General features: G+C 69.6%; 41 protein-coding genes. 31 read left to right on the top strand and 10 right to left on the bottom strand.

Annotation, left to right across the window (positions count from 1 at the left end; all coding sequences use genetic code 11):
* Nucleotides 1–166: 166 nt before the first annotated feature.
* Nucleotides 167–433, bottom strand: coding sequence for a hypothetical protein (locus tag ACWIBS_RS07200; RefSeq protein ID WP_376127640.1), 267 nt, complete (start codon nt 431–433; stop codon nt 167–169).
* 436 nt (nt 434–869) lie between these two features.
* Here ACWIBS_RS07200 and smc point away from each other — a divergent pair, with 436 nt between their 5' ends.
* The 3 genes from smc to ACWIBS_RS07185 all read left to right on the top strand — a co-directional run bounded on the left by smc (nt 870) and on the right by ACWIBS_RS07185 (nt 5,892).
* Nucleotides 870–4,394 (top strand): chromosome segregation protein SMC, encoded by a 3,525-nt coding sequence (gene smc / locus ACWIBS_RS07195; RefSeq protein WP_376127638.1) that lies wholly within the window; start codon nt 870–872, stop codon nt 4,392–4,394.
* 52 nt (nt 4,395–4,446) lie between these two features.
* Entirely contained in the window at nt 4,447–5,319 is an 873-nt protein-coding gene (gene ftsY / locus ACWIBS_RS07190; RefSeq protein ID WP_376127636.1) for a signal recognition particle-docking protein FtsY, read from the top strand.
* Nucleotides 5,320–5,391: 72 nt separating this feature from the next.
* Entirely contained in the window at nt 5,392–5,892 is a 501-nt protein-coding gene (locus ACWIBS_RS07185; protein ID WP_376127634.1) for a DUF2004 domain-containing protein, read from the top strand.
* Between the two features lie 179 nt (nt 5,893–6,071).
* Here the strand turns inward: ACWIBS_RS07185 and lipA are convergent, their stop codons facing one another.
* Together lipA and lipB are read right to left on the bottom strand one after the other, a co-directional pair.
* A complete protein-coding gene (lipA, locus tag ACWIBS_RS07180; protein WP_376127632.1) occupies nt 6,072–7,088 on the bottom strand; it encodes a lipoyl synthase in 1,017 nt (338 codons plus the stop codon).
* Nucleotides 7,085–7,741 carry a lipoyl(octanoyl) transferase LipB gene (gene lipB, locus ACWIBS_RS07175; protein WP_376127630.1) on the bottom strand — a complete coding sequence of 219 codons (657 nt, stop codon included), beginning with the start codon at nt 7,739–7,741 and terminating at the stop codon, nt 7,085–7,087. The genes lipA and lipB overlap by 4 nt, the downstream gene beginning before the upstream one ends.
* Before the next feature lie 52 nt (nt 7,742–7,793).
* Here lipB and ACWIBS_RS07170 point away from each other — a divergent pair, with 52 nt between their 5' ends.
* Entirely contained in the window at nt 7,794–8,765 is a 972-nt protein-coding gene (locus tag ACWIBS_RS07170) for a TetR family transcriptional regulator (protein ID WP_376127628.1), read from the top strand.
* A gap of 176 nt (nt 8,766–8,941) precedes the next feature.
* Nucleotides 8,942–10,498: a signal recognition particle protein gene (gene ffh, locus ACWIBS_RS07165; RefSeq protein ID WP_376127626.1), complete on the top strand. Its 1,557-nt coding sequence runs from the start codon at nt 8,942–8,944 to the stop codon at nt 10,496–10,498.
* A gap of 35 nt (nt 10,499–10,533) precedes the next feature.
* Here the strand turns inward: ffh and ACWIBS_RS07160 are convergent, their stop codons facing one another.
* Nucleotides 10,534–11,691: a glutamate--cysteine ligase gene (locus ACWIBS_RS07160; protein ID WP_376127624.1), complete on the bottom strand. Its 1,158-nt coding sequence runs from the start codon at nt 11,689–11,691 to the stop codon at nt 10,534–10,536.
* A gap of 189 nt (nt 11,692–11,880) precedes the next feature.
* Between ACWIBS_RS07160 and rpsP the strand changes: the two genes are divergently transcribed.
* The 4 genes from rpsP to trmD are packed head-to-tail and all read left to right on the top strand — an operon-like array spanning nt 11,881 to nt 13,927.
* On the top strand, nt 11,881–12,303 hold the full coding sequence (rpsP, locus tag ACWIBS_RS07155; RefSeq protein WP_376127622.1) for a 30S ribosomal protein S16: 423 nt from the start codon (nt 11,881–11,883) through the stop codon (nt 12,301–12,303).
* A gap of 4 nt (nt 12,304–12,307) precedes the next feature.
* Entirely contained in the window at nt 12,308–12,538 is a 231-nt protein-coding gene (locus tag ACWIBS_RS07150; RefSeq protein WP_376127620.1) for an RNA-binding protein, read from the top strand.
* Entirely contained in the window at nt 12,538–13,188 is a 651-nt protein-coding gene (rimM, locus tag ACWIBS_RS07145) for a ribosome maturation factor RimM (protein ID WP_376127618.1), read from the top strand. The genes ACWIBS_RS07150 and rimM overlap by 1 nt, the downstream gene beginning before the upstream one ends.
* A gap of 1 nt (nt 13,189) precedes the next feature.
* Entirely contained in the window at nt 13,190–13,927 is a 738-nt protein-coding gene (gene trmD, locus ACWIBS_RS07140; protein ID WP_376127617.1) for a tRNA (guanosine(37)-N1)-methyltransferase TrmD, read from the top strand.
* Here trmD and map read toward each other — a convergent pair.
* The gene (gene map / locus ACWIBS_RS07135) at nt 13,924–14,706 is read right to left on the bottom strand and encodes a type I methionyl aminopeptidase (RefSeq protein ID WP_376127615.1); all 783 of its coding nucleotides are present in this window, start codon (nt 14,704–14,706) and stop codon (nt 13,924–13,926) included. The two genes, trmD and map, sit on opposite strands and share 4 nt — an antisense overlap.
* A gap of 112 nt (nt 14,707–14,818) precedes the next feature.
* On the opposite strand from map, the gene ACWIBS_RS07130 reads away from it, so the two are divergent.
* The 9 genes from ACWIBS_RS07130 to ACWIBS_RS07090 all read left to right on the top strand — a co-directional run bounded on the left by ACWIBS_RS07130 (nt 14,819) and on the right by ACWIBS_RS07090 (nt 21,918).
* Nucleotides 14,819–15,313 (top strand): MFS transporter permease, encoded by a 495-nt coding sequence (locus tag ACWIBS_RS07130; RefSeq protein ID WP_376127613.1) that lies wholly within the window; start codon nt 14,819–14,821, stop codon nt 15,311–15,313.
* A gap of 181 nt (nt 15,314–15,494) precedes the next feature.
* Nucleotides 15,495–15,842 (top strand): 50S ribosomal protein L19, encoded by a 348-nt coding sequence (rplS, locus tag ACWIBS_RS07125; RefSeq protein ID WP_376127612.1) that lies wholly within the window; start codon nt 15,495–15,497, stop codon nt 15,840–15,842.
* Nucleotides 15,843–16,004: 162 nt separating this feature from the next.
* Nucleotides 16,005–16,775, top strand: a complete 771-nt coding sequence (lepB, locus tag ACWIBS_RS07120) for a signal peptidase I (RefSeq protein ID WP_376127611.1) — start codon at nt 16,005–16,007, stop codon at nt 16,773–16,775.
* Nucleotides 16,772–17,431 carry a ribonuclease HII gene (locus tag ACWIBS_RS07115; protein ID WP_376127609.1) on the top strand — a complete coding sequence of 220 codons (660 nt, stop codon included), beginning with the start codon at nt 16,772–16,774 and terminating at the stop codon, nt 17,429–17,431. The genes lepB and ACWIBS_RS07115 overlap by 4 nt, the downstream gene beginning before the upstream one ends.
* Nucleotides 17,432–17,479: 48 nt before the next feature.
* Entirely contained in the window at nt 17,480–17,803 is a 324-nt protein-coding gene (locus ACWIBS_RS07110; protein WP_376127607.1) for a DUF2469 domain-containing protein, read from the top strand.
* 96 nt (nt 17,804–17,899) lie between these two features.
* A complete protein-coding gene (locus tag ACWIBS_RS07105) occupies nt 17,900–18,268 on the top strand; it encodes a YraN family protein (RefSeq protein WP_376127606.1) in 369 nt (122 codons plus the stop codon).
* Nucleotides 18,265–19,791 (top strand): YifB family Mg chelatase-like AAA ATPase, encoded by a 1,527-nt coding sequence (locus ACWIBS_RS07100; protein WP_376127604.1) that lies wholly within the window; start codon nt 18,265–18,267, stop codon nt 19,789–19,791. The genes ACWIBS_RS07105 and ACWIBS_RS07100 overlap by 4 nt, the downstream gene beginning before the upstream one ends.
* Nucleotides 19,788–20,966, top strand: coding sequence for a DNA-processing protein DprA (gene dprA / locus ACWIBS_RS07095; protein WP_376127602.1), 1,179 nt, complete (start codon nt 19,788–19,790; stop codon nt 20,964–20,966). Before ACWIBS_RS07100 ends, dprA begins: the two co-directional genes overlap by 4 nt.
* 49 nt (nt 20,967–21,015) lie before the next feature.
* Nucleotides 21,016–21,918 (top strand): tyrosine recombinase XerC, encoded by a 903-nt coding sequence (locus tag ACWIBS_RS07090; RefSeq protein WP_376127601.1) that lies wholly within the window; start codon nt 21,016–21,018, stop codon nt 21,916–21,918.
* Between the two features lie 5 nt (nt 21,919–21,923).
* Here the strand turns inward: ACWIBS_RS07090 and ACWIBS_RS07085 are convergent, their stop codons facing one another.
* Nucleotides 21,924–22,448 (bottom strand): peptidoglycan DD-metalloendopeptidase family protein, encoded by a 525-nt coding sequence (locus ACWIBS_RS07085; protein ID WP_376127599.1) that lies wholly within the window; start codon nt 22,446–22,448, stop codon nt 21,924–21,926.
* Nucleotides 22,449–22,748: 300 nt separating this feature from the next.
* On the opposite strand from ACWIBS_RS07085, the gene rpsB reads away from it, so the two are divergent.
* From rpsB to ACWIBS_RS07040, 9 genes are all read left to right on the top strand, one after another.
* Nucleotides 22,749–23,747 (top strand): 30S ribosomal protein S2, encoded by a 999-nt coding sequence (rpsB, locus tag ACWIBS_RS07080; RefSeq protein WP_376127597.1) that lies wholly within the window; start codon nt 22,749–22,751, stop codon nt 23,745–23,747.
* 96 nt (nt 23,748–23,843) lie between these two features.
* On the top strand, nt 23,844–24,671 hold the full coding sequence (gene tsf, locus ACWIBS_RS07075; RefSeq protein WP_376127595.1) for a translation elongation factor Ts: 828 nt from the start codon (nt 23,844–23,846) through the stop codon (nt 24,669–24,671).
* Between the two features lie 91 nt (nt 24,672–24,762).
* Complete coding sequence (gene pyrH, locus ACWIBS_RS07070; protein WP_376127594.1) at nt 24,763–25,482, top strand: UMP kinase; 720 nt, start codon at nt 24,763–24,765, stop codon at nt 25,480–25,482.
* 51 nt (nt 25,483–25,533) lie between these two features.
* On the top strand, nt 25,534–26,088 hold the full coding sequence (gene frr, locus ACWIBS_RS07065) for a ribosome recycling factor (protein WP_376127592.1): 555 nt from the start codon (nt 25,534–25,536) through the stop codon (nt 26,086–26,088).
* A gap of 7 nt (nt 26,089–26,095) precedes the next feature.
* A complete protein-coding gene (locus ACWIBS_RS07060) occupies nt 26,096–27,148 on the top strand; it encodes a phosphatidate cytidylyltransferase (protein WP_376127590.1) in 1,053 nt (350 codons plus the stop codon).
* Nucleotides 27,145–27,708 carry a DivIVA domain-containing protein gene (locus ACWIBS_RS07055; protein WP_376127588.1) on the top strand — a complete coding sequence of 188 codons (564 nt, stop codon included), beginning with the start codon at nt 27,145–27,147 and terminating at the stop codon, nt 27,706–27,708. Before ACWIBS_RS07060 ends, ACWIBS_RS07055 begins: the two co-directional genes overlap by 4 nt.
* Nucleotides 27,709–27,905: 197 nt before the next feature.
* A complete protein-coding gene (locus ACWIBS_RS07050) occupies nt 27,906–28,502 on the top strand; it encodes an aggregation-promoting factor C-terminal-like domain-containing protein (RefSeq protein ID WP_376127586.1) in 597 nt (198 codons plus the stop codon).
* A gap of 10 nt (nt 28,503–28,512) precedes the next feature.
* Nucleotides 28,513–28,797 (top strand): hypothetical protein, encoded by a 285-nt coding sequence (locus tag ACWIBS_RS07045; RefSeq protein WP_376127584.1) that lies wholly within the window; start codon nt 28,513–28,515, stop codon nt 28,795–28,797.
* Nucleotide 28,798: 1 nt separating this feature from the next.
* Nucleotides 28,799–29,521 carry an alpha/beta hydrolase gene (locus ACWIBS_RS07040; protein ID WP_376127582.1) on the top strand — a complete coding sequence of 241 codons (723 nt, stop codon included), beginning with the start codon at nt 28,799–28,801 and terminating at the stop codon, nt 29,519–29,521.
* A 5-nt stretch (nt 29,522–29,526) separates the two neighbouring features.
* Here ACWIBS_RS07040 and ACWIBS_RS07035 read toward each other — a convergent pair whose 3' ends face one another.
* Nucleotides 29,527–30,594 (bottom strand): AI-2E family transporter, encoded by a 1,068-nt coding sequence (locus ACWIBS_RS07035; RefSeq protein WP_376127580.1) that lies wholly within the window; start codon nt 30,592–30,594, stop codon nt 29,527–29,529.
* A 167-nt stretch (nt 30,595–30,761) separates the two neighbouring features.
* On the opposite strand from ACWIBS_RS07035, the gene ACWIBS_RS07030 reads away from it, so the two are divergent.
* A complete protein-coding gene (locus tag ACWIBS_RS07030; protein WP_376127579.1) occupies nt 30,762–32,594 on the top strand; it encodes a glycosyl transferase in 1,833 nt (610 codons plus the stop codon).
* On the top strand, nt 32,591–33,529 hold the full coding sequence (locus tag ACWIBS_RS07025) for a tetratricopeptide repeat protein (protein WP_376127577.1): 939 nt from the start codon (nt 32,591–32,593) through the stop codon (nt 33,527–33,529). Before ACWIBS_RS07030 ends, ACWIBS_RS07025 begins: the two co-directional genes overlap by 4 nt.
* A gap of 8 nt (nt 33,530–33,537) precedes the next feature.
* Here ACWIBS_RS07025 and glgB read toward each other — a convergent pair whose 3' ends face one another.
* Genes glgB through glgX form a run of 3 tightly spaced genes read right to left on the bottom strand, consistent with a single transcriptional unit; the run spans nt 33,538 to nt 39,938 of the window.
* Nucleotides 33,538–35,712 (bottom strand): 1,4-alpha-glucan branching protein GlgB, encoded by a 2,175-nt coding sequence (gene glgB, locus ACWIBS_RS07020; protein ID WP_376127575.1) that lies wholly within the window; start codon nt 35,710–35,712, stop codon nt 33,538–33,540.
* Nucleotides 35,709–37,793, bottom strand: coding sequence for a maltotransferase domain-containing protein (locus ACWIBS_RS07015; RefSeq protein ID WP_376127573.1), 2,085 nt, complete (start codon nt 37,791–37,793; stop codon nt 35,709–35,711). Before ACWIBS_RS07015 ends, glgB begins: the two co-directional genes overlap by 4 nt.
* Before the next feature lie 57 nt (nt 37,794–37,850).
* Nucleotides 37,851–39,938 (bottom strand): glycogen debranching protein GlgX, encoded by a 2,088-nt coding sequence (glgX, locus tag ACWIBS_RS07010; protein ID WP_376127571.1) that lies wholly within the window; start codon nt 39,936–39,938, stop codon nt 37,851–37,853.
* A gap of 53 nt (nt 39,939–39,991) precedes the next feature.
* Between glgX and ACWIBS_RS07005 the strand changes: the two genes are divergently transcribed.
* Together ACWIBS_RS07005 and mnmA are read left to right on the top strand one after the other, a co-directional pair.
* Entirely contained in the window at nt 39,992–41,155 is a 1,164-nt protein-coding gene (locus tag ACWIBS_RS07005) for a cysteine desulfurase family protein (protein WP_376127569.1), read from the top strand.
* A 72-nt stretch (nt 41,156–41,227) separates the two neighbouring features.
* A complete protein-coding gene (gene mnmA / locus ACWIBS_RS07000; protein WP_376127568.1) occupies nt 41,228–42,325 on the top strand; it encodes a tRNA 2-thiouridine(34) synthase MnmA in 1,098 nt (365 codons plus the stop codon).
* Nucleotides 42,326–42,487 lie beyond the last annotated feature (162 nt).

The raw sequence follows: 42,487 nt of genomic DNA, 5'->3' as shown, positions 1-42,487 counted from the left end.
TTGGGGGGGGGCGACCGGGGGGGGGGCTTTGGGGGGGGGGCGCCCCTGGGGGGGGCTCGGGGGGGGGGGGGGCCCCTCGTGGGGGGTGGGGGGGGCGCGCTCCTCTCTTTCGGTGGGGGGGGGGGGGCGGGTGGGGGTCCCCCCCGGCCGCCCCCCCCCCACCACCTCACGGACGCGGTGACAGCAGATGCTGTCGCAGGTGAGCGGCTTCCCGCTCGGAGCGGCTGCGCTCGTTGGCGAGACTGCGGGTGTGCAGCTCGCGGTCGCCGTCGCGGCGTTCACGGCGGGTGCTGTGCAGCAGCAGCCAGAGGCCGACGCGCAGTGCGAGCCGATCGGCGAGGCGAACCGGTCGCGTCGACGCGCTGACGGACGCGGCATGGACGGGTGACGTGTGCACATCGAGGGTGCGGACGTCGACGAGATGCTTGGACATGGTCGTCTTTCGAATCGGAAGGATGCGGAGGATCGAAAGATCCGTGGTGCGCGGACGGCGCGGTGCGGCGCAGAGGCCGCCACGAGGGGAGCTCGAAGAGCTGCTGCCGGTCTGCCCGAAGGCAGAGTCATCCCCTGGTCGGCTCAGCCGAAGGTGGGGAGGAACACGCAGAAGGAGGCGGTCGCCGGTGCAGAGGCGACTGCTCCTGCGAGAGCACGGCGGGCAGCGGGAACCTTGCCGGCTGCGATCATGCGAATCATCATGGCGACCTCCTTTCGACTTCTCACGCGGTCGATCACGCTAGCGCACGCGGAAAACGCGCGTCAAGCACTTTCGGCGTGTCGCGATGAGATCTCTCTTGGTCGCGGCTCGCCGCCGCAGCATCCCGGGCCTGTTCGGCTACTTTTGACGGAATGTCCATCCCGGAGCCGCGCGCATGCATCTGAAGAGCGTCACCATCAAGGGCTTCAAGTCGTTCGCACAGCCCACGACGTTCGCCTTCGAACCGGGCGTGACGTGCATCGTCGGTCCGAACGGCAGCGGCAAGTCCAACGTCGTCGATGCGCTCGCGTGGGTCATGGGCGAGCAGGGGGCCAAGACGCTGCGCGGCGGCAAGATGGAGGACGTCATCTTCGCGGGCACCGCAACGCGCGGACCCCTCGGACGAGCCGAAGTGCAGCTGACGATCGACAACAGCGATGGGGCGCTGCCGATCGAGTACGCGGAAGTGAGCATCAGCCGGACGCTGTTCCGCAACGGTGCCAGCGAGTACGCGATCAACGGCGACGCGTGCCGGCTCCTCGACGTGCAGGAGCTGCTGAGCGACTCGGGTCTGGGCCGCGAGATGCACGTCATCGTCGGGCAGGGCCGGCTCGACAACGTCCTGCAGGCGACTCCCGAAGATCGACGCGGCTTCATCGAAGAAGCAGCCGGCATCCTCAAACACCGCCGTCGCAAAGAGAAGACGCTGCGCAAGCTGTCGGCGATGGAAGGCAACCTGACGCGCCTCAGCGACCTCGCCGGCGAGCTGCGCCGCCAGTTGAAACCGCTCGGGCGACAAGCGGAGATCGCGCGTGAGGCGGCGACTATCGCCGCCGTCGTGCGCGACGCGAAGGCGCGTCTCTTCGCCGACGACCTCGCGTCGCTGCGCACGCAGCTGGCCGATCACACCCGCAACGAGCAGGAGCGTCATGCCGAGCGGCTCGTGCTGCAGGACCAGGTCGACCACGTGCGGGCCCGGATCCGCGAACTCGAGTCCGACCAGCGCTCCGAGGCCGTCGACGCGGCCCGACGGGTCGCGTTCGACCTCGAGCGGGTGCAGGAGCGTGTCCGCGGGCTGTACACCCTCGCGGGGCAGCGTCTCGCGCTGCTCGGCGACGCCGACGACGAGCGCATCGAGCTCACGACGGTGTCGCAGGAGATGATCGACGACGCGCGCACCGAGATCGACGACGTCGGCGCCGGTCTCGGTGAAGCGCAGGATGCCGCAGCCGATGCCTCGCGCGACGTGAAGCGGGCACGGGCCGAACTCGACGCCCTCGACGTCGACATCGCTGCGCAGAGTGCGCTCGTCTCCGAGCACGACATGCGTCTGACGGCGCTTCGCGGCACTGCCGAGGCCGCGGCGTCGGCGCTGACGGCCGTCCGCTCGGCGGTCGAACGTCAGCAGAAGGCACTCGATGCCGCGCTCGTCCGGCGAGCCGAAGCCGAGCAGGAGCTCGCCGGCGTACGGCCCGACCTCGCGCCCGAGGGGTCGGCCGCCGAACACGCCGCGGCGTACGAGCGGGCGCAGCGCGAGGCGACCGACGCCGAGACCGAGGTCGCGGCACTGCGCGACCGCCTGCACGCGACCGAGCGCGAAGTCGAAGCCCTCACGGCGCAGACGACGGCGCTCGGACGCGCTCTCGAGATCAAGAGCGCGTCGGCCTCGGTGCTCGCCGAAGCGCGCGACGGTCTCCGGGGGCTCGTCGGCGACGCGATCCAGGTGCGATCGGGCTTCGAGGCCGCGATCGCCGCCGTGCTGGGGCCCGTTGCCGAGGGCATCCTGGTCGATGATTCCGACACCGCCTTCCAGCTCGCCGACGAACTGCGCGACGCCGATCTGGGCGTCGTCGACATCGTCATCGCCGACACCGCCGCGCCCGATGTCGGCGCGTCGCCGGTGGCGGGCCTCACGCCCGCACGCGATGTCGTGAGCGGACCCGACGGCCTGCGCGGCATCCTGTCGTTCGTGCTGGTCGCCGACGACCTCGCGGCCGCCCGCGCGGCGGCGCCGGCATTGGAGTCCGCGCGTCCCGTGACGATCGTGACGCGCGCGGGCGAAGTCTGTACGCCGCACTCGCTGCGCGCCGGCGCAGGGGCATCGAGGTCCCGCATCGAGCTCGCCGCCGAGCGGGATGCCGCCGCCGAGCGGCGCGACGAGCTGACCGTCGTCGCCGACTCGCTGCGCGAGGCCCTCGGCGACGCGAACCGCGGGCTGGACGCCGCGCGTCAGCACACCAAGGCCGCCCTCACCACGCTCCGGGAGCACGACGCGGCGCTCGCGGCCCACGCCGAGCAGGTCAACCGAGCGACGGTGCGGCACGAGTCGGCTGTCGCCGAGTGCGATCGACTCGCGGCGGGACTCGCGCAGGCCGAAGCCGCGGTCGCCGAGGCGGAGGATTCCGCCCGCGTCGCCGACGAGCGCCTCACGACAGCGCTCGAAGCGCCCCGGCCCATGCTCGACGCCTCCGCCCGCGACGGCATGCTCGCGGCGCTCGAGGCCGCACGCGACGGCGAGATGCGTGCCCGCCTCGACGTCGAGACCCTCCGCGAGCGCATCCGCGCCGGCGAAGCCCGCGTCACGCAGCTCGTGCGGCAACGAGAGCGCGAGCGCGAGGCTGCGGCCGAGGCCGCGCGGCGCGCCGTCATCCGCCGCGCTCAGCGCGACGTCGCCGAGGGCGTGGCCGCGCAGCTTCCCGCGGTCCTGGATTCGGTCGATCGCTCGATGGCGCAGGCGCGCGTCGAACTCGCTGCGGCAGAAGCGGCCCGCACGGCGCTCACGGCCGAGCTGGTGCAGTTGCGCGAGCGAGAGGCGGGTCTGCGGGAACGGCTCGCGGGCCTCACCGAGAGCGTGCACAGCCTGGAGCTGCAGATCCACGAGAAGCGCTTGCACGTGACGGGCGTCGTCGAGCGCGTGGCATCCGAACTCGGGCTCGACGAGGATATTCTGCTTTCGGAATATGGTCCGGATCAGCCCGTGCCCGTTGATACGGGCATGTCGTCGGACGAACCCGCCGAGGTCGAGACGGTGCCGTACGACCGCGCGCAGCAGCGACGCCGGTTGCAGGAGGCGGAGCGCAAGCTCACCCAGCTCGGACGCGTCAACCCGCTCGCCCTCGAGGAGTTCGCGGCGCTCGAGCAGCGACACCTGTTCCTCACGGAGCAGCTCGCCGACCTGTCGCAGACGCGCAAGGACCTGCTCACCATCATCGAAGAGCTCGACGAGCGGATGCAGACGATCTTCCTCGCCGCGTTCGAGGACACCAGGGTCGCGTTCGGCGAAGTGTTCCCGATCCTGTTCCCCGGAGGAACCGGCAGCATCTCGCTCACGAACCCCGACGAACCGCTCACGACCGGCATCGAGGTGTCGGTGCGGCCGGTCGGCAAGAAGATCGAGCGGCTGTCGCTGCTGTCGGGCGGAGAGCGCTCACTGGCCGCCGTCGCTCTGCTGACGGCGATCTTCAAGGCGCGGCCGAGTCCGTTCTACATCCTCGACGAGGTCGAAGCCGCTCTCGACGACGCGAACCTCGGCCGGCTGCTGGGCGTGTTCGAGCAGCTGAGGGCTTCGAGTCAGCTCATCGTGATCACGCATCAGAAGCGCACGATGGAGATCGCCGACGCCCTCTACGGCGTCTCGATGCGCCAGGACGGCGTCTCGGCCGTCGTGGGCCAGCGCATCCAGGAGCGCACGGCGTCCTGACACCGGGCCGGCGCGCGCGGGGCGGCGGTCGCGGCCTCGTAGAGTTGGTGGCATGGCACAGAGCTCCTGGTCGCTGGGTCGCGCGCTGCGCGGCATGTTCGTCAAGCCCACGATCGACGAGAACACGTGGGAAGACCTCGAGACGGCGCTGCTGACGGCCGACTTCGGGCCCGACATCACCGAGAACATCGTCGACGAACTGCGCGACAAGGTCGAGAAGTTCCGCACGACCGATCCGGCCGATCTGCAGCGGATGCTCCGCGAGACCCTCGAGGAGCACTTCGCCAAGTTCGACACGACGCTGCGACTCACCGAGCGCCCGGCCGTCGTGCTCGTCGTCGGCGTCAACGGCGTCGGGAAGACGACGACGATCGGCAAGTTCGCGAAGTTCCTGCAGCGCTATGGGCGGTCGGTCGTCGTCGGCGCCGCCGACACGTTCCGCGCAGCCGCTGTCGACCAGCTCGCGACCTGGGCCGAGCGCGGGGGAGCCGCGATCGTGCGACCCGAGCACGAGGGTCAGGATCCGGCATCCGTCGCCTTCCAGACCATCGAGTACGCCAAGCGCACCGGCACCGAGATCGTGCTCGTCGACACGGCCGGCCGCCTGCACACGAAGGGCGGCCTCATGGACGAGCTCTCGAAGATCCGACGGGTCATCGAGAAGCAGGCGCCGATCAGCGAGGTGCTCCTCGTGCTGGATGCCACGACCGGCCAGAACGGCGTGATGCAGGCCCAGTCGTTCCTCGAACATGCCGGCGTCACGGGCCTCGTTCTGACGAAGCTCGACGGGTCCGCCAAGGGCGGGTTCGTGCTCGCCGTGCAGGAGAAGACGGGGATCCCCGTCAAGCTCCTCGGGCAGGGCGAGAGCATCGGCGACCTCACGGGCTTCACCCCGCACGTCTTCGCCGCGTCGCTGGTCGACTGAGCGCGGCATCCGACATCCTCGACTCGCCGTGCGGGACTATCGCACCGCGCGCCGTGCTGGTTTCATGGGGACATGGCGATCGAACACGACTACTTCGGGCTCCTCGAATCAGGACCCGATGGCTCGATCTTCTGGTCCGAGACGGTCGACCTCGGCGATCAGACGGTGACGGTCGATCTGACCGCTCCCGATCAGTCCGACGTGTCACCGGCGGCGCTCGACGTCGCGGCAGGGCTCATCTCGGGACTCGAGACGATCGACCGCAGCGCCCGCAACGCGATGGTGGCCGAACTCGATGACCGCACGAGCGAAGTGATCGAGTACATCCTGCAGCAGCAGGAGGAGCTCGGCGACGAACTCGAAGACCTGCTCGTGGACATCTCGGGCGATGTGCACATCGATGTGATCCGCTCGCTGCAGCTCATGAGCATGACGATCCTCGCCGACGAGCACGGGGGATCCGACCCGTTCGCCGTGCTCGAGTACGCGCTCGATCCCGACTCCACCGACGACGTTCTGCTGGTCAACCTGGGCACCGACGGCGATGTGCTCTCGGTCACGAGCGCCGACTGACAGCACCCTTTTACCGCGAGACTGCAACGGGGCGCCGAGAGAGCGGGCTCCACCCGCAGTCTCGGCGGTCGGTTGCAGTCTCGCGGGATCGTGCTCGCGGGATCGTGCTCGCCGGGTCCCGCTCGCGGGGTCAGCGCTCGCGGGATCGCGCTTCACCGGCTGTGCGCGGCGGGGTGGGGTCAGACGGCTTGTGCGAAGTCGGTCTCGGCGGTCTCGGCGAACTGCGAGAGGTGCGGCGGGATCTCGCGACCCTTCGCGAGCATCGACTGCGCCCACAGGCGCCCCGCGCGGTACGACGAGCGCACGAGCGGACCGGCCAGCACGCCGAGGAATCCGATGCGCTCGGCCTCGAGCTTGAACTCGACGAACTCCGCCGGCTTCACCCAGCGCGCGACCGGCAGGTGCCGGGGCGTGGGACGCAGGTACTGCGTGATCGTGATGATGTCGGTGCCCGCCTCGTGGAGGTCGTGCAGCGCTTCGACGACTTCGTGCGGTTCCTCGCCCATGCCGAGGATGAGGTTCGACTTCGTGATGAGGCCCGCCGCTCGCGCCTGGGTCAGCACGTCGAGCGAACGTTCGTAGCGGAACGCGGGGCGGATGCGCTTGAAGATGCGCGGCACCGTCTCGACGTTGTGCGCGAAGACCTCCGGGCGTGCGCCGAAGATCTCCCCGAGCAGCGCGGGGTCGCCGTTGTGCTCGTTCGCGAGCAGCTCCACGCCCGTGTTCGGATTGCGGGCGTGGATCTGCCGCACCGTCTCGGCGTTGAGCCAGGCGCCCGTGTCGGGCAGGTCGTCACGGGCGACGCTCGTGACGGTCGCGTAGCGCAGGCCCATGCGCGTCACGCTCTCGGCGACGCGCCGGGGTTCGTCGGTGTCGTAGTCAGCCGGCTTGCCGGTGTCGATCTGGCAGAAGTCGCAGCGGCGCGTGCACTGCGAGCCGCCGATCAGGAACGTCGCCTCGCGGTCCTCCCAGCACTCGTAGATGTTGGGGCAGCCGGCCTCCTGGCACACGGTGTGCAGGCCCTCGTCCTTCACGAGCGACTGCAGCGCCGAGTACTCGGGCCCCATCTTCGCGCGCGTCTTGATCCACTCCGGCTTGCGCTCGATCGGCGTCTGCGCGTTGCGGATCTCCAGTCGAAGGAGCTTGCGGCCGTCGGGCGCCGTGTTCGCCGGTGCCGGCGCGCCGCACCCGCTCACGCGAGCACCCCCGCGTACTCGGCTTCGAAGGCGCCCGTGATCGTGTCGAGGATGTCGCGAGGAGCGACGTCGGCGCCCACCACCTCGCTGATGGTCGTGACCCCGGCATCCGCGATCCCGCACGGCACGATGCCGCGGAACCCCGCGAGCGTGTTGTCGCAGTTGACGGCGAAGCCGTGCATCGTGACCCCCTTCTCGACGCGCACGCCGATCGCCGCGACCTTGTCCTCGGACAGGGGGCGACGAACCCACACGCCGCTGCGCCCCGCGACCTGGTAGCCGTCGACGCCGTGCACGCGCAGCGCGTCGATCAGCAGGTGCTCGAGCCGGCGCACGTGCCCCACGACGTCGACGGGCTCGAAGAGGCGCACGATCGGATACCCGACGAGCTGACCGGGGCCGTGCCACGTGATCTTGCCGCCGCGGTCGACGTCGATGACGGGTGTTCCGTCGAGCGGACGCTCATGGTCCTCCGTGCGCGTGCCCGCCGTGTACACGGCCTCATGTTCGAGAAGCAGGATCGTGTCGGGCCGGCGCCGCGCGACGACGTCGGCGTGAACCCGGCGCTGCAGCTCCCAGCCGTCGAGATACGGGATGTAGACGGGGGCGATTCCCACGACGTCGATGTCGAGCACGGTACTCCTCTGGCGCATTGATGGATTGCGTCCAACAATACTCCCGCAGGAAGGGTCGTACCCTGAACGCATGGCAGCGGGTTCCGGCAGACCGAAGGCCTCGTCGCGGGAGACCCTCGCCGAGGCGGCGTGCGAACTGTTCCTCGAGCGGGGATTCGAGGCGACCTCGATCGTCGACATCGCGACACGTGCGGGCGTCAGCAGGTCGAGCTTCTTCAACTACTTCTCCTCCAAGTCCGACGTGCTGTGGGCCGGGCTCGACGAGAGGATCGGCCGGCTGGAGTCGCTGCTGGAGACGTGCGGGCCCGCGGGACTCGCGGCATCCGTCCTCTCGCTCGCAGACGGCTTCGTGCCGGACTCGCTCGCGCTGGCCGTCATCAACACGTCCGCGATGGGGCTCGAGGACGAACTGCCGCGCGAAGCGGCCCTCCGCCGGGCACGCATCGCGCGCGCCGTCGCGACGCACCTGCACGCGCACGGCGCGGACCGGGTCACCGCGGAGGTCGCCGGGGCCGCGTGGGGAGGCGCCGTGCTCGCAGCCCTCGAGACCTGGGCGCTCGATGGCGCGGGGCGCACGTCGCTCGCGCGATTCCTCGTGCTCGCGTGCGATGTGGCGGCGCGCACCCTCCCACCCGCATCGGAGGGTGCTGTCCGGCAGCTCCGGCTCGTCGTGCACGCGGCCGATTTCGACGAGGCGCTCGCGTTCTATCGGGATGAGGTGGGGATGCCGCAGGCCGAGGCCTACGAAGCCGACGGCGGCGCCCGGGTCGTGATCCTCGACGCGGGAAGGGCCACGCTCGAGCTCGCGAACTCCGCTCAGGTCTCGTTCATCGACGGGGTCGAGACCGACGACGGCACGAGCGATCGACTGCGCGTCGCGCTCGAGGTCGACGACGCGGCCGGTGCCGTGGAACGACTGGCCGCCGCGGGCGCCGAGGTCGAGGCATCCGCTCGCGAGACACCGTGGCGCTCGCTCAACGCCCGTCTGCGGGGCCCGGCCGATCTGCAGCTCACCCTCTTCCAGGAGCTCGGACCCGCGTAACCGGACGAACCCGGGATGCCGGACACCGACAGGGTGGCATCACCCCGACGATGACGGCGGCATGACCCCCGAGCTGCTCGCCGACGACGCTTCTGCAGGCTCAGCGACCGGTGGCACGTGAGCGAACGGAGGGTGGCTCGGCGGTCGGGTGCGGGGACGCGTAAACTTGGGGCATCATGGCGACTTTCGGCACACTCTCCGACCGGCTGACCGAGACCTTCCGGAATCTCCGGAAGAAGGGACAGCTCACTCCGGCCGACGTCGACGGCACCGTCCGCGAGATCCGCAGGGCGCTCCTCGACGCCGACGTGGCGCTGCCCGTCGTCAAGGACTTCACCGCCAAGGTGCGCGAGCGCGCACTCGGCGACGAGGTCAACCGCGCGCTCAACCCCGCGCAGCAGGTCGTGCAGATCGTCAACGAGGAGCTCGTGGCCATCCTCGGCGGTCAGCAGCGCCGCCTGCAGTTCGCGAAGAACCCGCCGACCGTCATCATGCTCGCGGGCCTGCAGGGCTCGGGCAAGACGACGTTCGCCGGCAAGCTCGCCCACCAGCTCGAGAAGGACGGCCACACGCCGCTGCTGATCGCCGCCGACCTGCAGCGCCCGAACGCCGTCAATCAGCTGCAGGTCGTCGCCGAGCGCGCGGGCGCCGCCATCTACGCGCCCGAGCCGGGCAACGGCGTGGGCGACCCCGTCAAGGTCGCGAAGGACGGCGTCGAGGTCGCGCGGCGCCAGCAGCACGACATCGTCATCATCGACACGGCCGGTCGCCTCGGCGTCGATGCCGAGCTCATGAAGCAGGCCGCGAACATCCGCAAGGCGACCGATCCCGACGAAGTCCTGTTCGTCATCGACGCCATGATCGGCCAGGACGCCGTCAACACGGCCAAGGCCTTCCAGGACGGCGTCGACTTCACCGGCGTCGTGCTGTCCAAGCTCGACGGCGATGCCCGCGGTGGCGCCGCGCTGTCGGTCGCATCGATCACGGGCCGCCCCATCATCTACGCCTCCACCGGTGAAGGGCTCGACGACCTCGAGGCGTTCCACCCCGACCGCATGGCGTCGCGCATCCTCGACCTCGGCGACATCCTGACCCTCATCGAGCAGGCGCAGCAGGCCTTCGACGAGGACGAGGCCATGAAGATGGCCGAGAAGCTCGCGACCGAGAGCTTCACGCTCGAGGACTTCCTCGAGCAGATGCAGCAGATCAAGAAGATGGGCTCGATGAAGAAGATGCTCGGGATGCTCCCGGGTATGGGCCAGATGAAGCAGCAGATCGACGACTTCGACGAGCGCGAGATCGATCGCACCGAGGCCATCATCCGCTCGATGACGCCGGTCGAGCGCCGCAACCCGAAGGTGCTCAACGGATCGCGGCGGCTGCGCATCGCGCGCGGCTCCGGCATGACGGTGACCGACGTCAACCAGCTCGTGCAGCGCTTCGACCAGGCCGCGAAGATGATGAAGACCGTCGCGCGCGGGGGAGTGCCGAGCATTCCGGGCATGGGTCCCGTCCCCGGCGGCGGTCGTCCCGGCGCGACGTCCAAGCGCGGCAAGAAGCAGAAGGCCAAGGGCTCGCGTTCGGGCAACCCCGCCAAGCGCGCCGCCGAGAATGCCGGGATCGCGGCCGAGCCGTCCGCTCCGACGGGCTCGGGGTTCGGGCTCGGCGGCGCGAAGGGCGCGCCGAGCGAAGAGGATCTCGCCGAACTGCAGAAGATGCTCGGCCGCGGCTGACCTCGCATTCCGGATGCTGCGCGCTCAGCGCATCCTCAGTGCTGGGCCAGGTGCTCGCGCAGCGTCGGGCCGGTGCGGAACTCGTGGATGAGGTGCTGCACGACGGCGCGCAGGTCGCCGTCGGAGGCATCCGCGACGAGCGTCTGGCGCGTTGCGCTCGAACCCTCGCTGAGGATCGACTCGAGACCGCCGAACTCGCGCGCGCACTTGAGCTCGACGGCGACGTCGTCGAGGCGTTCGATCGTCTCGCGCAGATGCTCCGTGACGGGACGCTGCGTGCCCTCGCGGTCGATGATGACATCGGCCTCGAGGCCGTAGCGGGCCGCGCGCCACTTGTTCTCGCGCGTGAACCAGGGCGGGAGGGTCGTGAGCTCCCGACCGGCGTCGAGCTCGCGCGAGAAGTGCTCGACGAGGGTCTGCACGAGGGCCGCGAGAGCGGCCAGCTCGGGAAGCGTCGACATGCCGTCGCACGCGCGGACCTCGATGGTTCCCCAGCGTGGTGCGGGCCGGATGTCCCAGCGCACTTCGGTCGGGTCGGCGATGACGCCGGTCGCGATCATCCCGCGCAGGTACTCCTCGTATTCGGCCCAGTCGCGCAGCGGCCAGGGCAGTCCGGCCGTCGGAAGCTGCTGGAAGACCAGGCTGCGGTTCGATGCGTAGCCGGTGCGCTCACCCGCCCAGAAGGGGCTCGAGGCCGACAGCGCCTGCAGGTGCGGAAGGTAGACCGAGAGGGCGTTGATGATGGGGAACACCTTCGTGACGTCGTCGACGCCGACGTGGATGTGGATGCCCCAGATCATCATGTTGCGGCCCCACCACTGGGTGCGCTCGATGAGCGTCTGGTAGCGGGTCTTCTCGGTGACCTGCTGGTCGTACCACTGCGCGAACGGATGGCTGCCCGCGCACAGCAACTCGATGTCGAGCGGATCGGTGACCGTGCGGATCGCGGCGATCGCATCGGCGATGTCGTCGACCGCGGCGGCGACCGTGCTCCCGATGCCGCTGGTGATCTCGACGGTGTTCGTGAGCAGTTCTCCCGTGACGGTGTGCCGCTCGAGCGCCGTGGAGTCGCCGAGCGCGTCGAGAACCGCGGGCGCCCGGGGAACGAGATCACCCGATTCCCGGTCGGCGAGCATGAGCTCCCATTCGAGCCCGACAGTAGAACGGGCAGATGTCGCGAAGGCCACCGTCATCCGCTCAGTCTCGCACGCGTCGACACGCGTCTCCGTGGTTTCGCGGCATCCCGTGTCATCTGGCAGAATAGAGGGCTGGACGCCTCATTCGACCCTCTATCCGATGCGGCGATCCACCTCCGAGCTCCCGCCGGGTGTGCACCCCACGCTCCAGGCGACGTTCATCCGCTTCCACACTTCAGGAGAATCGTGGCTGTCAAGATCCGTCTCAAGCGTTTCGGCAAGATCCGTGCGCCCTACTACCGCATCGTCGTCGCAGACTCGCGCACCAAGCGCGATGGCCGTGTCATCGAAGAGATCGGCAAGTACCACCCGACCGAGGAGCCCTCGATCATCGAGGTCGACTCCGACCGTGCCCAGCACTGGCTGAGCGTCGGCGCGCAGCCGACCGAGCAGGTCCTCGCGCTGCTCAAGCTGACGGGCGACTGGGGCAAGTTCAAGGGCGACGCGAACGCCGTGTCGACCGTGCGCACGGCTGCCGAGAAGGTGCCGTTCGAGATCGACGCCTCCAAGAAGTCCGTCGTCAAGCCCAAGGCCGAGAAGAAGGCCGAAGAGCCCGCGGCCGAGGCCGAGGCCGCAGCGCCCGCCGCCGACGCGACCGACGCAGAGTAAGACGTTGCTCGCCGCCGCGCTCGAACACGTCGTCAAGGGCATCGTCGATCATCCCGACGATGTCCGCATCCAGTCGTCCACGTCGCCCCGAGGCGACGTCCTGGAGGTGCGCGTGCACCCGGACGACCGGGGGCGTGTGATCGGGCGCGGCGGCCGAACGGCCAAGGCGCTGCGCACGCTCATCTCGTCGCTCGCGGACGGACGCCGCGTGCGCGTCGACGTCGCGGACGACTGATGACCGAGGAACCCACGGCGACCCCGGCGCACGACGACCGCTCGCCCAAGCCCGCGGCACCCGCTGGCCGCACCCAGCTCCGTGTGGGCCGCCTCGTCAAGGCGCACGGCCTCAAGGGTGCTCTCAAGCTGGAGCTCTACACCGACGACCCCGACGGGCGGTTCGTTCCAGGAGCGGCCTTCACGCTGCAGGTGCCCGATTCCTCCCCGTGGCACGGCAAGCAGCTCACCGTCCGCGAGTTCCGGTGGATGAACTCGCACCCCGTCGCCTTCTTCGAGGGCGTCGATGACCGTTCCGCCGCCGAAGAGCTCATCCGCGCGATCCTCTGGGTGGATCAGGATGCCGCGGCGGTCTCGGCCGAAGACGATGCCTGGTACGACCACCAGCTGGTCGGCCTCGACGTCGTGCGCGATGCGACCGTCGTCGGTCGCGTGGTGCGCGTCGATCATCTGCCGGGGCAGGATCTGCTGGTCGTCGGCCTCGTCGACGGCCGCGAGGTGCTCGTGCCCTTCGTGTCGGCGATCGTGCCGGATGTGGACATCGCCGCCGGGCGGGTCGTCGTGACACCGCCCGCCGGGCTCTTCGAAGACCTCACGGTCGACGACGCGGCCGCTCAGCCCGCCGCCGAGGACGAGTCCGCGGAGGACTGACGTGAGCACTTCGGCGAGCTCAGCACATCGCACTTCGGCGAGCTCAGCACATCGCATCGACGTCGTCTCGATCTTCCCGTCGTTCTTCGACGTGCTCGAGGTCTCGCTGCTGGGCAAGGCCCGAGGCGCGGGCCTGCTCGATATCCGCGTGCACGACCTGCGCGAGCACACGCACGATCGTCATCGCACGGTCGACGACACACCGTACGGCGGTGGTGCGGGCATGGTGATGAAGCCCGAGCCGTGGGGCGACGCCCTCGATGCGATCGTCGCGGATGCCGCATCCGCACCCCTGTTCGTGTTCCCGTCGCCCGCCGGCGAGCGATTCAGTCAGGCGACCGCACGGGAGTTCGCCGCCGCGCCGCACCTGGTCTTCGGCTGCGGTCGCTACGAGGGCATCGACGAGCGTGTCTTCGCGTATGCCGCGACCCTCGGCGAGGTGCGGCTGGTGAGCCTCGGCGACTATGTCCTGAACGGGGGAGAGGTCGCCGCGATGGCGATGATCGAGGCCGCCGGCCGGCTCATCCCCGGCGTCGTCGGGAACCCCGAGAGTCTCGTCGAGGAGTCGCACGAAGACGGGCTGCTCGAGTACCCGTCCTACACCAAGCCGGCATCGTGGCGGGGGCACGACGTCCCGGACGTCCTGCTGAGCGGCCACCACGGCAAAGTGGCGCAGTGGCGCCGCGATCAGCAGCTCGAACGCACCCGCGAACGTCGGCCCGACCTGCTGGCCGACTAGGAGACGCCGAGGAACGAGCGGTCGGTGAGCACGACCGGTCCGTCCTCCGTGACGGCGATCGTGTGTTCGCAGTGCGCACCGCGCGATCCGTCGATCGAGCGCAGGGTCCATCCGTCCGGATCGGTCACGAGCTTGTCGGTCGTCTGCAGGAACCACGGCTCGAGCGCGACCACGAGGCCCGCGCGCAGCGGGTATCCACGACCGGGCTTGCCGTCGTTGGGGATGTGCGGGTCGCCGTGCATGATGCGGCCGACTCCGTGGCCGCCGAAATCCGTGTTGATCGAATAGCCGTCCGCGCGAGCGACCTCGGCGATCGCGTGGGAGATGTCCCCGACACGGTGCCCGACGCCCGCCGCGGCGATCGCTGCGCTCAGGGCGCGTTCGGTCGTGTCGATGAGGGCGAGGTCTTCGTCGCGGGGCGTGCCGACGACGAACGAGATGGCGCTGTCGGCGACCCAGCCGTCGACCGAGACCGCGAAGTCGAGCGACACGAGGTCACCGTCGCGCAGCGCGTAGTCGTGGGGGAGACCGTGCAGCACGGCATCGTTGATCGACGTGCAGATCACTTTGCCGAACGGGCTGGCGCCGAACGAGGGGTGGTAGTCGATGTAGCACGAGGTGGCTCCGGCGCGGCGGATGAGCTCATGCGCGCGGCGATCGATCGCGAGGAGGTTCGTGCCCACCCTGGTCTCGTCACGCAACGTCGCCAGGGTCTCGGCGACGAATCGTCCTGCCGGTCGCATCGCTTCGATCTCGGCGGGAGTGCGCAGTTCGATCATGGGTGTCCTCTCATCGACTTCGTCCATTCTGTCGGACGCATCGCGGGGAATCTGCTGTGTCCTTGCCGGCGCACCGCGCCGCACGCCTCGAGCGCGGCGTAGCATCGAGGACATGTGGTTGCGACGCGCGTTCTTCGGCTGGCTCATCCCGGCCGCATTCGTGCTGCCCCTGTGGCTGCTCATCGGGTGGGGCGTCTTCAATGCCGGCGCGTGGGCTTTCCTCTGGGTGCTCTTCCTCGCGATCCCCGGCGTGTTCGTCTGGCAGCTCGTGCTGACCCTGCTCATCCGTGCGCGCGGAACCGTCCGCGCGCATCGCGCCGTGACCTGGCCCGACGTCGCCGGTCTGACGGTGTGGCACCTGCTCGTCATCGCCCTGGGCTTTTTCGATCCGAACTGGTGGGCGCTCACCCTCGTCGCCGCGATCGTCGTGGGCCTTGGTCTGTTCTGGTTCGAGCTGTCCCAGTTGTGGAGTCAGGCCAAGCCCTCGGGCTTCCTGCTGCGCACCACGAGCGGGGTGGGCTACATCCCGCCCACGACGACCAGGTCCGACCCCGAGCCGGAGGACGTCATCATCATCACCGAGAAGCCCGGCACGACACGCGGCTGACCTCGCGGCCGCCTCATTTTGGCGGCATCCGTCATTCGTGGCAGAATAGCTGTTTGTGTCCTGATCCGGCTCTGCCTCAGGGGAGCCCGCCATTCGGATCCATGCCGATGGCTTCGGACACACGACATCCTTTCCATTCCTTCCCGCGGTCGACCTGTGGCGGCCGCAGAGAGATACGATCATGCAGATCCTCGATTCCGTCGACGCAGCATCGCTGCGCTCCGACATTCCCGCCTTCGCCCCCGGCGACACCGTCAAGGTGCACGTCAACATCACGGAAGGCAGCCGCTCGCGCATCCAGGTGTTCCAGGGCATCGTGATCGGCCGTCAGGGCGACGGCGTGCGCGAGACCTTCACGGTCCGCAAGATCAGCTTCCAGGTGGGCGTCGAGCGCACCTTCCCGGTGCACAGCCCCGTGATCGACCACATCGAGATCGTGAGCCGCGGTGACGTGCGTCGCGCCAAGCTCTACTACCTGCGCAACCTCCGTGGCAAGAAGGCCAAGATCAAGGAGAAGCGCGAGAACTGACGTTCCCGTCACGATGCCCCGGACCGCGTGTCCGGGGCATCGTCGTCTCTGCGACCGGAACGGGCCGAATCCATCGCGCCTGGCCGTCACCCGGCCTCCGAGTATGCGAACCTTGGAGGACGGTTCCGCCGCCGCCCGGCGTTCTCCCCGCGAAGGATCTCCATGACGACCGAGCAGACGGCGCCGGCTGAACCGCTTCGGTCATCGGCGGACGCGGCGAGTGAGAGCGGCGGTCGCCGCGGATGGCTCATCTTCCTGCGCGACGTGATCGTGATCGTGCTCGTGGCGGTGCTCGTGTCCTTCCTCGTGAAGACGTTCGTCGTACGGTCCTTCTACATTCCGTCCGGCTCGATGGAAGACACGCTCGTCGTCAACGATCGGATCTTCGTCGACGAGCTCACGCCGCGCTTCACCGGCTACGAGCGCGGCGACATCGTCGTCTTCCGCGATCCGGGGGGCTGGCTGCCCCTGACGACGCAGCCGGCACGGTCGCCGTTCATCGAGGCGATCGACGGGATCCTCGGCTTCGTGGGACTGACCGCGCCCGACAGCGACGACCACCTCGTCAAGCGCATCATCGGGCTGCCGGGGGACCACGTCGTCTGCTGCAATGCCCTCGGCCAGCTCACCGTCAACGGCGTTCCGATCGACGAGACGTCGTACACGAAGCTGCCCGGCGGGAGCCCCGCTTCGGCCGACACGTTCGATGTCGTCGTTCCCGAAGACAGCCTGTGGGTGCTCGGCGACAACCGGAACCGGTCGAAGGACTCGCGGTACAACACGAACCAGCCGGGCAAGGGATTCGTTCCGCTGGACAACGTCGTGGGCCGCGCGTTCGTCATCACGTGGCCCTTCGATCGCTTCTCGCTGCTGGATTTCCACCACGATGTCTTCTCCGGTGTGCCCGACGACGAAGAGGTCGACGCGCCGTGACGGTGATCGCACCGCGTCTCACGCTGGAACGGCGGCTGCTCAAAGAGCACGCGCTCGTGATCGCCTGCGACGAGGTCGGCCGGGGGGCACTCGCCGGTCCCGTCGCCGTCGGCGCCGCCGTCATCGACGCCCGGCGCTCGCGTCAGCGGGTGCCCGAGGGGCTGCGCGACTCGAAGCTCGTCTCCGAGCCTCGCCGCCCAGCCGTCGCCGCGCGTGCCGCGCAGTGGGTCTCCGCCAGCGCGGTCGGATGGGCGAGCTCCGCCGAGATCGACGAGATCGGGATCATGCGCGCACTCGGCCTCGCGACGATCCGCGCCCTCGCCGACCTGCGTGCGCACGGGGTCGTCCCCGAAGAGGCGATCGTGCTGCTCGACGGCAACCACGACTACATCACGCCGGCGGGTGCCGTCGGACTGCAGGTTCGACCCGTCGTGAAGGCCGACCGGGACTGCGCCAGCGCCGCCGCGGCATCCGTCATCGCGAAGGTCGCCCGCGACACCCTCATGACACGGCTGCACGATGAGCTGCCCCAGTACGACTGGGCCCGCAACAAGGGATACGCGAGCCCGAGCCATCGTGAGGCCATCCGCTCGCACGGGATCAGCCCGCACCATCGCGCATCCTGGTCGATCGCCGACGCGCCTGCGCTGTTCTGAGCCACGGATGCCGCCCCCTCGGCGCGGCGCGTCTAAGCTGGAGCCACCATGGATGACGACGTTTTCGAGGACTACGATCGCGAGCTCGAGCTTGCGCTCTACAAGGAGTACCGCGACGTCGTTTCGCAGTTCCAGTACGTCATCGAGACCGAGCGTCGGTTCTACCTCGCCAACGACGTCGACGTCGTTCGCCGCGATACCGAGCACGACTTCTATTTCGAGATCTCGATGAGCGATGTGTGGGTGTGGGACATCTATCGCGCCGACAGGTTCGTCAAGAGCGTGCGGGTGCTGACGTTCAAGGACGTCAACGTCGAAGAGCTCACGCGCCGCGACTTCCAGCTCCCCGACGAGCTCTCGCTCGACAGCTGACCACAACGGTTCCTCCCGAGGCGGCCGGTTCGCGAATCGGTCCACCGATCTCGCCGACGACGTTCGCGGTGATGGCGCACGGCCGATGCTGGGTCGATGGCTGCCAAAGACGACCTCGGGCGCGCGGGAGAGGCACGCGCGGCCCAGCACCTCGAACACCTCGGGTACACGATCGTCGACCGGAACTGGCGGTGCCGCGGGGGTGAGCTCGATCTCGTCGCGCTGACGGCCCGTGACATCGTCATCGTCGAGGTGAAGACGCGACGCGGCGAGGGATTCGGGCATCCTTTCGAAGCGATCGACGCGCGCAAGCGCGCCCGCCTCTGGCGGCTCGCGATGGCGTGGATCGCCGGGCATCGCGAGCTCGTCCAAGGGCGTCGATTGCGTTTCGCCGCGGTCGGCATCGTGGGGGACGACCCCGCGCGCGGTCGGCTCGAGCTCATCGACGATCTGGACCTGACGTGACCGTCGCGCGCACGTGGGCGGTCGCGCTGACGGGACTCGACGGTCATCTCGTCGAGGTCGAGGCCGATCTGACCAATCAGACTCCCGACTTCCGGATCATCGGCCTGGGCGACAAGGCGCTCGGCGAAGCCGTGCTGCGCGTGCGCAACGCGACGGCGAACAGCGGGCTCGATCTTCCCCGCCGCCGTCTCACGGTGAATCTCTCGCCCGCGGCACTGCCCAAGCAGGGCTCGGGCTTCGATGTCGCGATCGCGGTCGCCGCCCTCGCGACCGAGGGCGGTCTCGACGCGGCATCGGTGGCGTCCACCGTGCACGTGGGCGAGCTCGGCCTCGACGGGCGTCTTCGCCCCGTCCCGGGTGTGCTGCCGGCCGTCGTGGCCGCAGCACGCGCGGGGATGCAGCGCGTCGTCGTGCCCCACGCGAACCTCGCCGAGGCGCGGCTCGTCAACGGCATCGACGTGCACGGCGCGGTAAACCTCGCCGCGGTCGCCGCGCGACACGGCGCCGACGTCGAAGCGCATGACGAGACGCCCGTCGCGTTGGATGCGCGCGTGACGCCCCCGTCAGCGCCCCTCGATCTCGTCGATGTCGTGGGGCAGGCCGACGCGGTCGAGACGATCGTGGTGGCGGCGGCCGGCGGGCACCACGTGCTCATGTCCGGACCGCCCGGTGCCGGCAAGACGATGCTCGCGCGTCGGATGCCCGGCATCCTGCCCGACCTCGACGATCGTGCGGCGCTGGCATGCGCGTCGATCCTCTCGCTCTCGGGGCGGCCCGTCGCCGAGCTGTCCCGCACGCCGCCCTTCGAGGCACCGCATCACAGCGCCAGCATGGCCGCGCTCGTCGGCGGTGGGTCGCGCGTCGTGCGGCCCGGCGCGATCGCTCGTGCGAGCGGCGGAATCCTGTTCCTCGACGAAGCAGGCGAATTCGCCGGCTCCGCACTCGATGCGCTGCGCCAACCGATCGAACAGGGAGCGATCGAGATCCATCGGGCCGGCGTGACGGCGGCGTTCCCGGCGCGATTCCAGCTCGTGCTCGCCACCAATCCGTGCCCGTGCGGACAGTACGGCGTGCGCGGCGGATCGTGCGTCTGCACGCCGATGGCGATCAGGCGGTATCTCGGGCGCCTGTCGGGGCCGTTGCTCGATCGCATCGACATCGAGCTGCACCTCGAACGCGTCTCGGTCGCGACGCGGGACTCGCGGCATCCTCGGCTGACGACGGTGCAAGCGCGCGAGCGCGTGATCGCCGCGAGGGCGCGGGCCGCGCACCGTCTGCGCGACACGCCCTGGACCGTGAACGTCGCCGTCTCGGGCGCGTGGCTGCGCGATGGCCCGCACGCTCCGTCGCCGACGGTGCGCCGACCGCTCGATACGGCGCTGCACCGCGGCGGGATCACTCTGCGCGGCTATGACCGCGTGCTGCGCGTCGCCTGGAGTCTCGCCGACCTCGCCGGGCGCGCTCAGCTCGGGCTGGACGACGTCGGACGCGCCCTCTATCTGAAGAAAGGTCTCATGCTGTGAGCCGGATCGATCTCTCGCCCGATGCCGCCCGCGCCGCCCTCACCTCGCTCGCTCGCGACGGCGACGATGACGCGGTCGTCATGGAACGCCACGCCCGCGCCGTGTGGTCCTGCCTGGTCGAACCCGGCGACGGTGCGGCCGGACGCATCGTCGCCGCCGAGGGTGCCGTGGGCGCTCTGCGTCACGTGTGCGCACGGGCCGACGCGGCGCGCAGCGATGCCGACATCGGCCGCTGGGTGCCGCGCCTGGTTCAGCGGCCGATCACCGACGCGCTGCGCAACGCCGCGGCCGCCGGCGTACGCCTGATCGTGCCCTCCGACGCGGAGTGGCCGGCAGCGCTGGCTGACCTCGGCGAGCACGCGCCGCTCGCGCTGTGGGTGCGCGGCGATCCGCGCCTGCTCGCGAGCGGGGCGCCGTCGGTCGCCATCGTGGGAGCACGCGCGGCGAGTTCGTACGGAGATCATGTGGCGACCGAGCTCGCGGCGGAGCTCGCCGGTCAGGGCGTCACGATCGTCTCGGGCGCCGCCTACGGGATCGACGGCAGCGCGCACCGTGCCGCCCTGCGCGCGGGCGGCACGACGATCGCCTCACTCGCCGGCGGTGTCGATCAGGCCTATCCTCGCGGGCACAGCGGTCTCATCGACGCGATCGCCGGATCCGGCGCGCTCCTGAGCGAAGTGCCGTGCGGCGCCGCACCCACCAAGTGGCGCTTCCTGCAGCGCAACAGGATCATCGCCGCGTTGGCCGACGCGACGGTCGTCGTCGAAGCGGGGGCGCGGAGCGGATCGCTCAACACGGCAGGGCACGCCGCAGCGATGGGCCGGCCGCTCGGTGCCGTCCCGGGCGCGGTCACGAGCGCGTCGTCGGTGGGCTGCCATCGACTGCTGCGCGAATTCGATGCCGAGTGCATCACGAGCAGCGCCGACGTGCTCGAGATGCTCGGCTACCGCGCGATGCTGCCGGACGTGCCGCCGGACGACCGCCCGCCGACCGACGACACGAGCCGCGTCCGCGACGCGCTGAGCACGCGCTCGTGGCGCGACGCCGCCGACGTCGCCCGGCGCACCGGCATGAGCGGTGGCGAGGTGGAGTCCGTCCTCGGCCTGCTTCAGCTGACGGGAGAGGTCGAGCGCGACGCACGCGGCTGGCGCATGGTGTCGGGCTGCCGGCGGTGAGACGGCGAGCCGCCGCGATCGCGCCGTCCGTGCCCCGCATGCTGGGGACATGCACGTGCACGAGGCGATCGACCGGTGGGCGCGGCATCTCGCCGACGTCCGCCGACTGTCTCCCGCGACGGTGCGCGGGTACCGCGCGGATCTCGCGGACCTCGCGCGCGTCGTCGGCGAGGTCGATGTCGCCGGGATCGACCTCGAGCAGCTGCGGGAATGGCTCTGGCACGCGACCAAGCGCGGTGACGCGCGGTCGACGATCGCACGGCGCACGGCGTCCGTCCGCGGGTTCTTCGCGTGGGCGCTCGAGAACGGCCTGTGCACCGCCGACCCGACGGTGCGACTCGTCGCACCAAAGCGCGGCCGCACGCTTCCCCGGGTGGCCGCCGCGGACGCCCTCGCGTCGATGCTGGATGCCGCGCGCGCGGCCGCCGCCGACGGCGACCCGCTCGCCCTGCGCGACCACGCCGTGCTCGAGCTGCTCTACGGCTCGGGCATGCGCGTCGCCGAGCTGTGCGGGCTCGACATCGACGACGTCGACCGCGAGCGACGCACGGCGCGCGTCGTGGGCAAGGGCGACCGGGAACGCGTCGTGCCGTACGGCGTTCCCGCCGCGAACGCCCTCGACGCCTACCTCGTCCGCTCGCGCCCCGTGCTGGCGGCGCGGGCCGAGACCGGCCCCGCACGCGCCGTGTTCCTCGGTGCCCGCGGAGGACGGGTCGGACCCCGCGCCGTCTACGATGTCGTCGCCCGAGCAGTGTCGCCGATCGCCGGCGGAACGGTCGGGCCTCACGCGCTGCGGCACTCGGCGGCCACGCACCTGCTCGATGGCGGGGCTGATCTGCGCGCCGTGCAGGAGCTGCTCGGTCACGCGAGCCTCGGTACGACCCAGATCTACACGCACGTGTCGAGCGAGCGGCTCACGGCGAGCTACCGTCAGGCCCACCCCCGCGCCTGACACCCTCAGCAGCAGGGGAGGAGCACGGCGCGACGCACGCCGCCGAGGAACAGCAGAGGATTGACGTACTCGCCGTCCACCCGGACCCCGAGGTGGAGCGTTCCCGTCGCCGCGTGTCCGCCCGCCGACACCGCACCGATGATCGCGCCGCGCTCGACGACGGCGCCGACCGCGACCACGGGCTCCACCGGCTCGAGGGTCGACACGACCCCGCCACCGTGATCGATCGTGATGAGGCTGCGGTCGACCACGACGCCCGCGAACGCGACGACGCCCGCCTCGGGAGCGACGACGGTCGCGTCGCCGACGGGCCGCACGTCGATGCCGCGATGACCGGGGGCGTAGCGGTGCTCGGGAGCCGCGTACGGCGCCACGATGCGCGAGGCGGCCAGCGGCCAGTCCCACCCATCGAACGGGTCCGCGGCAGGGCCGGATGCGCCGACGGGTTGCGCACCGCCGAGACAGCACGCGAGGACGAACACGAACGCGACGACGCGCCTCGCGCGCGCGGCATCCGCCTTCGTCTCCACCCGGATGATTCTCGCGGCGTCGCGAACGGCAGATGCGAGCACTCCGGAACCCGTGCGAAACGGCGTCCGACGGCCCGTTGGGGAGGAGCGCCGGCTGTTACACTGGAGGCGCATCTCGTCTATCGAGATGACTACGCGTGCCCAGAGCGCCGACGATTCCCCGGAACCGGACGGCGCGGCATCCACTCCCACCGGTCTCTTCGATGAAGAGCGGGCGTGCGCCGGGCACCAGGCTCGCCGACCTATGTCGGCGGAAAACAACCGCAAGAGGCGCGCGAGCGCCAGAACAGGAGAACGGCCATGGCCGTCGTCACGATCCGCCAGCTGCTCGACAGCGGCGTCCACTTCGGACACCAGACCCGCCGCTGGAACCCGAAAGTCAAGCGCTTCATCCTCACCGAGCGCTCGGGCATCCACATCATCGACCTGCAGCAGTCGCTGTCGTACATCGACAAGGCGTACGAGTTCGTCAAGGAGACGGTCGCCCGCGGTGGCACGGTCCTCTTCGTCGGCACGAAGAAGCAGGCGCAGGAGATCATCGCCGAGCAGGCGACCCGCGTCGGCCAGCCCTACGTCAACCAGCGCTGGCTCGGTGGCCTGCTCACCAACTTCCAGACGGTGTCCAAGCGCCTCGCCCGCATGAAGGAGCTCGAAGAGCTCGACTTCGACGACCCGGCCTCGAGCCCCTTCACCAAGAAGGAGCTGCTGCTCAAGAAGCGCGAGCTCGACAAGCTGCACAAGTCGCTCGGCGGCATCCGCAACCTGCAGAAGACGCCGTCGGCCATCTGGGTCATCGACGCGAAGCGCGAGCACCTCGCGGTCAACGAGGCCACGAAGCTCGGCATCCCCGTCATCGGCATCCTCGACACCAACGCCGACCCCGACGAGTTCCAGTACCCGATCCCCGGCAACGACGACGCGATCCGCTCGGTGAGCCTGCTCACGCGTGTCATCGCGGATGCCGCAGCCGAGGGCCTCATCCAGCGTCACCAGCCGCAGGGCGAGACCGCAGAGGCCGCTGAGCCGCTGGCCGAGTGGGAGCGCGAGCTGCTCGAGCAGGGTGCGCCGGTCGAGACCGACGTCGCCGCCGTCGAGATCGCCGCGACCGAGTCGGCCGCCGACGCTGCCGGTGCTGCCGCGCACGACGCCGCTGCCGGAGCCGCGCCGGCCGAGGCTGCCGTGGAGGCTGCCGAAGCCGCCGACGAGGCGAGCCAGGACGCCGCGGCGCCCGTCAAGGACGAGGCCGCAGCGAAGGTCGCCGCCGACGAGGCAGAGGCCGTCAAGGAAGCAGCGGAGTAAGACTCCCCACACGACGAGGTCCCGGCCGGGTGCGGTGCACCGCCCCCACCCGGCCCGGGACATCCCCGAGAACTCACACAACCAAGGAGCCGCCACATGGCAAACTTCACGATCGCCGACATCAAGACGCTGCGTGAGCAGCTCGGCACCGGCATGGTCGACACCAAGAAGGCGCTCGAGGAGGCCGACGGCGACCTCGAGAAGGCCGTCGAGATCCTGCGCCTCAAGGGGGCGAAGGGCAACGCCAAGCGTGCCGATCGTTCCACGAGCGAAGGCCTCGTCGCCGCGAAGCAGTCCGGTGACACCGTCACGATCATCGAGCTGAACACCGAGACCGACTTCGTCGCGAAGAACGAGCGCTTCATCGCCCTCGCCGACAAGGTTCTCGACGCCGCGATCGCCGCCGGCGCCGACTCGGCCGAGGCCGCTCTCGCCGCGCCCGCCGGCGACAGCACGATCGCCGAGCTCATCTCGGACGAGGCCGCCATCATCGGCGAGAAGGTCGAGCTGCGTCGCGTTCGCACGCTGACCGGTGACGCCTTCGAGATCTACCTGCACAAGACGAGCAAGGACCTGCCCCCGCAGGTCGGCGTCGTCCTCGCGTACACGGGATCGGACACCGAGACGGCGCGCAGCATCGCGCAGCACATCTCGTTCGCCAACCCCTCGTACCTGTCGCGTGATGAGGTGCCCGCCGCCGACATCGAGCGCGAGCGTGAGATCGTCACGGAGATCTCGCGCAACGAGGGCAAGCCCGAGGCTGCGCTCCCGAAGATCGTCGACGGTCGCGTGAACGCCTTCGTCAAGCAGGTGTCGCTGCTCGACCAGGACTACGCGAAGGACAACAAGCTCTCGGTGGCGAAGGTCGCCGAAGAGGCCGGTCTCACCCTGACCGGCTTCGCCCGCTTCAAGGTCGGCGCGTAAGACATCGCAAGGGCCCGCATCCTCGGCGATGCGGGCCCTTCGCATGCACGGAGTTCGCGGAGGGTAGTTTGTACACGGCGAGAGGAAAACAGTGATCGATGAAGCCACGGGACGCCGCCGCGTCCTCTTGAAGCTGTCGGGCGAAGCATTCGGAGCGGGGCAGCTGGGGGTCAACCCCGACGTCGTGAGCCAGATCGCACGCGAGATCGCCGCGGCGGTCGACCGTGTCGAGATCGCCATCGTCGTCGGCGGGGGCAACTTCTTCCGCGGCGCTGAGCTCAGCCAGCGCGGCATGGAACGCGGCCGGGCCGACTACATGGGCATGCTCGGAACCGTCATGAACGCGCTCGCGCTCCAGGACTTCCTCGAGCAGGCCGGCGCCGCCACGCGCGTGCAGTCCGCCATCTCGATGACACAGGTCGCCGAGTCCTACATCCCGCTGCGCGCCGAGCGCCACATGGAGAAGGGACGCGTCGTGATCTTCGGTGCCGGCGCCGGCCTGCCGTACTTCTCGACCGACACCGTCGCGGCGCAGCGCGCGCTCGAGATCGGCGCTCGTGAGGTGCTCGTCGCCAAGAACGGCGTCGACGGCGTCTACACGGCGGATCCCAAGACCGACGCGACGGCGACCAAGATCGACCGGATCACCTACCTCGACGCGCTTCAGCGCGGCCTCAAGGTCGTCGATTCGACGGCGTTCAGCCTGTGCATGGACAACAGCATGGACATGCGCGTGTTCGGCATGGAGCCGGCAGGCAACGTCACGCGCGCTCTGCTCGGAGAACCGATCGGCACACTCGTCACGGCGTGACGGGACCACGCCGATAGACTTGCCCCCGCACCACTACGCGAAGGAGACACTGTGATCGCGGACGTCTTGACCGATGCCGGAGCGCGCATGGACCGCGCCGTCGAGGCAGCGAAGGAGGACTTCGCGACGGTTCGCACCGGTCGCGCGAATCCTCAGCTGTTCCAGAAGATCCCGGTGGACTACTACGGCACTCCGACTCCGCTGGATCAGCTCGCGTCGCTGAACAACCTCGAGGCGCGCACGATCATCGTGACGCCCTACGACAAGTCGGCCCTCAAGGCCATCGAGCAGGCGATCCGCGACCAGCCGAACATCGGGGCGAACCCGACCAACGACGGCAACATCGTCCGCGTCACGCTGCCCGAGCTCACCGAGGAGCGTCGCAAGGAGTACGTCAAGCTCGTGCGGAGCAAGGGCGAGGACGCGAAGGTGCACGTGCGCGGACTGCGTCGCAAGGCGAAGGACGAGCTCGACGCGCTCAAGGGAGACGTCGGCGAGGACGAACTCGTGCGGGCCGAGAAGGACCTCGACGCGCTCACACGCACCCACGTCGACGCGATCGACGATGCGCTCAAGCGCAAAGAGACAGAGCTGCTCGAGGTCTGACGAACCCATGACCGAGGCATCCGGATCAGACCCGGGAGACACCCCGGCTCCGGTTCCGCCGCAGACGCGGAAGGATGCCGCGGAGTCTCGCCGACACCTTGACGACGGGGCGGATCCCACCGCTGTCTTCCAATCGCACGTGCGAGCCGCGCGCAGCGAGTTCGAGCATCAGATCGCGCAGGCGCGCACCGACTTCGAAGAGGTCAACGAGCGTATCAAGCAGCGCACGGGGCGTGACCTGCTCGTCGCCATCGTCATCGCGGTCGCGATCGGCGGCGTTCTGCTGGCGTCGCTGCTGCTGTTCTCGTGGGGCTTCGCCGTCTTCGCGCTCGCGGCCGCTCTCTTGGCGGTCTTCGAATTCTCACGCGCTCTCATCGCCGCCGGCTGGCGGATCGATGTCATCCCGCAGCTGATCTCCGCGACCGCCGTCATCGCGGCGGGCTTCTTCCTCGACGCGTGGCTGCTGTGGGTCGTCGTCTTCGTCGCCATCGCCGTCATCGTGATTTGGCGCCTCCTGGCGCAGATGACCGCGCACGACGGCCGCACGTACGGTGACGTCCTCACCGACGTGCTCGTCGGTGCGTTCGTCCAGCTCTACGTGCCCTTCTTCGCAAGCCTCGCGCTCGTTCTGCTTCGCCAGGACGGCGGGGAATGGTGGGTGCTCGGCTTCATCATCGTCGCCGTCGCCTCGGACACCGGTGCGTACGTCGCCGGCATCAGCTTCGGGCGCCACCCGATGGCACCGCGCATCAGCCCCAAGAAGACGTGGGAGGGCTTCGGCGGAGCCGTGGTCGCCGCCGTCGTCGCCGGCGTGCTCATCGCGATGTTCATGATCGGCATCGAATGGTGGATGGGCGTGGTCTTCGGCCTCGTCATCCTCGCCACCGCGACGATCGGCGACCTGGGTGAATCGATGATCAAGCGCGATCTCGGCATCAAGGACATGAGTTCGTGGCTTCCCGGACACGGGGGAGTCCTCGACCGGCTCGACTCGATCCTCCCGTCCGCGACGGCGGCGCTCGCGCTCTACTACCTCTTCACTCCGTTGGTGGCCTCATGACGACGACCGAGACGACACCGACCGCGTTCCCGCAGAGCCGCGGCCGGGCGAAAGGCTACGAGAAGCGCGCCGTCGACGCCTTCCTCGCGCGCGCCCGCCGCGCGTTCGAAGACGACGACCCGGGCCGGGTCACGGCAGCCGAGGTGCGCCAGGTCGCCTTCCCGCTGGTCCGCAAGGGCTATTCCATAGCGGCGGTCGATGCGGCGCTGAGCCGCATCGAAGACGCTTTCGCCGTCCGCGAGCGGGAGGCGGCTCTGGCCCGGCTCGGCGCGGAAGCCTGGGTCGACCACGCGCGCGAGACCGCTCAGGTCGTGCTCGACCGGCTGTCCCGTCCGAACGGCAAGCGGTTCGCGACCGTCGGCGTCCTGCGGTACGGGTACCGCATCGACGAGGTCGACCTCGTCGCCGACAAGCTGGCGCGCTACCTCGAGAGAGGTGAGCCGCTGACGATCGAACAGGTGCGCTCGGTCGCGTTCCGCATGCAGCGCGGGGGATATCGCGAAGTGCAGGTCGACGCCGTGCTCGATGCGGTCGTCGAGGTCATGCTCGCCGTCACGTGAGAGGACGCTCATGCGCAGCATCCGCACGCGAATGGCACGGCGCCGGACCGGCCGGTAGACTCGGCGGCACTGTGACTACCGGCGATGAGATGTTCCGCGCGCGGCGTTCCGCCCGCCAGGACGTCGCGACCGCTTCTTCTGCGCCACCGTCGCGTCGCTCGTCAGCCATGACGCCGCGCTGGTCGCGAAGGCGGGGCGTGCTCGGAGTCTTCGCGGCGTTCGCCGCCGTGGGTTTCGTCGCCGCATACGCGGGCACGGCGGGCATGGCCGTCTCGCAGGCCAACGCCGAAGAGCCCGCGTCGTCGCTGTACGCCGCATCGCTCGAGCACGTGCAGACGTACGAGGGCGTCATGACGGCCAGCGCCGCCGAGGCGGAGGGGCTTCTCGATCTCGGCCGCGACGGCTACTCGGTGTATGTCACCCCCAAACCGACGCCGACGCCGACGCCGACACCGACGCCGACGGCACGCGAGGGCGTCGCTCCTGCCGCTCCGGCTCCTCCTCCCGTGTACAGCGGCGGCGGCTCACCCGCCGAATGGATGGCCGCTGCGGGCATCGCCGAAGCGGATTGGGGCTATGTCGACTTCATCGTCGGACGGGAGAGCGGCTGGAATCCCAACGCGACCAACCGTTCCTCCGGCGCATGCGGCCTCGTTCAGGTCTATCCCTGCGGCAAGCTCGCGAACGCCTACGACCCGGTGGTGAACCTCACGTGGGCCAACGGCTACGCGACGGGACGCTACGGCAGCTGGGCAGGCGCGCACGACTTCTGGATCCGCAATCACTGGTGGTAGGTGGCTGACGATGCCCAGGTCCAACCGCCGTCGGCGCGATGATGGTGGCGACGAGTCGTTCGAGCGCCTCCTCGCCGGGTGGAAGCGCACCGAGACGCGTCGCGGAGTCGAATGGAGCGTGCAGCCGGTCGCTGCAGCGAAGTCGCTCAAGGCCTACACGTGCCCCGGATGCCGCGGCTCGATCGAGTCCGGCACGGCGCATGTCGTGGCGTGGCGTAGCGGCGGGGTCATGGGCGATGCGGCCGATCTGGCGGCACGGCGACACTGGCACGAACACTGCTGGAGGATCAGCTGACATGGAGATCCGCGGACCGATCATGCTCCCCGCGCGGCGCGAGGACATCGAGCTGCAGACGCTCGACGGGTTGACGCTCGTCGGCGAACTGGCGCTGCCCCTCGAGCGCGAACCCGTCGCCACCCTCGTGACGCTGCACCCCCTGCCCACGGCGGGCGGCTTCATGGATTCGCACATCCTGCGCAAGGCCGCCGGCAGGCTTCCGGCACTCGCCGACCTCGCCGTGCTCCGCTTCAACACGCGAGGCACGACGTCGCCTCGCGGAACGAGCGAGGGCGAGTTCGACGGCGGGGCGGCCGAAGCGTTCGATGTGGCCGCAGCGATGGCGTTCGTCACCGAGCGCGGGCTTCCCCGGCCGTGGCTCGTCGGCTGGTCGTTCGGCACGGAACTGGCGCTGAAGTACGGGCGCGACCACGACGTCGAGGGCGCTGTGCTGCTCTCGCCCCCGCTGCACCGCGCGACGCCGGATGAGGTCGCGGCGTGGCACGCGGACCCGCGCAAGCTCGTCATCCTCGTGCCCGAGCTCGACGACTATCTGCGACCGGATGCTGCCGCCGAGAAGTTCGCGAGCGTTCCGGACGCCGAGCTCATCGCCGTCGAGGGCGGCAAGCACCTGTGGGTCGGCGAGAACCAGACCCGGCGGGTGCTCACCGAGATCGTCGCCGCCGTCAACCCCGACGCGCTGCCCCTGCCCACCACGTGGGAGCCGGCCGAAGGCGCGTAGGGCAGCTAGCGCTCGTTCATCCGGGGTATGACCACCTGCCGATAGATGATGAGCAGGCTCGCGGCGACGGGGATGGCGATGAGCGCCCCGAGCAGGCCCAGCAGCGAGCCGCCGGCGAGGGCCGCGATGACCACGACCGCACCGGGTACCGAGACGGCGCGGTTCATGATGCGCGGCGAGACGATGTAGGCCTCCACCTGCATGTAGATGAGGTACCAGACGGCCGCCGTGATGGCGGTGGCGGGCGAACCGAGGCCCGGGATGAGGCACGTCAGCACGATGATGGTCGATCCGGTGAGGGTTCCCACCAGCGGAATGAGCGAGAAGAAGAACGCGACGACCGCGAGCACGGCGGGGAACGGCGCCTGGATGATCGTGAGGAAGATCGCGCTCAGGATGCCGTTGATGACGCCGAGGCTCAGCTGCCCGATGACGTAGTAGCCGACCGAATCGGTGATCTGCTCACCGAGGTCGACGAACCGCTCACGCTTGGATGCCGGGACGAGCTGGTAGACCGAACGCTTCAGGCTCGGGGTCGACGCCGTCAGGTAGATCGTGAGGATGAGCACGATGAATGCACCCATGAGGCCGGCGACGATCGTCATCCCGGCACCGATGACACCGCCGGTGATCGAACCCCAGTTGTCCATGAGCCAGGATTCGATGTTGTCGAGCACATCGAGGATGAACGCCGGATCCAGCCCGGGGAAGATCGACTGCAGCCAGGCCGTGGTCTCTTCGAGGAACTGGGGAAAGTCGCGGCTGAACAGGTAGTCGGAGATGACCTCGATGAGCTGTGCGATCTGGGCCAGGATGATCGGCAGCACGAGCAGCACGATCCCCGCGAACAGCGCCAGGACGAGGAAGATCGTGATGAGAACAGCCGCCCAGCGCGGCATCTTGCGTCGTTCGAGCCAGCCGACGATGGGATCCAGACCCAGGGAGAGGAACAGGGCGGTTCCGACGTAGAGCAGGATCGTCGACAGGTTCTCGATGCTCCCGATGAGCACCAGTCCGAGACCGACCCCCAGGGTCGCCACGAACGCCGTCCGGAATGGGTTGTGCACCTTCATCGTCGGCGGCCCGCCTTTCCTGCGATTGCTTCCGTAAGGATACGCAGTGCAGACCCTCAGCCACGGGATTGCTCCCTCTCGGAGGATGTCCAGCCGTGTTTCGCTAGTCTGAAATGTCGGATCGTGGGTTCGCCAGGCCAGGTGCGGACCCGGAAGAGGTGTGTTTCGTGCGTTTCGTATGGGCTGTGGCGGCGTTCGTCCTTGCCGCCGTGCTGATCGGCGCGGGCATCGCCCAGCGCACGGTCTTCCAGGGCCCGAAGACGACGACGACCGAGATATCGGTGAGCGAAGACGCGCCGTATCTGCTCGTCGACGGCAGCGTGCTCGGCGCGATGCCGGGCACCCAGACGCTGCGAACGCAGGGCCCCGGCGAGATCTTCGCCGCCTACGGCCGGACCTCCGACATGGTCTCGTGGCTTGCCGAGACCCCGTACAACAGCGTCACGCTCGACAGCGAGGGCGCCCCCGTCGTCGACCTCGTCGAACCCGAACCGCCGGTGGTCGATGAATCCGACGAGGCCACGGCCGAAGACGACGCTGCAGCAGAAGAGAGCGAGGCGGCGCCGGCACGATCGCCGATCGGATCGGATCTGTGGCTCGACGAGTTCCTCGAGAGCGACGTGCTGATCGCGCCGCTGCAGCTGCCGGCCGAAATGAGCGTCCTGGTCGCGACCGACGGCACGCAGCCCGCGCCATCCGCGGTGTCGATCTCGTGGCCCATCGACAACAGCACACCGTGGGCCGGACCCCTCATCGCCGTGGGCGGCATCTTCATGGCCGCCGGCATCGTCTTGTACATCCTCGGCATCCGACACGTGCGGCGCGCCCGCGGACCGCGACGCAAGGGACTGCCCATGCCCGTGACCGAGCCGATCGATCTCGCGCTGGAGGACCCCGACAAGGGCGTCATCTCCGCCGGCGAGCCGAAGCCCCGTGCTGTGGAGCGCGGGCGGCGCGCCTTCGCGGCGATTCCCGTCGTCACGATCTCCGCCCTGCTCTTCTCGGGATGCACCGCGGATGCCTGGCCGCAGCTGGGCGAGACGCCCACGCCCACCCCGACCCCGACGGTCATCGTTCCGGAGGGGCAGCAGTCTCCCGCCGTGACGAAGGCGCAGGCTGAGCGCATCCTGGCCCGCATCGGCGAGACGGTCGCCGAAGCGGACCAGGCGATGGACGCGGAGCTCGCTGCCACGCGACTGGACGGCGCCGTGCTGGCCACACGCGAGACGAACTACACCCTCCGGGGGGCGATCGCCGACTACGCGGCACCGCAGCCGATCATCACGAAGCCCGTCGAGATCCTGCTGCCGCAGGCCTACGACGGCTGGCCGCGATCGATCATGGCGGTCGTCGACGACGAGGCGTCCAAGACCTCGAGCATCATGATCATGACGCAGGCCGACCCCTGGGCGTCGTACAAGCTCACCTACCAGGCGAGCCTGGAGGCGGCGACGCTCATGCCGGATCTGGCCGCATCGTACGTCGGAGCATCGCAGATCCCGCCGGACTCGTCGTTTCTCATCATGGCTCCCGAAAAGCTCGCGGCGGCCTACGCCGACATCGTCGACAACGGTGAGGACAGCGAGTTCGCCGGCTTGTTCGAGCCCGAGGGAGACCAGTTCCGAACGAGCATCGCCGCCGACAGGCAGGCTCGTCTCGACGCGTTCAACCAGACCGCGACGAACACGGGAAGCCTCACGTTCGAGGCGGTCGCCGGCGCGCAGCCGCCGTTCGCGATCGCTACGCTCGAGAGCGGAGCAATCGTCGCTGTGAACATCCACGAAGTCGACACGGTCAAGCCGACCAATACCGACGCCGTGATCAAACTCGAGACGAACCCGACCGTGCAGACGCTCGCGGGCGCCGACCAGTCGTCGACGGGATTCAGCACGACCTACAGCGACCAGCTGTTCTTCTACGTCCCCGGCCAAGGCTCATCCGAGAAGATCCGTCTCCTCGGCTACGGCTCCGCCATCCTCGATGCGAAGGTGATCAGTTGACCAATCCCACTCCCGCCGCGGCACTGCGCGGCGCCGTCGACCTGTCCGCGCTGCGCAACCGGCCCGCCGCCCCCACCGCCGAGTCCGGCGATGCGCCTGCGGCGCCGTCGCTCGTCTTCGACGTGACCGATGCCACCTTCCCGCAGGTTCTCGAGCTCTCGCGCACGGTGCCTGTCGTCATCGACCTCTGGGCGGAATGGTGCGGACCCTGCAAACAGCTCGGACCGATCCTCGAACAGGTCGTCACCGAACTCGCCGGCAAGCTCGTGCTGGGCAAGGTCGACGTCGACGCCAACCCGCAGCTGGCGCAGGCCTTCCGGGCGCAGTCGATCCCGATGGTGCTCGCTCTCGTGGGCGGTCAGCCGGTACCCCTGTTCACCGGCGCCGTGCCCGAGCAGCAGGTGCGCGACGTCTTCGCCCAGCTGCTGCAGCTGGCGGCGCAGAACGGAGTGACGGGCACGGTCCCCGTCGCCGGTGCGGACGCCGACGAGGTCGCCCCGGCAGAAGAGGTCGAACCGCCGCTGCCGCCGCTGCACGCCGAGGCTTTCGCCGCGATCGAAGAAGGCGACTACCCGCGCGCGATCGCCGCCTACGAGCAGGCGCTGAACGAGAACCCCCGCGATGCCGATGCCCGTGCGGGCCTCGGTCAGGTGCGCCTCCTCGACCGGGTCAAGGACCTCGATCTGCAACAGGCGCGCGCCGAGGCCGCGGCTGCGCCCACGGGTGTCGCCGCGCAGTTCGCCGTCGCCGATCTCGATGTCACGGGCGGGCACATCGACGACGCGTTCGAGCGCCTGCTCGAACTGTTCGCGGCGCTGCCGTCCGACGAGCGCGGACCGGTGCGCGAGCGGCTTCTCGAGCTCTTCGACCTGGTCGGCGATGCCGACTCTCGTGTTCTGCGCGCCCGGGGGCGTCTGGCCAACCTGATGTTCTGACGCCGCGGTCAGCCACGTGTCGGCGTCGGGATGTGCGTGTCGGGCTCGTGGCGCAGCCACAGCACCCCGAGGGGCGGCAGTGCGAGCGAGGCGCGTCCTTCGGCATCGGCATGCACGACGCCTGCGTTGCCGACGCCCGAGCCACCGAACTCGTGCGCATCGGTGTTCAGAATCTCGTGCCAGACACCGTGTCCGGGCAGATCCAGCCGGTACCCGACGAGCGAAGCACCCGAGAAGTTGCACACGATCGCGACCGTCCGGCCGTGCCGATCCCGACGCGTGAACGCGATGACGTCGGGGTTCCACGTCGGACCGCCGATGCGTGCGAACGCGGACCCGTCGCTGTCGCGTGACCACAGCGCCGGCTCGGCCCGGTACGTGCGGTTGAGCGCACCGACGAAGGTCAGCAGCTGCGCGTGCGACGGCTGCTCCAGGATCCACCAGTCGAGCCCGCGGCCCTCGGACCACTCGGAGGGCTGACCGAACTCCTGGCCCATGAAGAGCAGCTGCTTGCCCGGATGGCCCCACATATAGGCCAGGTACGCACGCATGTTCGCCAGCTTCTGCCAGTGATCCCCGGGCATGCGGCCGAACAGACTGCCCTTTCCATGCACCACTTCGTCGTGGCTGATCGGCAGGACGTAGTTCTCGCTGAAGGCGTAGACGAACGAGAACGACAGTTCACCCTCGTGATGCGACCTGTGCATCGGGTCGCGGGCGATGTACTCGAGGGAGTCGTTCATCCAGCCCATGTTCCATTTGAACCCGAACCCGAGGCCGGCCTGATGGGTCGGCGTCGTCACGCCGGGGAAGCTCGTGGACTCCTCCGCGATCATCGCGATCCCGGGATAGCGCCGGTACGCCGTCGCGTTGACCTCCTGCAGGAACGCGATCGCTTCGAGGTTCTCCCGGCCCCCGTGCACGTTGGGCTCCCAATCGCCCGGCTCCCGTGAATAGTCGAGGTACAGCATCGACGCGACGGCGTCGACGCGCAGCCCGTCGACGTGGAACTCCTCGAACCAGTACAGGGCGTTCGCGACGAGGAAGTTGCGCACTTCGCGTCGGCCGTAGTCGAAGATGTAGGTTCCCCAGTCCCGGTGCTCGCCGCGGCGGGGGTCTGCGTGCTCGTACAGCGGTTCGCCGTCGAACCGCGCGAGGGCGAACGAGTCCTTGGGGAAGTGCCCCGGAACCCAGTCCATGATCACGCCGATGTCCGCCTGGTGCAGCTGATCGATGAGGTACCGGAGGTCGTCCGGCGTGCCGTACCGGCTCGTCGGCGCGTAGTAGCCCGTCACCTGGTAGCCCCACGACCCGCCGAACGGGTGTTCGGCCAGCGGCATGAACTCGACATGCGTGAAGCCGTGCTCGGTGACGTAGTCCACGAGCGGTTCTGCCGCGTCGCGATACGACAGCCCGGGGCGCCACGAACCCAGGTGCACTTCGTACACCGACATCGGCTCCGTCACGGGGGCTGTGCGGGCACGTCGGACCATCCAGTCGCGGTCCCGCCACGCGTAGGTCGACTCGGTCACGACCGACGCCGTGGCCGGGGGGACTTCTGCCCAGCGCGCCATCGGGTCGGCCTTCATGATCCATGCGCCGCCGCGCGTCAGGAGCTCGTACTTGTAGGCGGTGCCGGCGCCGAGGCCGGGAACGAAGAGCTCCCAGACACCGCTCGCGCCCATCGAGCGCATGGCGTGGCCCCGGCCGTCCCAGCCGTTGAAGTCGCCGACGACGCGGACGGCACGAGCGTTCGGAGCCCAGACGGCGAACGCGACCCCCGTGACGTCGCCGAGCGTGCGCACGTGCGAGCCGAGGACCCGCCACAGCTCTTCGTGGCGACCTTCGCCGATCAGATGCAGGTCGAGCTCGCCGAGAGTCGGTCCGTGCCGGTAGGGATCGTCGATGACGTGATCAGCACCGGATTCGTAGTGTGTGACCAGCTCATACGCCCCCGCAGAACCCCCGCGCGTGCCCTCCCAGATCCCGTTGCGCACGTGTTCGAGGGGAACGCGCGTACCGTCGCCGAACACCGCGGTGACGCTGCGCGCGAGCGGCCGGCGTGCGCGGACGACCCAGCCGGACGCACCCTCGTCGTCGGCCGCAGGGTGCAGACCCAGCACCCCGTGCGGGTTGTGATGCGAACCGGTCGCGACGGTGTCGAGGACGTGCTCGTCGATCATGTGCGCTCCGTGACGTGGAGGATGTGCACCGGTTCGGTGAATGCGTCGAGCCGCACGAAGTTGTGATCCGTCCAGGTCCACGTCGCGCCGGTCACGAGGTCTTCGACCTCGTAGGGCTCATTCGGTTCGACCCCCCACACGCGGGTATCCAGATGCACCGTCGTCTGACGTGCCGAGTGCGGATCGACGTTGACCACGACGATGATCGTGTCGCTGCGGCCGGTCGGCGTGAGCGCGGCATCCACGTGCTTGGCGTACACGAGGATCGCGTCGTCGTCGCTCCAGTGGACCGTGAGGTTGCGCAGCTGACCCAGCGCGGGGTGATCTCGCCGGATCTCATTGAGACGCGTGAGGAAGGGCGCGAGGGAGTCGCCGCCCGCTTCGGCCGCCGCCCAGTCGCGGACCTTCAGCTCGTACTTCTCGTTGTCGATGTTCTCTTCCGACCCCGGTCGCGCCACGTTCTCGTAGAGTTCGTAGCCCGCGTACACGCCGTACGCGGGTGCGGCCGTCGCCGCGATCGCCGCACGGATGCGATAGGCGGCACGTCCGCCGAACTGGAGGTACTCGGTGAGGATGTCGGGGGTGTTCACGAACAGGTTGGGGCGCAGGAAGTCGGCCGTGTCCTGACTGATCGAGGTGAGGAACTCCTCGAGCTCCTGCTTCGTGTTGCGCCACGTGAAGTAGGTGTAGCTCTGCTGGAATCCCACCGCCGCGAGGCCCTGCAGCGGGGCGGGGCGCGTGAAGGCCTCCGCGAGGAACACGACCCCCGGATGCCGCGTGGTCACGGCATCGATCAGCCACTCCCAGAACTGCAGCGGCTTGGTGTGCGGATTGTCGACGCGGAAGATCTCGACACCCTGTGCGATCCAGTGCTCGACGATGCGCAGGACTTCGGCGCGGATACCCTCGGGGTCGTTGTCGAAGTTGACCGGATAGATGTCCTGGTACTTCTTAGGCGGGTTCTCGGCGTAGGCGATCGTCCCGTCGGGAAGCGTCGTGAACCATTCCGGATGCTCGGTGACCCACGGATGGTCGGGTGAGGCCTGCAGTGCGAGATCGAGCGCGATCTCGACGCGCTCATCGCGGGCGGCGCGCACGAACGCCCGGAAGTCCTCGAGCGTGCCGAGGTCGGGGTGCACGCTGTCGTGGCCGCCTTCCGCGGCGCCGATGGCCCACGGCGAGCCCGGGTCGGTCGGTCCTGCCTCGAGCGTGTTGTTGGGCCCTTTTCGATTCCGCCTGCCGATCGGGTGGATCGGCGGCAGATACAGCACGTCGAAGCCCATCGCGGCGACGGCCGGAATACGCTCGGCCGCCGTGCGGAAAGTGCCGCTGCGTACTGTCCCATCGGGAAGGCGCACGGCGCCCTCCGACCGCGGGAAGAACTCGTACCAGGCGCCGACGCCGGCGCGCTCGCGTTCGACGAGCAGCGCGTGGTCGTCACCGATCGTGACGAGCGACATGAGCGGCCGTGCCTCGAAGAACCCGGCGATGTCGGAGTCTCGGACGATGTCGAGGGCCGCGGCATCCGTCGTCTCGGGGTCGCGCAGCGAGGCCGCCGCCACGCGCAGCGCGCGCCGTTCGGTGGCGGGCCTGGTCTTCTCGCCGGCGGCGCGGTCGAACAGCAGCGCGCCGCTCTCACGCATGAGGGGTGCGTCGACTCCCGCTGCGATCTTGAGATCGGCGGCGTGCCGCCACGTGCCGACGTCGTCGCCGAACGCCTCGAATCGGAAGGTCCACACGCCCTCTTCGAGGGGTGCGATCAGCGCCTCCCAGCGATCGAATCCGTCGCCGAGGGGGCGGAGCCTGTGCAGCGACATCGCGCCGGACGGGGTGCTGAGCCGGACATGGACCCCGATGCGGTCGTGCCCCTCGCGGAAGGCCGTCACGCGGAACGGCACGACTTCGCCGCGGAACGCCTTCGGACGGAAGCGGCCGCCGGGGACAGCCGGCGTGGGGAGCGAGAGCGGGATTCGCGCCGTCACGGTGTCGCGGTCCGGCGAGCCGTGCGCAGTCTCGCGCAGCGGGATCTCGTCGGCACTCCGCCAGGAGCGGGAGGGTTCGGTACGCGACGGCTTCACCACGGTTCGAACCTATCGAACCGCCTCCGCGCGCGACAGGCCTTCGCGGTGGGCGCCGGCCTACTCCGCGCGGAACAGCTGCATCGAGGTGCCCTCGAGCCGGACGGTCTCACCCGGCGCGTGCACGTCGTGCTCGCCGGCAGGGCGTTCGTCGACGCTCGACCAGAGCGACACGAATCGCGTGACCCCGTCGATGTGCGGAAGGGTCACGTCGATCGGTCGCTCGAACCCGTGGACCATGAGCAGGACGCGGTTGAGCTCTTCGGTCTCGGGTGTCGACGTCGCGACGTACTGCAGCGTGCGGTGCGCGGGATCGGTCCAGCGTTCGCCCGACATCGTCTCACCGTGCTCGTCGTACCACTCCATGACCGATGCCGAGGGCGTGTGCTCGCCGAGCCGCGCGAACCGGCTCGGTCGCAGCGCAGGGTTCTCGCGGCGCAGCTGCGTGAGCCGCCGCACGTGGGCGTGCAGGTCCTGCTGCCACGGGGCGTGCTCCCACGACAGCCACGTCAGGCGCGAGTCGTGGCAGTACGCGTTGTTGTTGCCGCGCTGCGTGCGCCCGAACTCGTCGCCCGCGGTGATCATGGGGATGCCCGAGGACAGCAGCAGCGTGCCCATCAGGTTGCGCATCGCCTTGCGGCGCGTCGCGAGGATGCCCTCGTCGTCGGTCGGCCCCTCGGCGCCGTGGTTGAAGGAGCGGTTCGTGTCGGCGCCGTCGCGGTTCTGCTCGCCGTTGCCGAGGTTGTGCTTGACGTCGTACGAGACGAGATCGCGCAGTGTGAAACCGTCGTGGGCCGTGACGAAGTTGACGCTCGCGAGCGGCCCGCGCTCGGCGCTGAAGGTGTTCGACGAGCCCGCGAGCCGTGTCGCGAAGCCCCCGATGCCGACCGGTGACGTTGAAGCGCGACGCGCGTAGTCGATGTCGCTCAACCAGAAGTTCCGGACCAGATCGCGATACCGGTCGTTCCACTCGTGCCAGCCGTCGCCGAAGTTCCCCGTCTGCCAGCCGCCCATGCCGACGTCCCACGGCTCGGCGATCTTCTTGACCCCCGCCAGCGCAGGGTCGTGCAGAATCGCCTGGAGCAGCGGATGGTCGGGGGTGAAGGCGTGGGATGCGTCGCGACCCAGGGTCGTGGCGAGATCGAACCGGAAGCCGTCGATCTGCACGTCGTTCGCCCAGTAGCGCAGCGAGTCCAGCACGAGTCGCGCGGCGGCATCCGTCGCGGTGTCGACCGAGTTGCCGCATCCGGTCACGTCGATGTAGGCGCCGTCCTCGCTCTGCCGGTAGTACGCGCGGTTGTCGATGCCGCGCAGGCTCGTGCGCGGGCCGCCGAGACCCTCTTCGGAGGTGTGGTTGAACACGACGTCGAGGATGACCTCGAGCCCCGCTTCGTGGAGGAGGCGGACCATGCCCTTGAACTCGCGGAGCACGGCCTCGGGCCCTTCGCGTCGGGCGTCTTCGCTCGCGTAGGCGGCATGCGGCGTGAAGAAGTTGACCGAATTGTAGCCCCAGTAGTTCGTGAGCCCGTGCTGCAGCAGACGCGGCTCGGTCGCGAACGCGTGGACGGGCAGCAGCTGCACGCTCGTCACGCCGAGGTCGACGAGGTGCTCGATCATGGCGGGGTTGCCGAGCCCCGCGTAGGTGCCGTGCAGCGCGGGCGGCACGGCGGGGTGCCGCTTCGTCAGGCCCTTGAGGTGGGCCTCGTAGATGACGGTGCGGTCCAGCGGCACGTGCGGCTTGCCGACTCCGCCCCAATCGAAGGCGCCGTCGATGACGACCGAGCGCCAGTCCTCGAAGCCCGCGCTGTCCAAGCCCCGCGAGTAGGGCTCGACCAGCAGCGTGCCCCGATTGAAGGTGTTGCCCGGCGCGTGCGGTCCGTCGACGCGGATCGCGTAGCGTGCGCCGGGGCGCAGCAGCGGCGTCGTCACGCTCCAGACGCCTCCGCCGAGGGGCGAGAGGGGCAGTTCGTCGGTGATCCAGTCCAGATCGCCGCTGTCGAACATCACGAGTTCGACGGCGTCGGCCGCGCCCGACCATACGCGCAGAGTGCCGCCGTCGGGTCCCTGCGTGACGCCGAGGCGGTCGAGTTCAGGACGCAGCAGGCCCGGTGAGGGCACGGCGGAGTCGGGAGCGTCCGGGTCATGCATGCGTTCTAGAGTAGTAACGCTCCGCCGGTGCCCGACGCGGGAAGGGAGGGGCCATGACGGTCTACCTCGATCACGCGGCGACGGCGCCGTTGCGCCCCGAGTCGCGCGAAGCGTGGCTGCGGGCTGCCGAGCTCGTGGGCAACGCGTCGTCGATCCACGGCGAGGGACAGGCCGCGCGGCGACTGCTCGAGGAGTCGCGCGAGCGGCTCGCCGTCGTCCTCGGCTGCGACGCCATCGAGATCGTGTTCACCTCGGGCGGCACCGAGGCCGTCAACCTCGGCCTCAAGGGCCTGTGGTGGGCGCGGGAGCCGGGTCGCGATGCGCTCGTGCTGCCCGACGGCGAGCACCACGCGACGATCGATGTCGCCGAATGGCTCGCCGCGGCGCAGGACGCCGAGATCCGACCGGTGTCCCTCGACGGATGGGGACGCATCCCGATCGATGCGTGGCGGCTCGCGCTGCCGCAAGCCGCCGTGGCGACCGCGCTCGTCGCGGCGAACGAGACGGGCACGCTCAACGATGCGGCGTCGCTCGCCTCGGCGGCGGCCGCGGCGGGTGTGCCTCTTCATCTCGACGCGATCGCGGCGTTCGGTCACGTTCCCGTCGCGTTCTCGACGTGGCGGGGGGATGCCGCGCCGGCGACCGGACTCGTCGCGCTCAGCGTGTCGGGCCACAAGATCGGCGCGCCGGTCGGCACGGGAGCGCTCGTGACCGCACGCACCGCCCGGATCGCGCCGCTCGTGCACGGGGGCGGGCAGCAGCGCCGCCTGCGCGCCGGCACGCAGGACGTCGCCGGTGCCGCGGCGTTCGCGACCGCGGCAGAGCTCGCAGCGGCTGAGATGAGGCGGGAGGCGGCGCGGCTCGCAGCGCTGCGCGACGACCTGGTTCGCGGCATCCGCTCGGCTGTTCCGACTGTCGAGCTGCTCGGTGATCCGGATGATCGCCTCCCCGGCAACGCGCACGTGCTGTTTCCCGGCGCCGCGGGCGAGACGCTGCTGTTCCTGCTCGACCAGCGCGGCATCGCCGTCTCGACCGGCTCGGCGTGCCAGGCGGGCGTCCCCGAGCCGTCGCACGTCGTGCGGGCGCTCGGTCGCAGCGACGCCGAAGCGAGAGAGGTGCTGCGCTTCACGCTCGGCCGCACGACGACCGCTGCCGACATCTCGGCCGTGCTCGCGGTGCTCCCCGAGGTCGTCGAACGGGCGCGCGCGGCGCGCTGAGCCGTACCCGGGCTCCACGTTGGATCTCCTGATCTCAGCGAACACCGATCGGCGAGCTCTTACACTGGAACGATGCGAATTCTGGCGGCGATGAGCGGCGGTGTGGACTCCGCCGTCGCGACCGCGCGCGCCGTCGAGGCAGGCCACGAGGTCGTCGGGGTGCATCTCGCGCTCTCGCGAGCCGGCGGCACACTGCGCACGGGAAGCCGCGGCTGCTGCACGATCGAGGATGCCATGGACGCGCGCCGCGCGGCCGACCGGCTCGGCATCCCGTTCTACGTGTGGGACTTCTCGGAGCGCTTCCGCGATGACGTCATCGAGGACTTCGTGTCCGAGTACCGCGCCGGTCGCACACCGAACCCGTGCATGCGCTGCAATGAGAAGATCAAGTTCGCCGCCCTCCTCGAGCGCGCGCTCGAGCTCGGCTTCGACGCCGTGTGCACCGGCCACTACGCGACGCTCGTCGACGGTGCCGACGGCCTCGAGCTGCACCGGGCATCGGATGCGGCGAAGGATCAGTCGTATGTGCTCGGGGTGCTGACGGCCCAGCAGCTCGCGCACACGTACTTCCCGCTCGGCGCCACTCCGTCGAAGGCGCTCGTGCGCGCCGAAGCGGAGGCGCGTGGGCTCACGGTCGCGCAGAAGCCCGACAGCCATGACATCTGCTTCATCCCCGACGGCGATACGCGCGGCTGGCTCGCCGAGCGCGTCGGCGCCGAGACCGGCGAGATCGTGGACCGCGAAGGTGCCGTCGTCGGTTCGCATGACGGTGCGCACGCCTTCACGGTCGGGCAGCGGCGAGGCCTCAAGCTCGGTGTGCCCGCACCCGACGGCAAGCCGCGGTTCGTCCTGGAGGTCAGGCCCGTCTCGAACACCGTTGTGGTCGGACCGAAGGAAGCCCTCGCGACCGCGCGCATCGGCGGCGACCGGTACACGTGGGCGGGTCGCCCGCAGGCCGCGGGGGAGTTCCCCTGCCACGTGCAGATCCGCGCCCATGCCGACCCCGTGCCGGCTGTCGCGGTACTCGACGACTCCGGTCTGACGGTCACGCCCGACACCCCGTTCGACGGCGTCGCCACCGGCCAGACCGCCGTGCTCTACGACGGCACCCGCGTCATCGGTCAGTTCACGATCGACCGGGCCGAGTCCGCCGTGCCCGTCGCGGGGTGAGAGGGCCGATCCTCGATGTCACCGACGACACGGGGCATGGACGGGATCGGGCAGGGCATCGGACAGGTCTTCCGGCCGCGTCGTGGGCTGCACCGGTGAGAACGGCCTGACCGGCGGTTCTGAGCATTCCGTTCGCGTCGGAGCCCGCTCGTAGACTTGCGG

It is taken from the genome of Microbacterium sp. NPDC055442 (assembly GCF_053644215.1).
This window is presented reverse-complemented; position numbering and strand designations above follow the sequence as displayed.

Excerpts from the sequence above, each read along its gene's own strand:
- rimM (WP_376127618.1), top strand. The coding sequence starts at position 12,538 with ATGACCGAGGAACCCACGGCGACCCCGGCGCACGACGACCGCTCGCCC.
- ACWIBS_RS07055 (WP_376127588.1), top strand. The coding sequence starts at position 27,145 with ATGACGACGACCGAGACGACACCGACCGCGTTCCCGCAGAGCCGCGGC.
- ACWIBS_RS07110 (WP_376127607.1), top strand. The coding sequence starts at position 17,480 with ATGGATGACGACGTTTTCGAGGACTACGATCGCGAGCTCGAGCTTGCG.
- ACWIBS_RS07040 (WP_376127582.1), top strand. The coding sequence starts at position 28,799 with ATGGAGATCCGCGGACCGATCATGCTCCCCGCGCGGCGCGAGGACATC.
- lipB (WP_376127630.1), bottom strand. The coding sequence starts at position 7,741 with ATGCGCCAGAGGAGTACCGTGCTCGACATCGACGTCGTGGGAATCGCC.
- ACWIBS_RS07200 (WP_376127640.1), bottom strand. The coding sequence starts at position 433 with ATGTCCAAGCATCTCGTCGACGTCCGCACCCTCGATGTGCACACGTCA.
- tsf (WP_376127595.1), top strand. The coding sequence starts at position 23,844 with ATGGCAAACTTCACGATCGCCGACATCAAGACGCTGCGTGAGCAGCTC.
- ftsY (WP_376127636.1), top strand. The coding sequence starts at position 4,447 with ATGGCACAGAGCTCCTGGTCGCTGGGTCGCGCGCTGCGCGGCATGTTC.
- ACWIBS_RS07130 (WP_376127613.1), top strand. The coding sequence starts at position 14,819 with ATGTGGTTGCGACGCGCGTTCTTCGGCTGGCTCATCCCGGCCGCATTC.
- ACWIBS_RS07170 (WP_376127628.1), top strand. The coding sequence starts at position 7,794 with ATGGCAGCGGGTTCCGGCAGACCGAAGGCCTCGTCGCGGGAGACCCTC.
- ACWIBS_RS07185 (WP_376127634.1), top strand. The coding sequence starts at position 5,392 with ATGGCGATCGAACACGACTACTTCGGGCTCCTCGAATCAGGACCCGAT.
- mnmA (WP_376127568.1), top strand. The coding sequence starts at position 41,228 with ATGCGAATTCTGGCGGCGATGAGCGGCGGTGTGGACTCCGCCGTCGCG.
- smc (WP_376127638.1), top strand. The coding sequence starts at position 870 with ATGCATCTGAAGAGCGTCACCATCAAGGGCTTCAAGTCGTTCGCACAG.
- rpsB (WP_376127597.1), top strand. The coding sequence starts at position 22,749 with ATGGCCGTCGTCACGATCCGCCAGCTGCTCGACAGCGGCGTCCACTTC.
- ffh (WP_376127626.1), top strand. The coding sequence starts at position 8,942 with ATGGCGACTTTCGGCACACTCTCCGACCGGCTGACCGAGACCTTCCGG.
- ACWIBS_RS07060 (WP_376127590.1), top strand. The coding sequence starts at position 26,096 with ATGACCGAGGCATCCGGATCAGACCCGGGAGACACCCCGGCTCCGGTT.
- ACWIBS_RS07035 (WP_376127580.1), bottom strand. The coding sequence starts at position 30,594 with ATGAAGGTGCACAACCCATTCCGGACGGCGTTCGTGGCGACCCTGGGG.
- lepB (WP_376127611.1), top strand. The coding sequence starts at position 16,005 with ATGACGACCGAGCAGACGGCGCCGGCTGAACCGCTTCGGTCATCGGCG.
- ACWIBS_RS07045 (WP_376127584.1), top strand. The coding sequence starts at position 28,513 with ATGCCCAGGTCCAACCGCCGTCGGCGCGATGATGGTGGCGACGAGTCG.
- map (WP_376127615.1), bottom strand. The coding sequence starts at position 14,706 with ATGATCGAACTGCGCACTCCCGCCGAGATCGAAGCGATGCGACCGGCA.
- ACWIBS_RS07005 (WP_376127569.1), top strand. The coding sequence starts at position 39,992 with ATGACGGTCTACCTCGATCACGCGGCGACGGCGCCGTTGCGCCCCGAG.
- glgX (WP_376127571.1), bottom strand. The coding sequence starts at position 39,938 with ATGCATGACCCGGACGCTCCCGACTCCGCCGTGCCCTCACCGGGCCTG.
- ACWIBS_RS07160 (WP_376127624.1), bottom strand. The coding sequence starts at position 11,691 with ATGACGGTGGCCTTCGCGACATCTGCCCGTTCTACTGTCGGGCTCGAA.
- ACWIBS_RS07090 (WP_376127601.1), top strand. The coding sequence starts at position 21,016 with ATGCACGTGCACGAGGCGATCGACCGGTGGGCGCGGCATCTCGCCGAC.
- ACWIBS_RS07105 (WP_376127606.1), top strand. The coding sequence starts at position 17,900 with ATGGCTGCCAAAGACGACCTCGGGCGCGCGGGAGAGGCACGCGCGGCC.
- rplS (WP_376127612.1), top strand. The coding sequence starts at position 15,495 with ATGCAGATCCTCGATTCCGTCGACGCAGCATCGCTGCGCTCCGACATT.
- glgB (WP_376127575.1), bottom strand. The coding sequence starts at position 35,712 with ATGATCGACGAGCACGTCCTCGACACCGTCGCGACCGGTTCGCATCAC.